55 protein-coding genes (1 of these 55 only partly in view) are annotated in these 55536 nt (G+C 64.9%); 31 read left to right on the top strand and 24 right to left on the bottom strand.

All coding sequences use genetic code 11. The features are described from left to right. On the top strand, positions 1 to 617 hold the 3' portion of the coding sequence (locus tag CH286_RS01610; RefSeq protein WP_094608147.1) for a HemK2/MTQ2 family protein methyltransferase. It extends 70 nt beyond the left edge of the window; the window shows 617 of its 687 coding nt (coding positions 71-687); its start codon lies off the left edge, out of view; it ends in the stop codon at positions 615 to 617. Further along, a complete protein-coding gene (locus CH286_RS01605) occupies positions 601 to 891 on the top strand; it encodes a CDGSH iron-sulfur domain-containing protein (protein ID WP_037149612.1) in 291 nt (96 codons plus the stop codon). Before CH286_RS01610 ends, CH286_RS01605 begins: the two co-directional genes overlap by 17 nt. Here CH286_RS01605 and CH286_RS01600 read toward each other — a convergent pair. Then, positions 846 to 1853, bottom strand: a complete 1008-nt coding sequence (locus CH286_RS01600; protein ID WP_176458099.1) for an iron-containing redox enzyme family protein — start codon at positions 1851 to 1853, stop codon at positions 846 to 848. The genes CH286_RS01605 and CH286_RS01600 overlap by 46 nt on opposite strands. A 125-nt stretch (positions 1854 to 1978) precedes the next feature. Between CH286_RS01600 and CH286_RS01595 the strand changes: the two genes are divergently transcribed. Next, on the top strand, positions 1979 to 3160 hold the full coding sequence (locus tag CH286_RS01595; RefSeq protein WP_037149609.1) for a zinc-dependent alcohol dehydrogenase: 1182 nt from the start codon (positions 1979 to 1981) through the stop codon (positions 3158 to 3160). A 61-nt stretch (positions 3161 to 3221) separates the two neighbouring features. Here the strand turns inward: CH286_RS01595 and CH286_RS01590 are convergent, their stop codons facing one another. Next, entirely contained in the window at positions 3222 to 4175 is a 954-nt protein-coding gene (locus CH286_RS01590) for a hypothetical protein (RefSeq protein WP_032405049.1), read from the bottom strand. Positions 4176 to 4386: 211 nt separating this feature from the next. On the opposite strand from CH286_RS01590, the gene CH286_RS01585 reads away from it, so the two are divergent. Both CH286_RS01585 and CH286_RS01580 read left to right on the top strand, forming a co-directional pair. Then, positions 4387 to 4779: an OsmC family protein gene (locus tag CH286_RS01585; RefSeq protein WP_032404748.1), complete on the top strand. Its 393-nt coding sequence runs from the start codon at positions 4387 to 4389 to the stop codon at positions 4777 to 4779. Between the two features lie 34 nt (positions 4780 to 4813). Next, positions 4814 to 5650 (top strand): YihY/virulence factor BrkB family protein, encoded by an 837-nt coding sequence (locus CH286_RS01580; RefSeq protein ID WP_052077845.1) that lies wholly within the window; start codon positions 4814 to 4816, stop codon positions 5648 to 5650. Here CH286_RS01580 and CH286_RS01575 read toward each other — a convergent pair. The 4 genes from CH286_RS01575 to CH286_RS01560 form a co-directional block, all read right to left on the bottom strand. Next, on the bottom strand, positions 5598 to 6311 hold the full coding sequence (locus CH286_RS01575) for a CDP-alcohol phosphatidyltransferase family protein (protein ID WP_141215768.1): 714 nt from the start codon (positions 6309 to 6311) through the stop codon (positions 5598 to 5600). The genes CH286_RS01580 and CH286_RS01575 overlap by 53 nt on opposite strands. A gap of 101 nt (positions 6312 to 6412) precedes the next feature. Next, positions 6413 to 6643: a hypothetical protein gene (locus tag CH286_RS01570; protein WP_141215767.1), complete on the bottom strand. Its 231-nt coding sequence runs from the start codon at positions 6641 to 6643 to the stop codon at positions 6413 to 6415. A gap of 98 nt (positions 6644 to 6741) precedes the next feature. Beyond that, on the bottom strand, positions 6742 to 9063 hold the full coding sequence (locus CH286_RS28045) for a glycosyltransferase (RefSeq protein ID WP_255182534.1): 2322 nt from the start codon (positions 9061 to 9063) through the stop codon (positions 6742 to 6744). Next, the gene (locus CH286_RS01560; protein ID WP_094608144.1) at positions 9060 to 10046 is read right to left on the bottom strand and encodes a WcbI family polysaccharide biosynthesis putative acetyltransferase; all 987 of its coding nucleotides are present in this window, start codon (positions 10044 to 10046) and stop codon (positions 9060 to 9062) included. The genes CH286_RS28045 and CH286_RS01560 overlap by 4 nt, the downstream gene beginning before the upstream one ends. Before the next feature lie 129 nt (positions 10047 to 10175). On the opposite strand from CH286_RS01560, the gene CH286_RS01555 reads away from it, so the two are divergent. The 5 genes from CH286_RS01555 to CH286_RS01535 are packed head-to-tail and all read left to right on the top strand — an operon-like array spanning position 10176 to position 15245. Next, on the top strand, positions 10176 to 11255 hold the full coding sequence (locus CH286_RS01555; RefSeq protein ID WP_094608143.1) for a glycosyltransferase: 1080 nt from the start codon (positions 10176 to 10178) through the stop codon (positions 11253 to 11255). Beyond that, positions 11252 to 12361 (top strand): glycosyltransferase, encoded by a 1110-nt coding sequence (locus tag CH286_RS01550; protein WP_037149603.1) that lies wholly within the window; start codon positions 11252 to 11254, stop codon positions 12359 to 12361. The genes CH286_RS01555 and CH286_RS01550 overlap by 4 nt, the downstream gene beginning before the upstream one ends. Beyond that, on the top strand, positions 12358 to 13362 hold the full coding sequence (locus tag CH286_RS01545) for a glycosyltransferase (RefSeq protein ID WP_094608142.1): 1005 nt from the start codon (positions 12358 to 12360) through the stop codon (positions 13360 to 13362). The genes CH286_RS01550 and CH286_RS01545 overlap by 4 nt, the downstream gene beginning before the upstream one ends. After that, on the top strand, positions 13359 to 14189 hold the full coding sequence (locus CH286_RS01540) for a glycosyltransferase family 2 protein (RefSeq protein ID WP_094608141.1): 831 nt from the start codon (positions 13359 to 13361) through the stop codon (positions 14187 to 14189). The genes CH286_RS01545 and CH286_RS01540 overlap by 4 nt, the downstream gene beginning before the upstream one ends. A 33-nt stretch (positions 14190 to 14222) precedes the next feature. Beyond that, positions 14223 to 15245 carry an LLM class flavin-dependent oxidoreductase gene (locus tag CH286_RS01535; protein WP_094608140.1) on the top strand — a complete coding sequence of 341 codons (1023 nt, stop codon included), beginning with the start codon at positions 14223 to 14225 and terminating at the stop codon, positions 15243 to 15245. Between the two features lie 54 nt (positions 15246 to 15299). Here the strand turns inward: CH286_RS01535 and CH286_RS01530 are convergent, their stop codons facing one another. Then, entirely contained in the window at positions 15300 to 16484 is a 1185-nt protein-coding gene (locus CH286_RS01530) for an esterase/lipase family protein (protein WP_032404755.1), read from the bottom strand. 355 nt (positions 16485 to 16839) lie between these two features. On the opposite strand from CH286_RS01530, the gene CH286_RS01525 reads away from it, so the two are divergent. Further along, the gene (locus tag CH286_RS01525; RefSeq protein ID WP_141215766.1) at positions 16840 to 18096 is read left to right on the top strand and encodes a PucR family transcriptional regulator; all 1257 of its coding nucleotides are present in this window, start codon (positions 16840 to 16842) and stop codon (positions 18094 to 18096) included. Then, positions 18093 to 18821 (top strand): EAL domain-containing protein, encoded by a 729-nt coding sequence (locus tag CH286_RS01520; RefSeq protein ID WP_230592602.1) that lies wholly within the window; start codon positions 18093 to 18095, stop codon positions 18819 to 18821. The genes CH286_RS01525 and CH286_RS01520 overlap by 4 nt, the downstream gene beginning before the upstream one ends. Positions 18822 to 18901: 80 nt before the next feature. Here CH286_RS01520 and CH286_RS01515 read toward each other — a convergent pair whose 3' ends face one another. Next, a complete protein-coding gene (locus CH286_RS01515; protein ID WP_027496220.1) occupies positions 18902 to 19099 on the bottom strand; it encodes a CsbD family protein in 198 nt (65 codons plus the stop codon). A 117-nt stretch (positions 19100 to 19216) separates the two neighbouring features. On the opposite strand from CH286_RS01515, the gene CH286_RS01510 reads away from it, so the two are divergent. Next, positions 19217 to 19678, top strand: coding sequence for a hypothetical protein (locus CH286_RS01510; protein WP_094608139.1), 462 nt, complete (start codon positions 19217 to 19219; stop codon positions 19676 to 19678). Positions 19679 to 19744: 66 nt separating this feature from the next. On the opposite strand, the gene CH286_RS01505 is transcribed toward CH286_RS01510, so the two are convergent. From CH286_RS01505 to CH286_RS01495, 4 genes are all read right to left on the bottom strand, one after another. Further along, the gene (locus tag CH286_RS01505) at positions 19745 to 20293 is read right to left on the bottom strand and encodes a Dps family protein (RefSeq protein WP_094608138.1); all 549 of its coding nucleotides are present in this window, start codon (positions 20291 to 20293) and stop codon (positions 19745 to 19747) included. Between the two features lie 77 nt (positions 20294 to 20370). Continuing rightward, positions 20371 to 21438, bottom strand: coding sequence for a TerC family protein (locus CH286_RS01500; RefSeq protein WP_094608137.1), 1068 nt, complete (start codon positions 21436 to 21438; stop codon positions 20371 to 20373). Beyond that, positions 21435 to 21590, bottom strand: coding sequence for a hypothetical protein (locus CH286_RS27715; RefSeq protein WP_165430199.1), 156 nt, complete (start codon positions 21588 to 21590; stop codon positions 21435 to 21437). Before CH286_RS27715 ends, CH286_RS01500 begins: the two co-directional genes overlap by 4 nt. A 225-nt stretch (positions 21591 to 21815) precedes the next feature. After that, entirely contained in the window at positions 21816 to 23030 is a 1215-nt protein-coding gene (locus tag CH286_RS01495; RefSeq protein ID WP_032404760.1) for a PucR family transcriptional regulator, read from the bottom strand. A 177-nt stretch (positions 23031 to 23207) separates the two neighbouring features. Here CH286_RS01495 and CH286_RS01490 point away from each other — a divergent pair, with 177 nt between their 5' ends. Next, a complete protein-coding gene (locus tag CH286_RS01490; protein WP_032405056.1) occupies positions 23208 to 24650 on the top strand; it encodes an amino acid permease in 1443 nt (480 codons plus the stop codon). Further along, complete coding sequence (locus CH286_RS01485; protein ID WP_094608136.1) at positions 24647 to 25546, top strand: universal stress protein; 900 nt, start codon at positions 24647 to 24649, stop codon at positions 25544 to 25546. Before CH286_RS01490 ends, CH286_RS01485 begins: the two co-directional genes overlap by 4 nt. Positions 25547 to 25550: 4 nt before the next feature. On the opposite strand, the gene speB is transcribed toward CH286_RS01485, so the two are convergent. Then, positions 25551 to 26510: an agmatinase gene (speB, locus tag CH286_RS01480; RefSeq protein WP_094608135.1), complete on the bottom strand. Its 960-nt coding sequence runs from the start codon at positions 26508 to 26510 to the stop codon at positions 25551 to 25553. A 115-nt stretch (positions 26511 to 26625) separates the two neighbouring features. Between speB and CH286_RS01475 the strand changes: the two genes are divergently transcribed. The 3 genes from CH286_RS01475 to CH286_RS01465 are packed head-to-tail and all read left to right on the top strand — an operon-like array spanning position 26626 to position 29773. Then, positions 26626 to 27258, top strand: a complete 633-nt coding sequence (locus CH286_RS01475) for a helix-turn-helix domain-containing protein (protein WP_032376566.1) — start codon at positions 26626 to 26628, stop codon at positions 27256 to 27258. Next, positions 27255 to 28091: a carbon-nitrogen hydrolase family protein gene (locus CH286_RS01470; RefSeq protein ID WP_094608134.1), complete on the top strand. Its 837-nt coding sequence runs from the start codon at positions 27255 to 27257 to the stop codon at positions 28089 to 28091. The genes CH286_RS01475 and CH286_RS01470 overlap by 4 nt, the downstream gene beginning before the upstream one ends. Beyond that, on the top strand, positions 28088 to 29773 hold the full coding sequence (locus CH286_RS01465) for a flavin monoamine oxidase family protein (RefSeq protein WP_094608133.1): 1686 nt from the start codon (positions 28088 to 28090) through the stop codon (positions 29771 to 29773). Before CH286_RS01470 ends, CH286_RS01465 begins: the two co-directional genes overlap by 4 nt. Here the strand turns inward: CH286_RS01465 and CH286_RS01460 are convergent. Beyond that, positions 29770 to 30480 (bottom strand): YoaK family protein, encoded by a 711-nt coding sequence (locus CH286_RS01460; RefSeq protein WP_094608132.1) that lies wholly within the window; start codon positions 30478 to 30480, stop codon positions 29770 to 29772. The genes CH286_RS01465 and CH286_RS01460 overlap by 4 nt on opposite strands. Positions 30481 to 30532: 52 nt before the next feature. Continuing rightward, complete coding sequence (locus CH286_RS01455) at positions 30533 to 32026, bottom strand: PucR family transcriptional regulator (protein ID WP_094608131.1); 1494 nt, start codon at positions 32024 to 32026, stop codon at positions 30533 to 30535. Positions 32027 to 32155: 129 nt separating this feature from the next. Between CH286_RS01455 and gabT the strand changes: the two genes are divergently transcribed. Both gabT and CH286_RS01445 read left to right on the top strand, forming a co-directional pair. Then, positions 32156 to 33520: a 4-aminobutyrate--2-oxoglutarate transaminase gene (gene gabT, locus CH286_RS01450; protein WP_094608130.1), complete on the top strand. Its 1365-nt coding sequence runs from the start codon at positions 32156 to 32158 to the stop codon at positions 33518 to 33520. Between the two features lies 1 nt (position 33521). Continuing rightward, positions 33522 to 34973: an NAD-dependent succinate-semialdehyde dehydrogenase gene (locus CH286_RS01445; protein ID WP_094608129.1), complete on the top strand. Its 1452-nt coding sequence runs from the start codon at positions 33522 to 33524 to the stop codon at positions 34971 to 34973. Between the two features lie 89 nt (positions 34974 to 35062). Here the strand turns inward: CH286_RS01445 and CH286_RS01440 are convergent, their stop codons facing one another. Together CH286_RS01440 and CH286_RS01435 are read right to left on the bottom strand one after the other, a co-directional pair. Then, the gene (locus tag CH286_RS01440) at positions 35063 to 36091 is read right to left on the bottom strand and encodes a Glu/Leu/Phe/Val family dehydrogenase (RefSeq protein ID WP_230592618.1); all 1029 of its coding nucleotides are present in this window, start codon (positions 36089 to 36091) and stop codon (positions 35063 to 35065) included. Between the two features lie 258 nt (positions 36092 to 36349). Beyond that, on the bottom strand, positions 36350 to 36829 hold the full coding sequence (locus CH286_RS01435) for an Lrp/AsnC family transcriptional regulator (RefSeq protein WP_032376573.1): 480 nt from the start codon (positions 36827 to 36829) through the stop codon (positions 36350 to 36352). A 134-nt stretch (positions 36830 to 36963) separates the two neighbouring features. On the opposite strand from CH286_RS01435, the gene pdhA reads away from it, so the two are divergent. Genes pdhA through CH286_RS01415 form a run of 4 tightly spaced genes read left to right on the top strand, consistent with a single transcriptional unit; the run spans position 36964 to position 42616 of the window. Then, positions 36964 to 38046, top strand: a complete 1083-nt coding sequence (gene pdhA, locus CH286_RS01430) for a pyruvate dehydrogenase (acetyl-transferring) E1 component subunit alpha (RefSeq protein WP_032404769.1) — start codon at positions 36964 to 36966, stop codon at positions 38044 to 38046. A gap of 5 nt (positions 38047 to 38051) precedes the next feature. Continuing rightward, a complete protein-coding gene (locus CH286_RS01425; protein ID WP_371832107.1) occupies positions 38052 to 39062 on the top strand; it encodes an alpha-ketoacid dehydrogenase subunit beta in 1011 nt (336 codons plus the stop codon). 44 nt (positions 39063 to 39106) lie between these two features. Next, complete coding sequence (locus CH286_RS01420) at positions 39107 to 40408, top strand: dihydrolipoamide acetyltransferase family protein (RefSeq protein ID WP_094608128.1); 1302 nt, start codon at positions 39107 to 39109, stop codon at positions 40406 to 40408. Between the two features lie 12 nt (positions 40409 to 40420). After that, the gene (locus tag CH286_RS01415) at positions 40421 to 42616 is read left to right on the top strand and encodes a thiamine pyrophosphate-dependent enzyme (RefSeq protein ID WP_094608127.1); all 2196 of its coding nucleotides are present in this window, start codon (positions 40421 to 40423) and stop codon (positions 42614 to 42616) included. Position 42617: 1 nt separating this feature from the next. Here the strand turns inward: CH286_RS01415 and CH286_RS01410 are convergent, their stop codons facing one another. Next, entirely contained in the window at positions 42618 to 44087 is a 1470-nt protein-coding gene (locus tag CH286_RS01410; protein WP_032404773.1) for an MDR family MFS transporter, read from the bottom strand. 148 nt (positions 44088 to 44235) lie between these two features. Here CH286_RS01410 and CH286_RS01405 point away from each other — a divergent pair, with 148 nt between their 5' ends. Next, a complete protein-coding gene (locus CH286_RS01405) occupies positions 44236 to 44853 on the top strand; it encodes a TetR/AcrR family transcriptional regulator (protein ID WP_094608126.1) in 618 nt (205 codons plus the stop codon). Between the two features lie 68 nt (positions 44854 to 44921). Here CH286_RS01405 and CH286_RS01400 read toward each other — a convergent pair whose 3' ends face one another. Both CH286_RS01400 and CH286_RS01395 read right to left on the bottom strand, forming a co-directional pair. Next, on the bottom strand, positions 44922 to 46067 hold the full coding sequence (locus CH286_RS01400) for an NAD(P)/FAD-dependent oxidoreductase (RefSeq protein ID WP_094608125.1): 1146 nt from the start codon (positions 46065 to 46067) through the stop codon (positions 44922 to 44924). Continuing rightward, the gene (locus tag CH286_RS01395; RefSeq protein ID WP_052058303.1) at positions 46064 to 46570 is read right to left on the bottom strand and encodes an Lrp/AsnC family transcriptional regulator; all 507 of its coding nucleotides are present in this window, start codon (positions 46568 to 46570) and stop codon (positions 46064 to 46066) included. Before CH286_RS01395 ends, CH286_RS01400 begins: the two co-directional genes overlap by 4 nt. A gap of 170 nt (positions 46571 to 46740) precedes the next feature. Between CH286_RS01395 and CH286_RS01390 the strand changes: the two genes are divergently transcribed. Genes CH286_RS01390 through CH286_RS01380 form a run of 3 tightly spaced genes read left to right on the top strand, consistent with a single transcriptional unit; the run spans position 46741 to position 48669 of the window. Further along, positions 46741 to 47313 (top strand): antibiotic biosynthesis monooxygenase, encoded by a 573-nt coding sequence (locus CH286_RS01390; protein ID WP_037149552.1) that lies wholly within the window; start codon positions 46741 to 46743, stop codon positions 47311 to 47313. A gap of 46 nt (positions 47314 to 47359) precedes the next feature. Next, on the top strand, positions 47360 to 48127 hold the full coding sequence (locus CH286_RS01385; protein ID WP_094608124.1) for a tyrosine-protein phosphatase: 768 nt from the start codon (positions 47360 to 47362) through the stop codon (positions 48125 to 48127). A gap of 17 nt (positions 48128 to 48144) precedes the next feature. Continuing rightward, the gene (locus tag CH286_RS01380; RefSeq protein ID WP_032404779.1) at positions 48145 to 48669 is read left to right on the top strand and encodes a peroxiredoxin; all 525 of its coding nucleotides are present in this window, start codon (positions 48145 to 48147) and stop codon (positions 48667 to 48669) included. A gap of 15 nt (positions 48670 to 48684) precedes the next feature. On the opposite strand, the gene CH286_RS28040 is transcribed toward CH286_RS01380, so the two are convergent. Further along, a complete protein-coding gene (locus tag CH286_RS28040; RefSeq protein WP_254925592.1) occupies positions 48685 to 48807 on the bottom strand; it encodes a hypothetical protein in 123 nt (40 codons plus the stop codon). An 81-nt stretch (positions 48808 to 48888) separates the two neighbouring features. Here CH286_RS28040 and CH286_RS01375 point away from each other — a divergent pair, with 81 nt between their 5' ends. Further along, complete coding sequence (locus CH286_RS01375) at positions 48889 to 50016, top strand: class I SAM-dependent methyltransferase (RefSeq protein ID WP_094608123.1); 1128 nt, start codon at positions 48889 to 48891, stop codon at positions 50014 to 50016. 3 nt (positions 50017 to 50019) lie between these two features. On the opposite strand, the gene CH286_RS01370 is transcribed toward CH286_RS01375, so the two are convergent. Further along, the gene (locus CH286_RS01370) at positions 50020 to 50445 is read right to left on the bottom strand and encodes a hypothetical protein (protein WP_032404781.1); all 426 of its coding nucleotides are present in this window, start codon (positions 50443 to 50445) and stop codon (positions 50020 to 50022) included. A 197-nt stretch (positions 50446 to 50642) separates the two neighbouring features. On the opposite strand from CH286_RS01370, the gene CH286_RS01365 reads away from it, so the two are divergent. After that, positions 50643 to 51491, top strand: coding sequence for a Bax inhibitor-1/YccA family protein (locus CH286_RS01365; RefSeq protein WP_032404782.1), 849 nt, complete (start codon positions 50643 to 50645; stop codon positions 51489 to 51491). Between the two features lie 65 nt (positions 51492 to 51556). Here the strand turns inward: CH286_RS01365 and CH286_RS01360 are convergent, their stop codons facing one another. Continuing rightward, entirely contained in the window at positions 51557 to 52777 is a 1221-nt protein-coding gene (locus tag CH286_RS01360; protein ID WP_037149544.1) for an acetyl-CoA C-acetyltransferase, read from the bottom strand. 71 nt (positions 52778 to 52848) lie between these two features. After that, positions 52849 to 53862: an SGNH/GDSL hydrolase family protein gene (locus CH286_RS01355; protein ID WP_094608122.1), complete on the bottom strand. Its 1014-nt coding sequence runs from the start codon at positions 53860 to 53862 to the stop codon at positions 52849 to 52851. Between the two features lie 96 nt (positions 53863 to 53958). On the opposite strand from CH286_RS01355, the gene CH286_RS01350 reads away from it, so the two are divergent. Next, a complete protein-coding gene (locus tag CH286_RS01350) occupies positions 53959 to 55344 on the top strand; it encodes a cystathionine beta-synthase (RefSeq protein WP_037149541.1) in 1386 nt (461 codons plus the stop codon). The last annotated feature ends 192 nt before the right edge of the window (positions 55345 to 55536 follow it).

Genomic DNA, 55536 nt, shown 5'->3' with positions numbered 1-55536 from the left:
CGCAGGACGATTCATGGCTCCTCTGCGAGATGGCGTCGCGGGCCGGGGTGCTGCGGGGTGCCCGTGTGCTCGACATGTGTACCGGTAGCGGTGCCGTCGCGCTCGCTGCGGCGTCGTTGGGCGCACGCGAAGTGCTGGCGTTCGACATCTCGCCGCTCGCGGTGGCGTGCGCTCGCCGCAACGCAGCCGCCCTCGATCTCGACGTCGACGTCCGCCTCGGGTCGTTCGCGGACGCGTCGGTGCTCGAGCCGTTCGACGTGGTTCTGTGCAATCCGCCGTACGTGCCCTCGGAGGCGGTGCCCGAGGGTGTCGGTCCGCACCGAGCGTGGGACGGCGGCCACGACGGCCGAGTGGTGCTGGATCCGCTGTGCGATGCCGCTCACGACCTGCTCGTTCCCGGCGGGACCCTGATGGTGGTGCAGTCGGAGTACTCCGACCCTGCACGAACCGAGGCGATGCTGCGCCGTGCGGACATGACGGTGTCCGTGGCGGCACGTCGATCGATCTCGTTCGGCCCGGTCATGACGGAGAGGGCTGCCTGGCTTCAGGAGGTCGGACTGCTCGAAGCATCCCGCGACATCGAGGATCTGGTGGTCATTCGTGCCGACCGACGATGAGGGCAGTGCCATCGGGGGCAACGATGGTCCCGTGGCGTCCACCACGAAACGCACCACCGTCCGCATCGTCAGGGGTGGGCCGATCGTCATCGACGGCCCTGTCGAGATCGAGTTGGACGACGGCACACGAGTGTGTTCCGACCGATTCGCGGTGGCGGTCTGCACGTGCCGACGGAGCAAGAACTATCCGTTGTGCGACACCAGCCATCGCGCCAAGAAGCGGCAGGCTCAGTCGAGCGAGGACCGACCGGCGGACCAGCGTGACATCACGTGATCGGCGAGCTCGTTCTCCACGAAATCCAGTGCACGCATTCCGAACACCACATCGGCCTCGAGTTCGGGCTCGTCGCGGAGTAAATTGCCGATGACATCGTGCCGAAGCACCTGCTCGTGCACCGCATCCGCCTCGACGTGCTCGGCGTAGAACGCAATGCATGCCTGGGGCGCCTTCAACCTCTTCAGACCGTGTACGTACCGCTGTGAGCCCGGCGACGACGTGATCTCGGTGGCGGCAAGGTGTCCGACCGTGGCACCACGCAGTCCTCGGTGCAGGCCGAAGAGCGACATCAGGTTCACCCACGCCAGAGTCTGAGCGGGAACACGGTCGACGTATCCGAGGTACGACGCGTCGAGCTCGGCGGCCACCATGGAGTCGGCCCACAGTTTCTGGTGGACGCGATCACCCTTCCCGCCGCCGTACTCGTCGAATTCGACTGCCACATAGGAAGCTTTGGCCTGACCGGTCAACCGGGGGATGGCCCAGGCGTGCGGATCGGCTTCCTTGAGATGGTAGATCGACCGATGCACGAAGTACTCGCGCATCTGCTCCCACGAGCCCTCGTCGCGTAGGAACCACGACGGGCCGGTTCCCGAGGTCGCCTCGACGGAGAGGGAGTCCATCTCTGCGGCTGCATCGTGCCCGGGTTCGACGTGAGCCCGGACGTACTCGAGAAAAGCGGATTCGAGTGTTGCTCGCAGGCGAAGGAGCTCGGGGTCCCACTCCCATGAGTCGGCGACACCGTCGAATCCGCGATAGTGCAATTCGTAGCAGATCAGCAGGGCGAGTTGCACGTCTCGCGACGTGGAGTCGACGTCTGTCGGTGTCGGCAAGATTCCGACCGTTCCCGGCTCACCTGTGGTCAAGCACCGTACGACGGCTTCCGAAATCGGCCCGCACGGAACCGGCAGGACGGGGGAGCGTGCGGCGGTCGGGCGGGCGGACAGAAGCTCGGTCATACCTGAGGCTACCCACCGCGGGGCGGTATCAATCGCAGTCCGCGCAGGTGTTTGTGAGCCGTCACAACCGGCAATCCGTCGTGCACGACATCGAACTTCGGTGTCGAATCCACCGGAAGGACCTCATGCGCGCAGTCACCTGGCAGGGCAAGAGAAAAGTCAGCGTGGACACGGTTCCCGATCCGCGGATAGAGCAGCCGACGGACGCGATCGTCAAAATCACGACCACCAACATCTGCGGCTCGGATCTGCATCTGTACGAAACGCTCGGTGCATTCATGGACGAAGGCGACATCCTCGGCCACGAGCCGATGGGCATCGTCGAGGAAGTCGGCTCGCAGACAGGCGATCTGGCAGTCGGTGACCGCGTCGTCATCCCGTTCCAGATCTCCTGCGGACACTGCTACATGTGCAATTCGAGTCTGTACACCCAGTGCGAGACCACCCAGGTTCGCGAGCAGGGAATGGGCGCAGCATTGTTCGGCTTCTCCAAGCTCTACGGGCAGGTGCCCGGCGGACAGGCCGAGTACCTTCGTGTCCCGCAGGCGCAGTTCACACACATCAAAGTTCCCGAGGGACCGCCGGATTCACGATTCGTCTACTTGTCGGACGTGTTGCCCACCGCGTGGCAGTCCGTCGAATACGCTGCGATTCCCGAGGGCGGATCGGTGACGGTGCTCGGTCTCGGGCCCATCGGAGACATGGCCGCTCGCATCGCGCAGCACAAGGGTGCCCGAGTGATCGCGGTCGACCTCGTTCCCGAACGGCTTGCCCGCGCAGCTGCGCGAGGAATCGAAACGGTGAACCTCGCCGAACACAGCGGCGGCGTCGGCGACGTGATCCGGGAGATGACCCACGGCAGGGGAACCGACTCCGTCATCGACGCCGTGGGCATGGAAGCGCACGGATCTCCGGTCGGCAAGATGGCGCAGCAGATCGTCGGGATGCTCCCGGACGCCGTTGCGGCTCCGATGATGCAGAAAGCCGGTGTGGATCGGCTCGGTGCGTTGTACTCGGCCATCGACATCGTTCGCCGCGGCGGAACCATTTCGATCATCGGCGTGTACGGCGGTATGGCCGATCCGCTACCGCTGATGACCATGTTCGACAAGCAGATTCAGCTGCGAATGGGGCAAGCGAACATCAAGAAGTGGGTCGACGACATCATGCCGTTGCTCGGTGACGACGATCCTCTCGGCGTCGATTCGTTCGCAACGCACGAGTTGTCGCTCGACGATGCCCCGCACGCGTACGAGATCTTTCAGAAGAAGCAGGACGGTGCCATCAAGGTTCTGCTGAAGCCGTAGGGCTTCGAATACAGCGATGCGGCCCGGAAAATCACGGGCCGCATCGGTATTCGCAGAAGGATCAGTCGACTGAGATGACGTCCTTGGCGATTGCTGCCACGCGCGTCTGTCCTGCGGACACGACTCCGTGGCGGTTCTTGTGTGCCTCTTCGTACGTCACGACGGTGCGAACGTCGGTCGGGTTGCTGAGGTCTTTGATGGCGGCGACGGCGTCCGAGACGTTGAGATCGTCGTAGTCCGCGATCGGCAGCTCGTCGGCGTCGAGGGTTCCGCTGGCCGAGCGAGCAGTGTGGATCGCGTCGGCGACAGCATCGACGCCTTCGCTGCGGGTCACGTCCTCGGCAGCCTCGAGTGCTGCGTCGCGGCTCGCGGTGAGTGTCTTGACGGCGACGTCACCGGCATGTGCACCGCGGCCCAGCAGTGCGCTGAGGCGGTCCGGGGTGGCGCGAGCTGCATCCAGTGCGCGGTCGAGGCCTCGTGCCGACCAGGTTGCCGGTGCGTTGACGATCTTGACCGCGGTACCTGCGGCGGCCTGGAACGGGGTCCGGCGCAGTGCTGCGGGTCCGCCGAGAGCGTCCTCGGCAAGTACCGTCTCGAGCCACTCGACCGTGGCGGTGTGAGCGGTGGCCAGCCTGGTGGCCAGTGCAACCACGGACGGCTCGTTGGCAGCCGTTGCCAGTGCCTTGATGTACTTCGCTCGGCCCAGCAGCTGCTGTTCGAGTGCGAGATCGCCCAGCAGTGCTTCGTCGAACGGCTGAGCCTGTTCGGCGACTGCCTTGACGGCAGCGAGTGTGCGTCCCAGGAACGGTGACACGAGATCGGGCAAGCCGCCTAGACCACGAAGGGCTTCCTCGATGGCTGCGGCGCGATCCCGGCCGTTCGCGGCATTCTGGGTCAGTTCTCGACGAACCGCCTCGGTGCGCGCCTGAACGACGCGAGTTTCCGCGATCTGGATTTCCGTGTTCGTCAGCTGCAGCGCGACGCGCAACTGGGCGATCAGCGTGGATGTGCTCATGGTGCTCCCCTTTCGGTTGGTGATCGATTTCCTGTGGCCGATGCCTGCGGGTCGCAGCGTGATGCTCGGCCCTGTACCGGTCATTACCCGTGGGTAGGTTCGGTCAAACAGGAGTCGCGGATGTGTGAACAGGGACACGTGCGGACGGATGCGCGGGATGATCGCGACGTACGCCGGTTTCGATCGAGCATCGAGTGGACATCCGTGATCGATGAACACCGAGCTCTACACAGCAACCGTTTCCGCCACCGCGACCGGAGTCACGTCCGACGACGGTGTCCTGTCACTCGGTGTGCGCGAACCCCAACAACTCGGTGGTCCCGGGGAACGCACGAACCCCGAGCAACTGATGGCTGCGGCCCTGTCGAGTTGCCTGGTCGAATCGTTGCGCATCGCCCTCGGAACAGTGGGCGGCAGTGTCGACGACCTGGCTGTCAAAGGCAAGGTCGTTCTGACCGACTCCGACGCATCCGGGTACGACGCAAAGTTCTCTCTGGCGGTGTCGCTGCCGGGCACGGACAATCCCGAGGCGATCCTGGCGCAGGCGACGTCGATCTGCCCGTTTCTCAAGGTGATCGACGGAGTGGACGTAGTCCTCGAATGACGCCGCGTCGGCATTCTGTGGCACATTTCCAGCCGTGACGACAATTCGTACGCGGGCGACTCGAAGCCTCGGCGCCATCAGAGCAGGGTTCGCACGTGAGGACACCACTCTGATTGCAGGTGGACTCACGTTCTACGCCGTCATCGCCGTTGTGCCGCTGCTACTGCTCGCGATTCGCGCCACAGCTCTGCTGGTATCGGCGGAGTGGGTACGGTCCGGGTTCGATGCGGTGTCGGCATTGCTGCCCGACGCGCTCGGTGCCCGGGCTGCGGTCGACGGATTGGCTACCGCCGGCATCGAACTCGGTCCGCTCGGGGTCCTGATCTCGATCTTTCCCGCGACGTTCTACGGGGAAGGCCTACGCCGGGCGATCGTGCGGTTCGCTCCGACTCGAGAATCGTTCACCGGTTGGCGTGGTCGACTGGCGATGGTGCCGTTCTTCGCCGCAGCGCCGGTGCTGCTGGCCGGCGTGCTGAGCGTTGCGCGGCTGCTCGAGGCAACGACCGGTGACGGCGGGATCGGTGCTATGACGCTGCGCGTGTTCCTCGGGTTCAATTGTCTGTGGCTGATTCTGTCGGTTCCCCTTGCGTGGACCTACCGAGTGATTGCTCCGCGGGCGGTGGGTTGGCGGGCGTTGGCCGTGGGATCGTTGGTCACCTCGTCCATCGTCACCGGGTTCGTGCACGGTTTCATTCTGTTTCTGGCGATTCCGGTGGATCTCGGCGCGCCGTTCGGCGGCCTCACCGCGATCGGTGGGGGCGTGGCAATCATGCTGTGGATGTTCGTGTTCCACATATTGGCGCTCGCAGGCTGGCTGGTCACCGCGGAGTTCGATCTGCCCGGTGATGCAGCCCGAACATCAACTGGGTGAAGCCGAGGACGGCCAGTGTGCACGTCACGGAAATACCGATTGTCGCCGATGTACCGGCACTCGCCGGAGCGGCACCGGCAACGGTGGCCGTGACCGCGGCAGCGATCACTCGGGAAGGACGCTCCCATACCGTCAGAAATCCGACGTCGGGTATACCGGCACCGACTGCCCGGGCCCGGGCCATCTCGTGGAGGAGTGTCGTCACCCCGACCGCGACGACGAGAGGCATCGGGGCTCCCAGCGCCAAGCCGCTCGCAAGCAGCAAAAGATCGCTGCAGCGATCTGCGACCGTGTCGAGGAGATAACCCCACTGTGATTGGGATCGACCGATCATCGCGACGCCGCCGTCGATACTGTCGAGCAGGCCCGAGAAAGCAATGAGCACAGCGGCGAGCAGGGGGGCCGAGGTGCCTGGCCGAGACAGAGCGACCGCCGCCCCTGCCACGACGACGGCGGTGCAGGTGACGGCATGGGCGGACACGGAGGCACGAACCAGCGGGGCGCTCAGCGTGTAGACCACTCGGAGCCACCATCTGACCAACACCGACGAAGACGGATCGATGCCGTTGTGCAGCGTCGACCACGTCGACAGGTATTCGTCGCGAGTCGCCGGACGAACCGGGGAATCCCGCTGACTGGACACACTGCGCTGACTGACCATCGACGATCCTTGCTCGGCACCCGATACGAGGGACCCGACGAGCATCCGAACTGGAGGGTGTACGTCGAGACTTCCATCCCGAGTACCCGTCGCCGGCGTTCTCAATCGGTGTCGGAGTTGCTCTCTCGTCTGCGGGCCTTCAACCGAGAAACCTTGACGCCCGCGGCGACGAGCACGATCAGCCATCCCGAGATCAGCACCCCGCCACCGACAAACGCCGCGCGGCGCAACGGGTGGGTGTCGGCATAGACGTACCCGACTGTGCCCCATAGCAATGCAACGAAGGCGATGATCGCCATCATGCAGATCATCGAATACAGCGTTCTGTTCATCTTCATCCGACCTTGCTCTTCACTTCGTCCCGACGAGCCTCGACTCGTACTTTCCATCGACCTTCTCTGAATCGTTCGCTCCGACACGGCATTACCTGTCACCAGGCCAGGTTCGGCTGCCGCTCGCCGATCGACAATCCGAATTCGACACCTGTGCGGTGCGTGCGGCCGAACAACGCGTCGGCCACGTCCTCCGGTGTGCGCCCCAAGGCCGCTGCCCACCGCGCCGCACGTGCATTCGACCGCGAAGTGCTGAATTCGACCACTCCCGTACCCCCGACGTCCACTGTCATCCGATCGGCCCCGGTGGCGAGCAGTCGACGCAGAGCCTGATCGCCGAACAGCACCTGGCCGCGCACCTGCACAACGGCGTGGCTGCGGCCGGTACCGCTCGGTTGCCCCTGCTTCACCCGCGGATCGACGTCCCCCCACGGCCTTCGCAATTCGGCTGCGTCGGTGCCGTGAATCCACACGACGCAATCTCGTTCGCGCAGAACGGATCCGACGGTGTTCAGCAGCGACGCCGAGGTGTGTCCTGCGGAATCCACGACCACGACGATCTCGGGCACGGCGTAGAGCAGACCGTGGGTGCGCGCCGCCGGGTCGGTGATCCGCGAGGCCAACATCATGGCCTCCAGGTTCTTACGTTCGCGGTCTCCGCCCGTCCGCTCGGCCCATTCCGGCCCGTCGTGCCAGGCGACTGCGCGCGGCAGGTGTACGAGGACGGCTCCGGCATCGTAGGCGCGGTGCGCGAAGTCCCAGTCCTCGCCGCCGTATCCGACGATGCTCTCGTCGAATCCGCCGATCTCCGTGAAGAGGTCACGGCTGCACGACATGACGGCGCTGATGATGTACCGGTACGAGCGTCGATCGGCGTCGAGCAAGTCGCGTGAGTGCGCGTATCCGTCTCGGAGCCAGAGCGGTTCCGTCAACTCCGGCGGCCCGGCCGCTCGCCCCCCGAACCACTCCGCTACATCCTGTGCGGCCCAACCTGCCAGATCGGCGTGGCGTCGCCGCCCCACGGCGAGGGCGTCGGGCAGGGCCGCGAGCAGCTGGGTCGATTCCGCGATGTACCCGGGCTCGGGAACGGTGTCCGCGTCGAGAAAACACAGAATCTCACCGTGGGCGACCGACGCGCCGAGATTGCGAGCCGCTGCCGCACGAAACCCGAGATCGGCCTGTCGTACGACGGTGATATCGAGCGCGGAACGAAAGGCATCGACGTCGGGCGCTACGGGGGACCCGTCGTCGGCCACGATCACCTGGATGCGAGAGGCCGGATACGTCTGTGCGGTGAGCGCGGTCAGAACCAACTCCAACCGGCGTTGTTGCTCGAAGTACGGGATCATCACCGACACCGACGGGTTCCGGTCGACGGGTGGCACCAGGTCCCACCGATTGCCCGGTACCACCCAGCGGTCATCGGGCAGCTCCTGCGCATCCAGCGCGCTCTGTTCGCGAAACAGTGCGGAGTACAGCGTCGCTGCCTGGTGGAGTGTCGGATAGGGAACTACGCCGGGTTGCTGCCAGGTCTTTTCGGGATGATCCAGCGCCTCGATCATGGCGGCAGCGAGGCCGTCGACGGAGTTCTCGTGGATCCAGAGTGTCCCCGGAGAATTGGCCTCGATCTCCTCCACGTACCGACCGTGGGGGACCAGCGGCCTGCGGCCTGCCGCGATCCAGGAGTTGATGGAACCGGATGCCGACAGGTGCCGGTGGAACGCGACGGGTATCGCGATCGACCGAAGGAGTTCGTCGAGGTCGGCGTCGGGAACGAACCCGGTGGAGTCGAACGAACGGCCGAGTCGAGCAGCGGCACAGGCGAGTTCGTCGATCATGGTCTCGTGGCCCGGCGACGCAGATCCGATCGACAGCAGGTCGACAGCAGTGTCGAGAGATCTCATGGCCTGCAGTACTTCCTCGTGCCCCTTGCCCGGGTACACGAACCCCAGTACGCCGACGACGTTGCGCATGGCGTCGCGCGGTCCGGGTTCTGCTGTAGCACTGTGGATCGGTAGCGGAATGACGCGAGTGTCGATTCGGTCGTGCGCTACGTCGTCGAGCAGCAGCAGCTCGTGCATGCTGGAGACGACGACTGCAGACACGCAGTCCATCACCCGCCGATAGCATGTCGTTCGCGCTTCGAACGCGGTTCCATCCGAGGTCTGCGGGATGTCGTGCAGTGTGACGGTGATCGGAGCTCGGTGCCGCTCCACCGTGGAGAGGAACACGTCTGCGGCCTCACCCGCGGTTCGGCCGAACAGCCGGTCGGTGAAATGCACGTGTATCGGAATGTCGACGGGCAGATCTTCGAAGCTCGAGATCACCGGACTGGCTGTCGCAGAGGCCAGTTCGCGTGCGCAACGAGTTACTCCGTGCTCAGGAGGGCCGATGACCAGATGGTGCACTGGCTGGGTCACGGCACCAGCTCCAGGATGCGAATCAGTTCCGAGTGCCGCTGCAGCGCCGCACCGACGAATTCTGGATGAGCTGCATACCAACGCAGATGGGCACGGTGCACCGAACTGGGTGAATGCGGTGTGCCGTCTACCGTCCACTCGGGCCGTGGATCGCCGTCGAGACCGAGTGCGTCGAGTACTCGTCGCTCGACCGGTGCCCGGACGCCACCGAGCAATTCGCGGCCCGGATCCGCGGCGGTGCAGCCGGTGCCGAGCTGGTCCAGAATCCGCTGTGCCAGCGCAGTCAACACCAGATTGGTCGCATGATTGATCGTGTGGGTGGCAGCGCGCCCGGCATCGGCGAACAAATCGGCCGCGGCGATGTCGGTATCTCGCCTCTCGCGCCGACGTAACTCGTCGAGGCTCGACTCGGCTGCGTGTCGGAGACCGTCGTCCGAGACGGAGCGGTCCCAGTCGTCGTCTTCGCCGAGTCCGCTCTCAGCGGCAAGTATCGTGCGCAGGTCGTGGTACGGCACCAGGCTCGGAACGGCGGCAGGATCGCTCGGATGTCGAACGATCACCTGAAAGGGATGCAGCCCTGCATATCTGAGCACCGGCCACCGCACGACGGTGGCGTCGGGCGGCAGGCTCTCGGCAAGATCGGGTACTCCGAGCGGTAGCGAACGATAGCCGGCCCGAACCGGCTGTGTGAGAAGGACCGACGCCTGGCGCACGAGCCGGTCGACATAGGGCAAGTCCGAGGACTCGAGCTCGTGAACGGGTGGTACGCGCACCGTCCGCAGCGGCATGGCCGGATCGGAATCGAGGAGAATACGCAGTGCCTCGGCCTGACAATTTCCCCAGACCAGAAGGAGCGGCCGGTCGTCGTGTTCAGGGGCGTCACGGCCCTGTTGTCGTTCGGCTACTTCGTAGAATTCGCCGTAGTGGCGGGTGCGCCCGTCCATGCTTGCCCCGACGTCGTGTGCTCGTTCGTAGTGGACCATTTCCTCGTCAACGTAACCCCGGAAGACCTGCTGCGCCAACCCCGATTGAACCCGGGCGAAAGTGGGTACTGGACACGTGTCGCGTGTCGGGACCAGGCACGATTGCCCTGCCTGTACCCGAAGGATGTCATGATTCGTGTTGCCTCGGTTCCGTCCTCGCACGTCTACGTTCAGCACCTGCAGCCGGTGCTCGGCGACGGTGCGGTATCCACCCTCGAGTCCGTCACGTTGCTACCCGACCCTCCACCCGTCCGCGTGGATGTGCCCGGGCAGTGGTGGCCGCCGCGACTGCTCGATGCACAGTGGCTCGCTGAGCAGACCGACGTCCAGTTCGACGTTCTGCACGTGCATTTCGGGTTCGAGTCCTTCGGTCCCGAGGAGCTCGCTCGCACCGTCGAACATCTACGTGCCCACCGTCAGGCGTTGGTTCTGACCGTCCACGATCTGCACAATCCCCATGTCGCCGACAACACCGATCATCTGCGGCAGCTGGACGTCCTGGTTCGCGGGGCCGATGCGGTGATCACCCTGACCGAGGGCGCGGCCGCCTGGATCCACGACCGGTGGGGGGTGAGTGCGAGCGTGGTGGAGCATCCTCACGTGGTGCCGCTCGAGCGAATGAATCGCGCCCGCCCCCGGTCGGACTCGTTCGTCATCGGTGTCCACGCCAAGAACCTACGATCCAACATGGACCCGCTGGCGGTGATGGACGCGGTGATCGAGGCCGCGAGATCGCTGCCCGACGCGACGGTTCGGTTGGATATCGACCAGGATGTCTTCGAGTCCACGAGCCACTGGTACAGCCCAACGGTCGGCGCAAAGCTGTTGGATTACAACACGTTTCCCGACGTCGATGTTCGGGTGCACCAGCGGTTCGACGACGACGCGCTCTGGGACTATCTCACCGAGATCGACGTGTCGTTGCTGCCGTATCGATTCGGCACCCACTCGGGCTGGCTGGAGGCATGCCGCGATCTCGGGACGACCGTGGTCGCGTCGGACTGTGGCTTCTATGCAGACCAAGCCCCGGTGCACAGCTTCCGGATGGGAATCGACTCATTCGATGCGGCCGGCCTCGTTGCGGCCGTGCAAGCAGCGCACGACGATCGAACGCCCTCACTCGATCGCGACGTCCGAGCGAAGCAGAGACGAACGATCGCAGAAACCCACGCAGCAATCTATTCAGCAGTGACAAAGGAGATGCGTTGAACGAGAACCCACTTCGCATCGCGGTGCTGGCGTCATCGAGTTTTCCGGTGGCCCAGCCTTTCGCGGGCGGTCTGGAGGCACATGTCTACAACCTGGTGCGTGCGCTCACCGAGCGCGGGCACCGGGTGAGTTTGTTCGCAGCGGACGGCTCGAGCGTCGATCTGGACGCGACGCTGCTACCGGTCCGAACACTGGATCTGACGCCGATATCCATTGCCGACGTCGCGATCACTCCGACCGCGATTCGCGAACACCACGCCTATCTTGCGGTCATGATGGAGCTGGCAGGGACGTTGTCCGAGTCATTCGACATCGTGCACAACCACAGCCTGCACTACCTGCCGCTGGCCATGTCCTCGACGTTGTCGGTGCCGATGGTGACGACTCTGCACACACCGCCGTTCGCATGGTTGGAGTCGGCGGTGGCGCTGGCCCCTGCCGGGGCCAACACCTTTGCCGCGGTCAGTGAGTTCGCAGCCTCGCAATGGGCCGATGTCACTACCGGCACTGTCGTCATTCGTAACGGAATTTCGTTGGAGGAGTGGCCCTTCGGCAGTGGTGGCGATTACGTGGTGTGGTCCGGCCGGGTCGTTCCGGAGAAAGGACTGCACCTTGCCATCGCCGCTGCGAAGCAAGCAGGACGCGCGCTGCGCATCGCGGGTCCGCTGAGTAACCTCGACTACTTCCACGACGTCGTCGAACCGTTGCTCGACGAGGACATTCGCTACGTCGGGCACCTCGACCAGCCTGCGTTGGCGGCGTTGGTGGCCGGCGCCGAGGTCGCGTTGGTGTCGCCGGTGTGGTCCGAGCCGTACGGCCTGGTGGTGGCGGAAGCGCTGGCCTGCGGCACTCCCGTCGCAGCGTTTGCACGAGGCGGCATTCCGGAGATCGTCGACGCGTCGTCGGGAGTACTCGTACCGGCCGACGATGTTCAGGGCCTCGCCGCGGCGATCCCTCGGGCAGCTGCTCTGAAGAGAAGCGACGTCAGGGCACGCGCCGAAGCGGTGTGCTCGATGGATCGGATGGTCGACGAGTACGAGGCCCTGTACCGCTCGACGCTCCAGGCGGTCGCAGACCCGGTCGACGATCGGCTCGCGATCGCATGATCGGCTATTACGCGCACCATCACGGGGTCGGTCACGTCACCCGTGCCGACGCCATCGCACGCTCCATGTCGGAACCGATGACCGTTCTGTCCTCGAGGCCTCGACCTTCGGGGCATGCGGCGGCCGAGTGGCTCTCGCTACCCCTCGATGTGGACGAGTCCACAGACGTTGTGGCACAGGATGGTTCGGCGGGCGGAGTGCTGCACTGGGCACCGTACGACGTGGACGGTCTGACCGAGCGGATGGCGATCGTCGCGCAGTGGGTGGCGCGTGAGAAACCGTCGGCGGTAGTGGTGGACGTATCGGTGGAAGTGGCGATGTTCCTGCGTCTCATGGGAGTTCGGGTGATCGTCATGGCAATCCCGGGGGAGCGCACCGATCCGATCCATGGTCTGGCCTACCGGGCAGCGACACACATCCTCGCGCCGTGGTCACGCGAGGTCTACGACCCCGGTTGGCTGCTGCCGTACGCGGACAAGACGACGTTCTCGGGATCGATCAGTAGATTCGCCGGACGCGAGCGAACCTCGCGTTCGGGCGATCCGACGGTTGTGGTGTTGGGTGCGGCAGGCGGTACGTCGCTCACCCGCGATCTGGTGGACTCGTGGTCCGCGGTGGACGACCGGTTCGAGTTTCGCGCCCTCGGCGTCGCAGGCGGCGACTGGATCGACGACGTGTGGCCGGTGCTGTGTTCGGCCGCTCTCGTCGTCACACACGCCGGGCAGAACGCCGTCGCCGACGTCGCCGCGTCGGGTGCGCCCGCCGTCGTCGTGCCGCAGGTCCGGCCCTTCGGCGAGCAGTCGGCCACCGGACGGGCCCTGGCCGACGGATCGATCGCCGAGGTGCTCGACACATGGCCGTCCGTGGCCCGGTGGCATGCCGCAGCGGATCGCGCCCTCGATCTCGGGGGTGCTCGGTGGTCGGCACTGCGCACCGATGGTGCCCCTGAGAGAGCCGCCTGGGCCATCGAGCAGTCCGTTCCTCGACGGAGTCGGCAGTGAAGATCGCGGTCGTCACCGTGGTGGCCGGGCGACACGAGCACCTGGGCGCTCAGGTGCGCGGTCTGCGACTTTCCACCGCGGAACAGGTCGACCACATCGTCGTGTCCATGGGAGACGACGCAATTGCCGACGTACTCACCCGGACCGGTTCGGCCGCCACATGTATCGAGATTCCCGTGGAGGGCGCGCTACCGCTGGCCCGTGCGCGCAACCTCGGCGCTGCTGCTGCAGTCGACCGCGGCGCAGAGTTGTTGGTGTTCCTCGACGTCGACTGCATCCCGGGGCCAGGATTGTTGGAGCAATACCGTTGTGCGGCAGCCGCTCCGGGGAACGAACGATCCCTGCTGTGCGGTCCGGTGACCTACCTGAAACAACGCGACGTCGGTACCGAGGGCCCGGCTCTGGCGGCACTGACCGCGCCGCATCCGGCGCGCCCGAATCCGCCGGCCGGAACCGTCGCCCACGGGGACAACTTCGACCTCTTCTGGTCGCTGTCCTTCGCCGTCACCACGCAGACCTGGACCGAACTGGGTGGTTTCTGCGAGGACTACACCGGCTACGGCGGCGAGGATACCGATTTCGCTGCCACCGCGGTGGCGTCGGGGATGGGGTTGCGGTGGGTGGGCGGGGCGCATGCGTATCACCAGTGGCATCCGGTCTCCGATCCTCCGGTGGAGCATCTCGACGACATCGTTGCCAACGCGCGTAGGTTCTTCGATCGATGGGGTCGGTGGCCGATGGTCGGTTGGCTCGACGCGTTCGCGGCCCGCGGTCTTATCGAGTTCGGCGACTTCGGGATTCGGCGCACATCCGGTCACGTCGCCTAGGCTGGTCGAACATTCGGACCGAGGAGTAAGCCAGTGCCCCAGCCTTCTCAGCCGCTGCGCTCGCTCGGCTTCCTCACGATCGGGTTGTTCGACGAAGACGATCCCGCGCGAGGGCACGAATCGACGTTGAGCGTCATCGAACTCGGCGAGCGCCTGGGCTTCGACAGTGCGTGGCTTCGCCACCGACATCTGCAGTACGGAATTTCTTCACCGATTGCTGTGATGGCCGCGGCCTCGCAGCGCACCCACCGGATAGCGCTCGGTACGGCGGTGACCCCGTTGGGCTGGGAGAACCCGCTGCGCTTGGCCGAGGATCTCGCGACGGTCGACGTGCTCTCGGGAGGACGGATCAATCCCGGTGTCAGCGTCGGTCCACCGATGCAGTTCGAGCGCGTCAAGCACTCGCTCTATCCCGACACCGCGAACGACGAGGATTTCGGGTACGGACGGGTATCGAGGTTGCTCGGTTTCGTGGCCGGTGAGCCCGCGTCGAGCTGGTCGGGAACCGAGGGAATCGAGTCGTACTCCGATCGAGTGCAACCGCATTCGCCCGGTCTGCGTAGTCGGATGTGGTACGGCGGAGCAAGCCTTCGCTCGGCGAAGTGGGCCGGTGAGAACGAGATGAACCTTCTGGTGAGCAGCGTGGTGCGTGCCGAGGAGTCGACCCAGTTCGACGAGATTCAGCTCTCGCACATCCGCACGTTCCGGCAGTTCCACCCGGCAGGGCTCGATGCGAGGGTGTCGCAGGGACTGGTCGTGATTCCGACCGACAACGCCAGTGCCACTCAGGTCGCCAAGTACGAGGAGTATGCGCGGGCCCGATCGGCGCGCACGCACGAGCCGCAGGGCCCGGCGCGGATGATGTTCGCACCCGACCTCGTCGGTACCTCGGATCACATTGCCGAGCAGCTGTATGCCAACAAGTCGTTTCGTGAGGTGGACGAGGTGGCGTTCGCTCTGCCGTTCAGCTTCGACCACGAGGACTACGTACAGATCCTCACCGACATGGCACTCGAGCTGGGTCCGGCCCTGGGGTGGAGGCCGGCACAGCAATGAGGACGATCGACCGTACGGCCGATCGTCCTCATCGGTGAGTGCTGAGCGGGGTGACTATCCGCCGGTGATGGGGGAGTTGTACGCACACGGGATCGACTTCGTGGGGAAGCCCTTCGGATCCAGTGCGTTCTTCACAATTCCGATCGCGCGCTCCGAGACGGAGATCGACAGGTGGTCGGACAGGTCGATTCCGCAGCCGTCCTGCAGGGTGACGTTGTTGACCGTGGCACCGGGGCCTGCGGTGAGGAACGTCGTCTTGTAGGGGGTGACGACCTCGTCGTACTTGGTGCCGATCACGGTGTACTTGATACCAGGGTCGGTGTCACCGCCGACAGCCAGCGCCTTGACCAGCGGAGAGTCGATGACCTGGTCGGAGGCAGCGGGGCCGGCGATCGCACCGACGACGCCGAGCACGTTCAGACCCAGATTGTTGATGGTGCGACCGAGCGTGCCGATTCCGACCAGCGTGGTGCCGTGGTTCGAGCCGGCGACGCTGACGACGGTGTTCACCTTGTTCTTGGTGGGATCGGCCAGGTTGGCACCGCCCTCGAAGCGAAGGTACTGACGGGTGACGAGGCCACCCTGAGAGTGACCGACGATGTCGACCTGAGCGGAGCCGGTAGCGGCCCGAACTGCGTCGATGTAGGTCGCGATTTCCTTGGCGCTCGAAGCGACGGAGTCCGTGCCGCGCAGCGACTTGATGTGACCGATGGCGCTGGAGTCCGTGTCACCGTAGTTCAGGGCGAAGACGCAGTAGCCCTCCTTCTTCAGCGCAGGCGACATCCGAGCGAAGTTGTTGAACGCGTTCTCCCAGGTGCCGTGCAACAGGACAACCGGTCGCGGATGCGCTGCCGAAGGCTTGCAGTTCCAGTCGTTGGCCCCCTGCGGTGCCACGTCGGGATTGACGACGCTGTATAGGAAGCCGGCGAGGAAGTTGGTGAATACCGGTCCGTAGCCCTTCGTCTCGGTCTTCGGATCGTAGGTGCTGGTCGCAGGAAGAGCGGAGTCGAGACTCGGAGGAACGATGCCCTGGTCGGAGGCCTTGGGTGACGCTTCGGTCGGTGCGGGCGGGATGACGTCCTCGCCCTGCACGGTGGCGGGCGGAGCGGGAGCGGCGGGAGCGGCAAGTGCTGCCGAACCGGTACCGAGGGCAAGCGAGCACGCCATTGCCGCGATCATTGCAGCGCGCACAGTGGTGGCTTTCCGTGTTGCGCGGAAAGTGGACCGAGAAGTGGTCATGGAGCCTGACTTTCGACGAGGGTTGTTGGACAAGCCGGAACAGTAGGCGCGGATTTCGGTCGATTACGGCCTCCGGCCTGGCGTTTGGAATCTGCCCGTAACCGCTGCGTCATTTGTGAGATGACGTCACAAGTGACTTGGGCCACCTCGATTCAGGATGCGATGCCGGATATATTGGCCAAAACAATCCGTAGGTTTGATTATTGTTCTACGGTTCGTGTGTTCGCTTCTCCGTTCGGTAGTTCAGCGGGTGCAGTAGAGAGCGACGCACGGGGTCGATGCCGCAGCGGGTGGGTGCCGAGCCGATACGACAGACCAACCTGCTACGGGTTTCGAGTGCGAGGGGTGGAGTCGGGTGACCACGACAGAGAGCGTGCGCGTGCCACAGGAGGATTACGTGGGCGGGCGACGCGCATCCGATCGCTTGCGGACGCCGCGAGAGACGGCAGCCCGGATGTTGGATCAGGACATCGGGGAGCCGGAGGACACTCCACCGCCCCGGGACTGTGCTCGTGGTGAGCTCGACGACATGACGACCACCTGTTGCGAACTGGCAACGGGGGTCCTGGAATCAGGTCGTCTACCGATAGCGGGTGCGATGGACATCTTTCGTGATGCCGCAACCAGGTGGGCCCGCGACGGTGTCCCGCTCGGACGGATCCAGCACGCGATCAACGAGGGCTGCGCACTGGGTTTGCGCACTGCCCCACGCTCGATCGACGACAACGCCGATGCCCCGATGGTCGACGGCACCGTATTGATCATGGAGCTCCTCGACGCAGTCACCGAATCCGTCTCCGATGCCTACCTCGCGGAATTTCGCACACTGACGCAGAACGGTCCCCGCCACGACGCGGAACTGCTCGACGCGCTGCTGACCGGCGACGGGACGGCCCGCAAGATCGCCGATCGAATGGGCGCACTGCTCGCCGAGGACTATCACGTGGTGGCTCTGCACTTCCCGGCCCACGCCGACGATGGTGCCCGCAGGAGTGACGCAGGCATGATGGCAGCCCGCAAACTGCGCAGAATCCATGGTGCTCTGGCAACGCTGGACGCGGACTGTGCGCCGATCGCATCCGTCAGCGCTACCGGTGGAACCGTTCTGCTGCCCGATATTCCCGGTGTCGACGTCGACGAAGTGGTCGGTCGTTTCGCAGACGGCGGGCAGCTAGCCGTTACCGCGACCACTGCATCGGCAGCGATCGACGACATCGCTGCTACTGCACCGCATCTGTACGAGCTGCTGAGTCTCGTTCGTCGCCTGCGATACTCACCGGGAACGTATCGGATTGCGGATCTGGTCTTCGAGTATCAGGTGAGTAGGCCGGGTCTGGGCCGCAAGCACCTCGTGACGTTGATCGATCCGCTCCGCGATTCTGTCGACCTGTTGCCGACGCTGCAGGCCTTCGTCGAGTTGGACTCCAACCGAAAGAAGACGGCCACCTGGCTCACGGTGCACCCCAACACGGTCGACTACCGACTCAAGCGCGTAGAGCAGCTCACCGGACTGGATCCGATGAAGCCGTCGGGGCTGCGCCGACTGCACGCGGCTCTGATCGCCGACCGCCTCGAGGCACGCCGCGCTCCGGTGGACGAGCGAATATCGTGACCGTGTCGGACGGCGCGGTGCTGGCAGCATCGGCGGCGCTCGATTCGGTCGAGTCGGTGGCTGCGATGTTTCAGCCCGTCGTCGAACTGTCGACCGGGGCGGTCGTCGGCTACGAGGCGCTCGCCAGGTGGCCCTCTCCCAGCCTGGCCGTTCCCGAGGCCGTGTTCGCCCTCGCCCGCGAGCGCGGCATGGTGGGCCGTGTGGACGTCGCATGCCGGGCGGCCGCGTTGCGGGCGGCTCGTGAGCGCGCGTACTCACGCAGAGTGCGATTCTTCCTCAACATCGAGCCGGGCTGCTTCGTCGACGAACGGGATGTCGACATCCACCTCGATGCGATCGGCAACGATCTCGACGTAGTCCTCGAAATCACCGAGCGAGATCTCGATCGAAACGTACCGATGCTGATGGCGCTGGTTCGAGGTGCTCGCGCGCGCGGGATGTCGGTGGCGATGGACGACGTCGGTGCGACCCCGGCGACACTCGGTCTGCTGGCGTCGGTCGCGCCGGACATCGTCAAACTCGACGCGTCGATCGTCCGGTCGCCGTACCGATCGCGTACTGCGATGCGGCAGGTGCGAGATTACCTGCGCACGAGCGACGCAACTCTGCTGGCGGAAGGAATCGAGACTCGTCGGCATCTGCGTCGTGCCATGGCATTGGGCGCGACCCTGGGGCAGGGCTGGCTGTTCGGCCGGCCGATGCCGCTCCCGAATCCGCCGATCTGACGCCGTCGATCGCGCACAGACCGAGGACCCCGCATCTCGAACAGCTCGAGATGCGGGGTCCTGGTCGACCGAACCGAAAATCAGTTCGTGAACTTGTCCTTGATGTTGCCTGCAGCGTCGGAGACGTCGTCGCCGACCTGCTTGGTCTTACCCGAAGCCTGATCCTTTGCGCCTTCGGCAGCAAGATCGTCGTTGTCGGTCTTGTGGCCGATCTTTTCCTTGGCTTCGCCCACCAGCTCCTCGGCCTTGTGCTTTGCCTTGTCGATGAAATCAGCCATGTGCACTCCTCGAAATAGATTGTCCTACCCGTTCGCAGAGAGCTATACCCACGATCGGACGCGGTAATCCCCGTTGTGGGTGCGGTTGTACGGATGCGATCCGGGTAACCGTCGACCATGAACTCAGACAGCGACGCCACGCCCGCCCACGAGACACCGTCTCCGGAGCATCGGCGTCCGAGCGGTGTGAACGACGCGACCGTGGCCGCGGTGGGCAAGATGTCCGAGGCGCTCGAGTGCGTCGAGCGGGCCCGCGGGCACCTCTATTCGTTCCATCAACTGATGGGTCACTCCGACCTGCTGCTCGGAGAAGCCGTCGAGGCACTCGCCGAAGCAGATCACGATGCGATCGCCCAGCGAATCGGCGACGACATGGTCGGCAGGAACATCGCACCCGGACGCTGGACGTTTCAGCTCGTCGAGGAATTCGACGACGGCTACTGGAGTCCGCTGCGCGAACACGAGCGGGCGGTGCGAGACGAACTGCTCGACGGTCGCCGCCACGTCTTCGAGGCAGAGATGAAAGAGCAGCGTCGTACCCATGGCCGCCGCGGGCACGAGGCCAGGCCGACCGACTGACGGCACTCGGACTAAAAGCACCGACCCCGCCGGTGACGGCGGGGTCGGTGCTGGTGTCGAGAAGGTCTAGCCTGCTTGAATTGCCGCGTCGACCTCGCTGGTTGCGCTCGCGGTGGACAGCTGCCCGCCGGAGTTCTCCAGGTGCGCGCGAACGAACCAGTGGAACAGTTCGAGCTGGGCGCTCTGGCCGATGAGCATGTCCTCGGTGATGGGGTCGATGCCACCGACCTCTTCGATGTTCTTGCGAGTGGTCTCGATGACGCCGGTGTAGACCAGATCGAGAGCTCCGAGGTGCTCGATGGCCGTTGCGCGTCCGATCGAGTAGTCGTCCCAGCTACGTTCGGAGACGATGGTGCCGGGCGTGCCCTTGGCCGAGGAGCCGAGGGTTGCGATGCGCTCGGCGACGTCGTCCGCGAAACCGCGCACTGCCTCGACCTGCGGGTCGAGCATCTCGTGTACCGAGATGAAGTTGGGTCCGACGACATTCCAGTGAATGTGCTTGAGCGTCAGGTGTAGGTCGTTGTACGCGTTCAGTCGATCTTGCAAGATCTCGGCGACGCGCGCGCCCTTTTCCGAGGTGAGTCCGGGAACGGTGTACGAGTTCTTTTCAGCCATGATCAGTGTTTGCCCCAACGTCCCGGAACACAAACATGCCCCGCCGAACTGATCGGCGGGGCATGTGTCGTGCGGTGCTAGGACTTGTCGAGTCTCGGTGAATCCGTACCCGACGTTCCCGTCGACGAGGAGCCGGCGGTGGATGTTCCGTCCGTCGGGTCGACGATCGGGCTGTCGGCCGCGGCCCTGTCGATCGCGTCGGCGCTGTCTTCCTCCGAGGGATTCTTCAGGCTCAGGATGATCGAGCCTGCCAGGACCACGATGATGACCACCAGGCTGACCAGAGACGGGATCTCGGGGATCGACGTGCTGATCACCTTGTGTCCGGCCTGGAGAATCAGCTTGACGCCGATGAAGGCGAGGATGATTGCCAGACCCTTGGACAGGTAGTGGAACTTCTCGAGCAACCCTGCGAGCAAGAAGTACAGGGCACGCAGTCCGAGGATGGCGAACGCGTTCGAGGAGTACACGATGAACGGGTCGTCGGTCACGGCCAGAACAGCGGGAACGCTGTCGACTGCGAACACCAGGTCGGCGGCCTCGATCGCTACTACGACGGCGAGCAGCGGCGTGGCCACCCGCTTGCCTGCTTCCTTGACGAAGAACTTGGTACCGGAGTACTCGTCCTGAACGGGGACGATCTTCTTGAGCAAGCGCACTGCGATGGAGGTGCCGGGGTCGTACGAGTCGTCCTCGTCCTTCATCAGCTTGTAAGCGCTGTAGAGCAGGATGGCTGCGAAGACGAACAGAACAGCGGCGAACTTGCTGACGATGGCCACACCGGCGGCCAGGAAGATGGCACGGAAGACCAGGGCACCGATGACACCGAAGAACAGCACGCGGTGCTGGTACTCACGGGGAACCTTGAAGTAGCCGAAGATCAGTGCGAAGACGAACAGGTTGTCGACGGACAGACTCTTCTCCAGCAACCACGCCGTGGTGTATTCCACGCCGGCAGTCGTGCCGAGCGTGAAGAACACGACGATGCCGAAGATGATGGCCACGCCGACCCACAGAGCGCTCCACCACGCGGCCTCCTTGAAGCCGATGATGTGAGCACCGCGGTGCGCAAGCAGGTCTATTGCCAGCAGGATGAGGACGACGGCACCGAAAGCCGCCCACGCCCACCACGGAACGACGTTCATGAACGACCACCCTTACCGCTGAATTTGCTACCGAGTTGCTTCAACTTCGCCTGATTCTCCGGCTTGGTTGCGTATCTACGTGCCTGGTCGACCATCTTCTTGCCCTGTGGGCTGCGAGCGAATGTGGTCAACTTCTGTACCAATGACGACATCTGTCACATGCTCCTTGCGTTCTCGTTCGTATGATCCCGGTGGCGTTCTGGCCGAGCGTTATGCTCGACGGGAATCGTGGGTCTTTCCGCGGGGCCCCACGCCTGGTGGGTCCGACCGCGACTACTCCAGTGTGACTGTTCAGGTTCATGCAGGCAGGGTCGTTTTGCGGACATGTTTCGTAGGAATTCTTTGCCGGAACCCGGCAAGTTGGTCGACTGTACCTGTCATGACGGCAAGCGACCGCCCGGCCAGTCGAGCAACATGGCGCCGAGTACGGCTGTATGCAGCGCAAATGCCTCGACGGGGTTGCCCACATCTTGACCGGTCAAATCATGTATTCGCGACAATCTGTACGTGACCGCCCTCACCGACAAGTGCATGCGCCGCGCGGTGGACGCAGAGTTCGCGCCGGTGTCGAAGTACACCTGCAACGTTTCCAACAACGGACCTGCACCACCGCGGGCGACCAATAGCGGCGTCAGCAACGTGTCGACCAGATCTGCGATGGCGGCCCGGTCACTGATGAGAACTCGGTAGACGAGCAGATCTCGGGCATCGACCACCGGGGTATCGAGTCCGAGCGCGGAGGCCAGTTCGAGAGCATCGAGCGCCTCCCGGTAGGACGCGGCGACGCCCCCTGCTCCTCCGCGTGGGCGACCGACCCCGGTCTGCGTCCTGCCGTACTCGCCGTCGCGACGGAGGTCGACGGAGTCGGTCGGGGTGTGCGCGGACGTACCGAGGACACGTCCCGCCCTGTCGAGAACATGCTCGACGGCCTCGCGGTCGGGTGCGGGAAAGACCAGAATCAACCGGCCCTGCTTGGTTGCGACGAGCAACTCGGCGTCACCTTTGCTGCCCTGCACGCTGCGCTCGACGAGTCCGATCGCCGAGCTCGCGTCGGTGAACGGCTTGCTCGACGTGACCACCGCAACCGCGTGCGGACTCGACAGGTCGAGTCCGAATGTCTGGGCGCGTCCGAGTACCCCGGCGACGTCGGACGTTCCGGAGAGCAGATCGTCGACGAACTCGCGGCGGGCGAGTACCTCGGCACGAACGAGCGTGCGACGGGCGAGTTGAAACCCTTCGGCGAGTTCGGCCACTGCGTCGTCGACGGCCCGCAGCATCACCTCGCCTGCCGTCACTACGCCGGCCGGATTGTCGGCGGCTGCCGTCACTGCGGGCAGTTCTCGCCACAGTCGCCATGCCGAGGACAGATACATGTCGAGCAGAGCGCGCAATGCGACTCCGGCGCGCGCGGCAGCATCACCCTGCGCCCGGAACGGTCTGAGCTGTTGTCGTCTGAGCGGGACGCCGGCGTTCACCGCGTCGGTGAGGACATCGAGAAAGTTTCCGAGGAACACGACGTCGAGGCCGCCTGCGTCCGACGCAGCCAGCGCTGCGACCGTGTCGAGCCGTGCCCCGCCCTCCTGTGTGGCCATGTGTTCGCTCGTCTCCCATTCGATCGAAGGTCAATGGTAGGCATCACAGTGGCCGTCCCCGAAACGAGTCGCTGCGTGAATCGAGAGATTTCGCGGCGTGTTCGATGTGCGGCAGGCACTATCTGGGAGCACAATCAGCCGATCCGCACGTTCGCCTCCACGTTGGGAGAGCCGACCATGACTTCGTCGAACAGACCTGCATCGGGTCTTCGATCACAGCTGCTACGCAAGAAGCCGATCGTGGACCCCGAACAGCACAGCAGCGGGGGGCTCGAACGCACTATCGGCACGTTCCAGCTGACGATGTTCGGCGTCGGTGCCACCATCGGCACCGGTATCTTCTTCGTGCTGTCGCTCGCCGTGCCCGAGGCCGGTCCCGCGGTGATCCTCTCGTTCCTGGCGGCAGGTATCGCGGCCGGTCTCGCCGCTATCTGTTACGCCGAAATGGCATCGGCAGTGCCGGTTTCCGGCTCGACCTACTCGTACGCCTACGTGACGATGGGTGAGGTGGTCGCGATGGGGGTCGCGGCCTGTCTGCTGCTCGAGTACGGGGTGTCGAGTGCCGCCGTCGCCGTGGGGTGGAGCGGGTATCTCAACGAGCTGCTCAACAACCTCTTCGGTTTCACCATCCCGCATGCGTTGTCCGCTGCACCGGGTGACGCCGACCCCGGGGTCATGAACCTGCCCGCGGTGGTGCTGATCGTGTTGTGCGCCGTGCTGCTCATTCGCGGTGCCAGTGAATCCGCTGCAGTCAATGCGGTCATGGTCGTCATCAAACTCGGTGTGCTCGCACTGTTCGCGGTCGTCGGATTCTCCGCCTTCGATTCAGGGAATTTCTCCGATTTCATGCCGCTGGGTACCGCCGGTGTCACCGCTGCCGCGGGCACCATCTTCTTCTCGTTCATCGGACTCGACGCGGTGTCCACCGCGGGCGACGAGGTGAAGAATCCGCAGAAGACCATGCCGCGGGCCATCATTGCTGCGCTCATCGTCGTCATCGTCTTCTACCTCGTGGTCGCGGTGGCAGCGCTGGGGACTCAGCCGTGGACCGCCTTCGCCGGTCAGGAGGAAGCCGGCTTGGCCGAGATTCTTCGTAACGTCACCGGGCAGGCCTGGCCGGCAACGATTCTGGCTGCCGGCGCGGTCATCTCGATCTTCTCGGTGACCCTGGTGACGATGTACGGGCAGACTCGCATTCTGTTCGCCATGGGCCGAGACGGCATGTTGCCGAAGGCGTTTGCCAAAGTCAGTCCGCGCACGCACACCCCGGTCAACAACACGATCGTGGTCGCGGTGATCATCTCGATACTCGCTGCATTCATTCCGCTCGACAAGCTGGCCGATCTGGTGTCGATCGGAACGCTCGTCGCGTTCATCGTCGTGGCGATCGGGGTGGTCGTGCTTCGTCGGACGATGCCGGACCTGGAGCGTCCGTTCAAGGTGCCGGGATACCCGGTGACGCCGGTGTTGTCGGTCGCCGCATGCGTGTACATCCTGTCGGGTCTGCGGTGGACCACGTGGTTCTGGTTCGGTCTCTGGCTCGCCGTGGTTCTCGCGTTCTACTTCCTGTGGGGTCGGCATCATTCGGCGCTCCGATCGGTTGGAAAGGACGCGGAATGAGCGTTCTGATCGCCTTCGCGCCGGGAAAAGGCAGTGTCGGTGCCCTCGATCTCGGTGCCCAACTCGCGCGGTCGTCGGGTACCGACATCGACGTTGCGACGGTGGTGCCCAAGCCGTGGTCCACGCCGTCGATGGCACGCGTCGATGCCGAGTTCGCGGATTGGGCGGCGGTGACGGCAGCCGAGTCGGAATCGAAGGCGCGCCACTACCTGGAGGACCGGGCCCCCGACATCGCAGCATCGTTCCATCGTCTGGCACACCGCTCGGTATCGACGGCGTTGACCGAAGCGGCACAGAACCTTTCGGCTTCGGTTCTGGTACTCGGTTCCTCGGGGGACGGGGCGCTCGGGCAAGTTGTCGTCGGGTCGACCGCGGACAAGCTCCTGCACTCCTCACCGGTGACGGTAGCGCTCGCTCCGCGCGGCTATCGCATGCGTGAACGTGCGACGCTGACGCGGATCACCTGCGCTTTCTCCGGTGACAGCGAGGCCTCGCGTGTGGTGGGACCCACCGCAGAGCTGGCCAGGAATGCCGGCATTCCACTGCGATTGGCGTCGTTCGTCGTCCGCGGGGCAACGATGTACCCACCCGAGGTCGGACTGCGAGCCGAGGACGATGTTGCCGCCGAGCTCGCCCGAGGGCTGAGCGAGGCACTCACTGCGGCGGTGGACGACGCTGTTGCGGTGGGACTTCCGGCCGAACAGGTGACCACCGAGTTGGCCACGGCCGGGAGTTGGCGCGAAGCCCTCGACGAACTGCACTGGCAGGACGGCGAAGTACTGACCATCGGATCGTCCGGACCGTTGGGGCCCATCGCTCGGGTGTTCCTCGGTTCGCGGGCAACGAAGATCATTCGTCACTCACCGGTACCGATCCTGGTGCTGCCGCGTCGGTGACGTTCTATCGGTTGAGGGCCAGCACCGAGAGCAGTTCGTAGGCCACGTGAGCCGCGGCGATTCCGGTGATCTCGGCGTGGTCGTACGCAGGCGCGACCTCGACGATGTCTGCACCGACCACGCTCAGTCCGACAAGTCCACGCAGCGTGTTCAACAGTTCGCGAGAGGTCATTCCCCCGGCTTCGGGAGTGCCGGTGCCCGGAGCGTGTGCTGGGTCGAGTACATCGATGTCGACCGAGACGTAGACCGGGCCACCGTCGAGGCGACGACGCATCCGCTCGACGATGCTGGCCACGCCGTCGACCTCGTAGTCGTCGGAGCGGATCACCTGGAAGCCGAGCACCCGGTCGTCCTCGAGGTCCTGCTCACTGTAGAGCGGGCCGCGGATGCCGATGTGCTGTGAGCGTTCGAGGTCGATGAGCCCTTCCTCGCTGGCTCGTCGGAACGGCGTCCCGTGTGTGTAGGGCGCACCGAAATACGTGTCCCACGTGTCGAGGTGAGCATCGAAGTGCAGCACTGCTATCGGCCCGTGGTCGCGCGCGAGCGAACGCAGGATCGGCAGTGCGATGGTGTGGTCACCGCCGAGGGTGAGAACCGACGAGCCGTCGGCGCGCAGGTCCGTCACCGCGTCGTGCACCGTGGTCAGTGCCTCGGTGATGTCGAACGGATTTACCCCGATGTCGCCGAAGTCCGCCACTTGTTGACGGGCGAAGGGCGACACCTTCAGCGCAGGGTTGTACGGCCGCAACAGTTTCGAGGCTGCGCGGATGTGACCCGGGCCGAAACGTGCCCCTGGGCGGTAACTCACGCCGGAATCGAACGGCACACCGAGGATGGTGACGTCGGCGCGAGACACCTCGTCGAGACGGGGCAGCCGCGCGAAGGTGGTCGGCTCGGCGAAGCGGGGGACCTTGGTGGCGTCGACCGGACCGATCGGGGGGTGCTCGGGATTGCTCGGGTTCATCGACAAATCCTTCCGAATTTCAGGAGTCCGGTCACGTCGGGTCGACCAGTTCGCCCGGCAAGCGTTACTCTGATGCTCGATCTTGTCAACACGAGTTTCCTGAAAGGCGAGAGCGGTGTCCCTTGCTACGTCGGTCGTCAGTGATGCACCGCGTATCGGTGCGCGGCTCAGGGAGGCTCGGCAGAAGAAGCGGTTGACTCTGGACGCGCTCGCCGAGACGTGCGGGGTGACGAAGGGGTACCTGTCCAAGCTCGAGCGCGATCAGGTGAACGCCTCGGTTGCGTCGTTGGTGCGGGTCTGTGCTGCGCTCGACGTACCGGTCGGCTCCCTGTTCGACGATGCCCCAGCGGGTGACGTCGTACGGGCACAGTCGTTGCCGCGCATCGTCTTCGGCGGCGAGGCGATGACAGAGTATTTGTTGACTCCGGTGGGGGAACGGCGCGTCCAGGTGTTGCTGGGGGACATCGAGGAGGGCGGCGGCAGCGGAGCGGAGGCGTACACCCTGCCGTTGGACGTCACGTTCGTGCACGTGTTGTCCGGCGAGGTGCGGGTGACCTTCGAGGCCGACCCCGACGGCAGCTTCGGCGGCGACGACGTCCTGCTCGGGGCGGGCGATGCGTTCACCTTCTCGCCCAGGCGACCGCACAGTTTTCGCAGCGAGGGTAGCGGCGGTGCGCAGGTTCTGTGGGTACTGGCCCCGGCGTTGCCGGAGGAGTTGCCTGCAACGAAACAGGAGTTTTCCTCATGACTGTCACCGTGTCGCTGTTCCAAGGGCCGGAGTTCTCCGGTGATGTCGAGGCGAACCTCGCGGCGATCGACGCCGCCGCGGCGAGCGCGTCCGCGGCAGGGGCGTCCATCCTCGTCACCCCGGAGATGTCGGTCAGTGGCTACGACATCGGAGATCTCGTGCGGGAGCGCGCCGAACCGTTCGACGGTCCGATCTTCGAGCGCATCGCCGCGATCGCGCGATCTCGAGCTGTCGCAATCGTGTACGGGTATCCCGAGAGCAGCGGTGAATCCGTGTTCAATTCGGTCCAGGTGGTCGACGCATCCGGGCTGTCGATCGCGCGCTACCGCAAGACCCACCTGTTCGGTGAACTCGATCGCACGCACTTCGCTCCTGGGCCGGAACTGTTGGTGCAGTTCGACTTCGGAGGTCTGCGCTGCGGCCTGCTCACCTGTTACGACGTCGAATTCCCGGAAACGGTGCGTGCGCAGGCCGATGCCGGAGCGCAATGGTTGGTCGTCCCCACCGGTTTGATGACGCCGTTCGAGATCATCGCAACTCACGTGGTCCCGACGAGGGCGTACGAGAGTCAACTGTTCATCACCTACGTGAATCGCTGCGGTGCCGAGGCCAGCCTGACGTACTGCGGACTCACCTGCGCCGTCGCGCCGGACGGTACCGACATCGCCCGGGCAGATGCACACGAGGAGTTGCTGACGGTGGACTTGGATCCGGCCGAACTCGCTCGATCCCGCTCCGTCAACACCCATCTGGCCGATCGCCGCCATGATCTGTACCGGACAGTTCTCGACCCGACAGGGTCCTCGCGGCCCGAGCAGGAGACCGACCGATGACCACACCCGTCACCCCGGACAGCTCGATCGAATCCGAGGACGAACAGCCGCTCACCATGTTCGGCCCGGACTTCCCGTTCGCGTACGACGACTACCTCGCGCATCCGGCCGGTCTCGGCAGCATTCCCGACGCGGCCCTCGGTACCCAGGTCGCCGTGATCGGCGGCGGACTCGCGGGCATGGTCGTCGCCCACGAGCTGCTCAAGCTCGGGCTGGAACCGGTTGTGTACGAGTCGGATCGGATCGGCGGACGAATGCGCTCGGTGCCGTTCGACGGACACCCCGGGGTGGTGGCCGAGATGGGTGCAATGCGGTTTCCGCCGTCGTCGACCACGCTGTTCCACTACCTCGACGCCGTCGGGCTCGAGACGACGCCGTTTCCGAATCCGTTGGCAGAGGTGACACCGAGTACGGTGATCGACCTCAAGGGCGAGAGCCATTACGCGCGCAAGCTCGACGATCTTCCGCCGATCTTCGCCGAGGTTGCCGACGCGTGGAACCGCACGCTCGAGGAACACGCCGAGCTGGTTCCGCTGCAGCGCGCCATTCGCAGGCGAGACGTGGCCGAGATCAAGAGGATCTGGAACGAGCTGATCGTGAAGTTCGACGACCAGACCTTCTACGGTTTCCTCGCTGCGTCCGAGCACTTCTCGTCGTTTCGGATGCGAGAGTTGTTCGGCCAGGTGGGTTTCGGAACGGGTGGCTGGGACACCGACTATCCCAACTCGATTCTCGAGATCCTCCGCGTCGTCAGCACGGCAGCGGACGACCACCATCGAGGAATCGTCGGAGGCTCACAGCAACTGCCGATGCGGCTGTGGACCGACTCGCCCGCGAACATGGTGCACTGGCCGGCCGGCACGTCGGTGGCCTCACTGAACGGCGGCACCACGATGTCGCGTGTCACCGAGATCAGGCGCACCGACGGCGGCACCACGATCCACGACGACCGCGGCAACATCCGCACCTATGCGGCCGCCGTCGTGACGGCTCAGAGCTGGATGTTGCTCAGCAACATCAGATGTGACGACGGCCTGTTTCCCATCGATCACTGGACCGCCATCGAACGCACCCACTACATGGGGTCGACCAAGGTGTTCGCACTCGTCGATCGGCCGTTCTGGAAGGACAAGGATCCGGTCACCGGGCGAGACCTGGTCAGCATGACGCTGACCGATCGAATGAGCCGCGGCACTTACCTACTCGATCAAGGCGAGGGCAAGCCGGGGCTGATCTGCCTGTCCTACACCTGGTCCGACGATTCGCTCAAGCTGCTGGCCCTCGACCCGACCGAGCGGATGAACATCATGTTGCGCTCACTCGAAGAGATCTACCCCGGCGTCGACTTCCGTAGCCACATCATCTCGACCCCGGTGACACTGTCCTGGGAGACCGAACGCGATTTCATGGGTGCATTCAAAGCGAACCTGCCGGGTCACTACAGGTATCAGGAACGACTGTTCACCCACTTCGTGCAGGACGAGCTGGACCCCAGGCACCGAGGGATATTCCTCGCCGGCGACGACATCTCGTGGACTGCGGGCTGGGCGGAAGGTGCGATTCATACGGCACTGAACGCAGTGTGGGGCGTCGTGCATCATCTGGGCGGTTCGTCCGCCGAGGGCAATCCGGGACCGGGCGACGTCTTCGAGGCCATCGCGCCACTTCGATTGGGGGATTAGCCCTTCGGCGGCAGCGAACGCGGTGCGCGCTCGTCGAACACGAACAGCGCCAACGCGATCGTCAACATCAGGGCCACGACCCAGATCGCTCGCAGTCCGAACAGCTCGACCGCAGCTGCGCCCAGCAGCGCGCCGCCGAGGAACCCGGAAATCACCGCACCGAACCGGCGTGCCCGCGTCCCTGCTTCGCGATCGTGGTCGACGACACGGTGAAATGCTGCCATCGCCATGCTGCGCAGATTTCCGGTAGTCATCGTGGTGTTGAAAGGCGAATCCACCAGTACGCGAAAGGTGGTCACCTGCACGCCGGCCACATGCGCGAGGATGACCGAGACGACGCCGTCGGGCACGGTTGCCGGGAGAAATCCGACGACCAGAACCACGAGGATCTCGAAGACGAGCACCGCACGGACCGGCCGCCGTACGACCTTTGCCACCGCGGGCAACGCGATGAACTCCGCTGTCGCGACTCCCAGCACGAACGCCGCCAACGGCGGTAGAAACGCCAGTGCGTCGATCCAGCGCCCGCCGGCGATATCGACGCCGAGCAGCACCACGTTGCCGGTCTGGGCACCTGCGAACACCCCGCCGCGAGTGACGTAGGTATAGGCGTCGAGAAAGCCCCCGACTGCGGCCAGGAGTACCCCGAGTCGAACCGACTTCGCGGTAGCGACAGCGATGTGGGGCTCAGGACGTGACGTGGTCATCGAGAAATCCTGACACAGGGCCCTTCCATCACAGCTCGACAGCTCGTTCCATTCACGTCGATGCCAGGAGTGAGAGCAACAATTCAGCGCGCACTCGTGCGGACGTCAGATCCACCGCGAGTAGTTCCTCGCATCGGGTGATCCGGTTTCGCAGCGTGTGCCGATGAACGGACAGTTGTGCGGCAGCGGTTTCCCAATGCCCGTTGGCCTCGAGGAAAGCCCGAAGTGACGCCACCAGATCGGCGGTATGGATGCGGTCGTACTCGCCCAGCACGGCGATGGTCACCGCGGCCATGGCGCGCAACGACTCCTGCACCGGCTCGGAGGCCAGCAACATCGACCCGGTGAATTCGACGATGCGATCGTGGGATCCGGCAGCCGCGCAGGCGAGCGAGGCTTGTCGAAGCGCCGCGGGGGACTCGGTGATGTGAAGGCGGGCACTGAGGCCCACGCACGTCGATCTGGGTAGCGAATCCATCATGCGTGCAACGAAGGTGGCGTCGTCGGAGCCGCGGAGCAGGAGCGCGCAGCCGGTGTCGGTCGTCCGGGCGAAGGTCGGTCGCCCCCGGAGCCGAGACTCTGCATCGATCGCGTCGACGATGCGCTCGGATGGTCCGCGCACCACTGCAACCCTGATGTGAGAGTCGTCGTCGGCAGCATCGGCGAGATAGCTGGGCACGTGCACGTCGTCGTCCGTGGTCAGATGCCCGTCGAGGAGCAACCCGAGCGCCAAGGTGTTGAGCCTGGACTGTTCGGCGCGCAGGCGCGCCGGTTTCTCGAGTTCGAGGGTCACCAGTGAAACGGCATGCCCGAGCAGGATCTGCTCGACCCCGGTCATCGGCCCAGCGGTGCGGATGGCCAGGAAAGTCGGTGCGCTGCCGGTGATCGGGACTGAATGCAGACTCACGGTGCGACCCGGTTCGCTCACCGAGACCGTGGCAGGTGACGCCGACGGGCGGATGCTGCGAGCGATGTCGCGGGCCTGCTCGACGAGATTCGATGCGTCCGTCGGATGGAACGACTCGGCGCGCCTACCGATCAGTGCCACCGATGTCGACGTGGCAACTGCGAGTTCCCGGACGATCGCGTCGACGCCGCCGTGCAGCGCTGCCCGCGTGATGCGGTTCTGCACCGACGCAGCACGAACGACCTGCTCGTACTCCTGCTCCGAGATTCGCTTCATGACCGCCCGGATGACAGCAGCGAACGGAGTGTCGTAGGGAACTTCGACGACCGGCAGGCCCACCTCGTCTGCGGCGTCGAGCAGATGCTGGGGAATCGTGCTGTGGGACAATCCGATTCCGAATCCGAGGCACGCAACACCCGCGGCCGCCAGAGTTCGAACGTAGGTCCCGAGCGCGGGACCGTCGGAGTCGAAGCCCAGTCCGGTCGTCAGAATCAACTCGCCGCCCGACAGCCAGGGGCTGGGGTCGATGAGCTCGGTTGCCTGCGCGAAGGTGATGGACGCAGAACTGCGCTCGGGTCCGCCGCGATGACTCAGTCGAAGGTGTCGCTGCCTCAGCAGCCAGGACATCTGCACGCTCACATGTCGCACTGTAATCCTGGGGTCGACGAAAAGGAGTGTGATCGGCTCGTGGGATGGACGAAATGGCAACTGACCCGGCGATCGAGCAGTCGCATACTTGCTGAAACAGCCCAGACGAAAGGTGCGACCATGGCCTCGATCGAGTACCGACTTCCGCAGGAGCGCAAGATCGTCACCGCGTTCCCCGGACCGAAGTCGTCGGCATTGGCGGAGCGCCGCAAGGCTGTCGTCGGTGCAGGCGTGGCGTCCACCCTGCCGGTCTACGTGGCCGACGCTGACGGCGGCGTCGTCGTCGATGTGGACGGCAACTCGCTGATCGATCTCGGTGCCGGAATTGCCGTGACGACCGTCGGTGCTTCGAATCCGGCCGTTGTTGCCGCCGTGCAGGATCAGGTCGCCCACTTCACCCACACCTGCTTCATGATCGCGCCCTACGAGGGTTACATCGCGGTCGCCGAGAAGTTGGCCGAACTCACCCCAGGAGATCACGACAAGCGCACCGTCCTGTTCAACAGCGGTGCCGAGGCAGTCGAGAACGCAGTGAAGATCGCTCGGCACGCCACCGGACGCTCGGCCGTCGTAGTGTTCGATCACGCCTACCACGGCCGCACCAACCTGACGATGGCACTGACCTCGAAGTCGATGCCGTACAAGAGTGGCTTCGGGCCGTTCGCTCCCGAGGTCTATCGGGCCCCGATGTCCTACCCGTTCCGGGAGGGCCTGAACTCCGACGGTTCCTCGGTTACCGGCGCGCAGGCCGCGGCACGGGCGATCTCCGTCATCGAAAAGCAGGTCGGTGCAACCAATCTCGCGGCCATCCTTATCGAGCCGATTCAGGGTGAGGGCGGTTTCGTCGTGCCGGCCGACGGCTTCCTGCCGGCACTGGCGAACTGGGCGCGCGAGAACGACGTCGTCTTCATCGCCGACGAGGTGCAATCCGGATTCACCCGGACCGGTGCCTGGTTCGCCAGTGAGCACGAGGGAGTCGTGCCGGACCTGATCACCATGGCGAAGGGCATCGCGGGCGGGATGCCGCTGGCCGCGGTCACCGGCCGCGCCGACCTGATCGACGCCGTGCATCCGGGTGGACTCGGTGGGACGTACGGCGGCAACCCCGTCGCCTGCGCCGCTGCCTTGGCGTCGATCGAGCAGATGGAGACGCTCGACCTCAATGCCCGCGCCCGCAATATCGAACGCATCGTGCTCGACCGGCTGCACGCGTTGACTCCGGACGTCTCCATCATCGGTGACATTCGCGGACGCGGAGCCATGCTGGCCGTCGAACTGGTCGTACCCGGTGGACACGAGCCCAATCCCGAGGCCACCAAAGCCGTTGCGGCTGCGGCACTCGAGGCCGGGGTGATCGTGCTGACGTGCGGTACCTACGGCAACGTCATCCGCCTGCTGCCGCCCCTCGTGATCTCCGACGAGCTGTTGGACGACGCGCTCACCGTCCTCGAAGGTGCGCTTCGCTCTGTGGCACAGGGGAACTGACATGTCGGCCCACGATCTGATCTCCTCGTTGCCCACCGATCTCTGGCTCGGCGGTGCGCAGACACCGTCGGCGTCGGGCGCTCGATTCGCCGTGCTGAACCCGGCGACCGGCGAGGAACTGACTACCGTCGCCGACGCCACCGCGGCCGACGGGATCACCGCGCTCGATCTCGCTGTTGCGGCGCAGGGGGCGTGGGCGGCGACGCCTGCTCGCGAGCGGGCAGAGATTCTGCGGCGCGCCTTCGACCTGCTGCAGCAGCGAGCCGACGACTTCGCTCTGTTGATGACCCTCGAAATGGGGAAGTCATTGGCGGAGAGCCGCGGTGAAGTGAACTACGGCGGAGAATTCCTGCGCTGGTTCAGCGAGGAAGCCGTTCGGATCGGCGGCCGGTTCACTCCCGCGCCGGCAGGCAACGGCCGAATTCTGGTGACCAAGATGCCCGTCGGTCCGGTGCTGGCCATCACCCCGTGGAACTTTCCGCTGGCCATGGGAACGCGCAAGATCGGGCCCGCTCTGGCTGCCGGATGCACCGTCATCGTCAAGCCGGCCGAGGACACTCCGCTCACGATGCTCCTTCTGGGGCAGGTGTTCGCCGACGCGGGGTTGCCCGATGGGGTGCTCTCGATCCTTCCGACGTCCGACGCCGCGGCGGTCACCGGACCGCTGATGGACGACCCCAGACTGAGGAAAGTCACGTTCACCGGATCGACCGGAGTGGGAAAGCTGTTGGTACGCAACGCAGCCGACCGCCTGCTACGGACGTCGATGGAGCTCGGTGGCAATGCCCCCTTCATCGTGTTCGACGACGCGGATATCGACGCGGCCGTGGACGGGGCGATGCTCGCCAAGATGCGCAACGGCGGCGAGGCCTGCACGGCGGCCAACCGCTTGTATGTCGCGAACTCGGTGCGTGAGGAATTCACCGTGAGGTTGACGGCGCGAATCGAGGCCTTGACGGTCGGTGCGGGTGACCGAGAGGGCACCGACATCGGGCCGCTCATCAACGACAAACAGCGTGGAACGGTCACCGCACTGGTCGACGATGCCGTCGCGAAGGGTGCTCGGGTGCGCACCGGCGGCACGGCGCCGGATGGACCTGGATTCTTCTATACGCCGACGGTTCTCGACAGTATCCCCGCGGACGCGAATCTGTTGCGGGACGAGATCTTCGGACCTGTCGCGGCGATCATCGGATTCGACACCGAGGCCGAGGCCGTCAATGCAGCGAACAACACCCGATACGGGTTGGTAGCGTACTTCTTCACCGAGAATCTCGACCGAGCCCTACGGGTGTCGGCGGCTCTGGACACCGGCATGGTCGGGGTCAATCGAGGTGCCATCTCGGACGCGGCCGCTCCGTTCGGTGGCGTCAAGGAATCGGGCTTCGGCCGCGAGGGCGGTTCGGAAGGCATCGAGGAATACCTCGAGACCAAGTACATCGCGCTGCAGTAGCCGGTGCACGTAGCGCTCCACTCTGCGACCGTCGGCGCGGGAATGCCCGATCGACGGCCGAGAGTGGAGCGATTCGTGCCGGTCCGTTCTCAGCCCTGGGCAGCCGCGATCCGGTCCTCGGCCAGACGATCGGCTGCGGCTCCCAGCAGAATGCCCTCGGTACGCGCGATGGCGAAGATGCCGGAGACGGTGTCGCGGATCTTCCCGATCGTGGCCATCACCTGGGCCGAATCCTTACCGCGCAGTTCGCCTTCCACCTGGATCAATCCGCCGGCGTTGGCGACGTAATCGGGTACCCAGACGATTCCGCGCGCCGCCAACATCTCTTCGACGTCGGGTGTGAGCAGCTGGTTGTTGGCCGCGCCGCAGACGATGGACGCCGTCAATCGGGCTACCGAGGAGGCGTCGAGGGTGGCACCCATGGCGCACGGTGCGTAGACGTCGACGTCGGCACCGATGATGTCGGATTCGATGGTGACCCCGGGGAAGTCCAGGGCGATGCGCTCGAGTGCGGGTGCATAGGAGTCGCTGACGATCACGTCGGCACCGGCATCCCGAAGAAGGGCGACGAGGTTGTATCCGACCTTTCCTGCACCTTCGACGGCGACACGCTTACCGGTCAGATCATCTGAGCCCCAGACTGATTCGGCTGCCGCACGGAGCGAAAGAAAGACCCCGAGTGCGGTCTGCGGACCGCTGTCGCCGGTGCCGCCTGCAGTGGTGTTCTTGCCGACGACGTGCGCGGTCTCTTCGGCGATGATGTCGAGATCGTTGCTGTTGGTGCCCACATCGCCTGCGGTGACGTAGGTTCCACCGAGCGACTCGACGAACCGGCCGTATGCGTTCAGCAGCGTCGGGGTCTTGATGGCGTTGGGATCGCCGATGATCACGGCCTTTCCGCCGCCGAGGTCGACGCCCGCGACGGCGGCCTTGTAGGTCATCCCGCGGGAGAGTCGCAATACATCGGTCAACGCATCCTGCTCGGATGCGTAGGGGTAGAAGCGAGTTCCGCCGAGGGCCGGCCCGAGAACGGTGGAGTGGACGGCGATGATCGCGCGCAGCCCGGTATCGCGGTCCTGGCAGAACACGACGCGTTCGTGCGCGGAGTCGCGCGGCATGTCGGGACGGTCGAAGACGCCTGCCGTCGAGGAGAGGGAGCGGGGCGGGGTGCTGGCTACGGCGGCGGGGTGGTCGGCAACGACGGACACAGGCGGTCTCTTTCGGTGATGAGGCGGCGGTACCCGGAAATGGGTGGTATCCGGGAACATGTCCGTCGAAGAGTGCCGTGAACGTGCACGCTGGTCAACCGCCGTCGCCGAGATCATGCATCTTGCACGGTGGAGGCTGAATCGGTCTGGCAGAGCTGGTCTGCCTGCTCAGCGTCGGCCGTCTTCGGCGAGCTGTTCGAGCAACGGCTTGGTGCGGTACTGGATCAGTTCCGACATGGCGATGGACATGTTGGTGCGCTCGACTCCCGGTATCTCGAGAATCAGACCGGCGATGCGGTACAGGTCGTCGGCGTCTACGGCGGCGATGCGGATGTGCATGTCTGCAGCTCCGGACAGCCCGAACACCTCGAGTACCTCAGGGATGGTGCGGAGATTCTCGGTGACCGCCGCCAGCATGTGCTGATTGACCCGTGCGGTGACGAACGCCTGCAGCGGTCGCCCCAGCGACTTCGGCGGGATGCGGTGATCGATCGGAGTGAGTGAGCCTTTGTCGTCCCATCGGCCGAGACGCGCCTGGACGGTGTTTCGCGACAAGCCCAGTGTCGTGGCGAGTTCGACCCCGGTGGCGCGAGGCTTCGAGCAGAGGGCGAGGAGAAGCTTGGCGTCGGTCTTGTCCAAATCGGTCATTGCGCACTTCCTGTAGCTCGGTCGTTATTCAATATTGTGCACGTTGCGCAGTTTCGAAGTCATCACTTGTGCAGTCTGGATGTCGGTGGTGTCCTTGTGAAGGACATCACATCAGGACGGAGAGTGCCAGGACCATGAACACCAACTCGCTGGTTCAGCTGATCAAAGAATCGGGAACCGTGGTGCGCAACGAGACCTACTCGCCTCTCGTCGCCGATATCGACACGGCCGCGATGATGGAGATGTATCGCGATCTCGTCGTCGTCCGGCGCATCGATTCCGAGGCCACCGCGTTGCAGCGGCAGGGCGAACTGGGCCTGTGGGCACCGCTGCTCGGTCAGGAAGCGGCGCAGGTCGGATCCGCTCGTGCGCTCGACACCGAGGACTTCGTGTTCGCCAGCTACCGCGAGCACGGCGTCGCTTATTGTCGCGGGGTAGACCCCACTCAGATGCTGCGGTTCTGGCGCGGATCGACGCTGTCCGGCTGGGACCCGTACGAGTACCGGATGACCACACCGGCGATCATCGTCGGATCGCAGGGTCTGCACGCGACCGGGTACGCCATCGGCATGCAGCTCGAGGGCGCCGAAGGTGCGGCCATCACCTACTTCGGTGACGGCGCGACCAGTCAGGGCGACATCTCCGAAGCGCTCGGTTTCGCCGCCAGTTTCCATGCGCCGGTGGTGTTCTTCTGCCAGAACAATCAGTGGGCGATCTCCGAACCGGTGACGGTACAGACCAAGACGACGATCGCGGCCCGCGGCGAGGGCTTCGGTATTCCGTCGGTGCGCGTCGACGGCAACGACGTTCTGGCCGTCCTGGCGGTGACCAGAGCAGCGCTGGCGCGCGCCCGAGAGGGTAGTGGTCCGACGCTCATCGAGGCCGTCACCTACCGGATGGGCCCGCACACCACGTCCGACGATCCGACGCGATACCGCTCGGGTGCCACCGACGACGAATGGCGTGCGAAGGATCCGATCGATCGAATCGAGAAGCTGCTCCGTCGAATCGGCGTGTACGACGACGCGTTCGCCGCTTCGGTGAAGCGCACCGCCGACGACGTCGCGGCGGAACTCCGCCGTGGGTGCCTCGAGACCGTCGAGCCGGAAGCGATGTCGGTGTTCGACAACGTCTACGCCGATCCACACCCCCTCCTGGACGACGAGCGAGCCCAATTTGCCTCGTACCAGGCCGGATTCGAAGGAGCCACGTCATGACCACCATGGAAAGTATTGCGCCGCAGCGGCCCACGAGTCTTCCGTTGGGCAAGGCCATCAATGCAGGTCTGCGACGAGCGATGGAGAACGATCCCAAGGTTCTCCTCATGGGCGAGGACATCGGCAAGCTCGGTGGCGTCTTCCGCATCACCGACGGCCTGCAGAAGGACTTCGGACCCGGTCGTGTTCTCGATATGCCGCTGGCCGAGTCCGGCATCATCGGCACCGCAGTCGGACTCGCGATGCGGGGATTCCGGCCGGTGTGCGAAATTCAGTTCGACGGCTTCATCTATCCGGCCTTCGATCAGATCGTCTCGCAGGTCGCCAAGCTGCACTACCGCACGAGTGGCAACGTGAAGATTCCGATGACGATTCGCGTGCCCTACGGCGGCGGAATCGGTGCCGTCGAGCATCACTCGGAGTCGCCCGAGGGCTACTTCGCGCAGACCGCGGGCCTACGCGTCGTCACCTGTAGCAATTCTGCAGACGGCTACTCGATGATCCAACAGGCTATTGCCAGCGACGACCCCGTGTTGTTCTTCGAGCCGAAGCGTCGGTACTGGGAGAAGAGCCCGATCGACCTGGACTCCACCGATCCGGGCGCGTCGTACCCGCTGCACCGGGCGCGGGTGGTCACCGAGGGCACCGATGTCACACTCATCGCCTACGGCCCGCTCGTCGCCACCGCCCGCAAGGCCGCCGAAGTTGCTGCCCACGAGGGAATCTCGATCGAGGTCATCGATCTGCGCTCGCTGTCCCCGATCGACTTCGAGACCATCGAGGCCTCTGTGCGCAAGACCGGACGTCTGGTCGTCACACACGAGGCACCGGTGTTCATGGGTATCGGCTCCGAGATCGCCGCACGGATATCCGAACGGTGTTTCTACAACCTGGAGGCACCGGTGCTGCGCGTCGGCGGCTTCGGGACCCCGTACCCCGCGTCGAAGCTCGAGAAGTTCTACCTCCCCGACGTCGACCGGATCCTCGACGCCGTCGACCGCTGCCGCTCCCACTGACTTTTCGCTCACTGCCGCCGACAGACACCGAACAGGATTCGACGATGCCCACCATCCAGAGTTTTCCGTTGCCCGACCTCGGGGAGGGTCTCACCGAGGCCGACCTGCTGACCTGGCTCGTCGCCGTCGGTGACACGATCGAGTTGAATCAGAACATCGCCGAGGTCGAAACGGCCAAGGCTGCCGTCGAACTTCCCTCACCGTTCGCGGGGGTGGTTGTTGCGCTGCATGTCTCGGAGGGCGACACCGTCGAGGTCGGGGTGCCGATCATCGACATCCGAGTCGGCGGCGACACCCAGGAGGAGGTGACTGCCCCGCCGAGTGTCGAGACAGCCACCGACACGGACGAGGCAGCCCCCGCAGAAGACAACGACGAACGGATTCCGGTTCTCGTCGGCTACGGCGTGGCGAAGGAAGGATCCAGTCGACGCGGCGGCCGGGGACCAGCTCCGGTCACCGCGACATCGAGTGGTCGGAACGGCAAGCCGTTGGCCACACCGCCGGTGCGAAAGATCGCCAAGGACAACGCCGTCGACCTGGCCGAGGTGCCCGCAACCGGAAGCCACAGTGACGTCACGCGTGAGGACGTCGAGACTTACCTGAAGGGTGAGGAGCCGGCGGAGGCGCCGGCCCCGCACCGGACCGGCCGCGAAGAGCGCACGCCGATCAAGGGAGTGCGCAAACATACGGCGGATGCGATGGTGCGCAGTGCATTCACCGCTCCGCACGTCACCGAATTCGTGACCGTGGACGTCACCGAGACTCTGGCTCTGCTGGAATCCCTCCGGTCCTCGACTCATTTCGCGGACGTGCGGCTGACTCCGCTGGCGTTGGTGTCCAAGGCAGTTCTGGTAGCACTGAGATCGAATCCGTCCCTCAACTCGTCCTGGGACGAGGCGGCTCAGGAGATCGTCACCAAGCACTACGTCAACCTCGGCATCGCCGCAGCGACTCCGCGCGGCCTGATGGTGCCGAACATCAAGGACGCGCACGAACTTTCGTTGGTGGACATCGCGCGTGCACTGGCAGATCTGACGCGTACCGCGAAAGAAGGCAAGAGCAGTCCGGCCGACCTCGCCGACGGCACGATCACGATCACCAACGTAGGAGTGTTCGGAGTCGACGCCGGGACGCCCATTCTCAATCCCGGTGAAGCGGCCATCTTGTGCTTCGGTTCGATCCGCCGTATGCCCTGGGAACACGAGGGTGCCATCGCACTGCGTTCGGTGACGACGCTGTCACTGTCGTTCGATCACCGTCTGGTCGACGGCCAGCAGGGATCACAATTCCTCGCCCTCGTCGGTCGGCTGCTCAGCACTCCGATGGATATGATCGCCCTGAGCTGATTCCGCGGCTCGATGGAGACAGGTCGATGGAGACAAGTCGATAGAGACAAGGGTGCGCGCGTGGCCGAGGCAATCGACGAGTACTTCCTGAAGCAGGTTCGCTTCGCCCGGCCCGCTGGGTCGGTCGTCGCGGATCCGGATCGACTGCTTCGGTACTTCGACGCGCAGCTCGCCAGCAGGCATCTCGACTTCGCGGCCCGTTGGTTGCAGTCCGAGGGCTTCGGTTACTACACCATCGGATCGTCGGGGCACGAAGCCAACGCAGCCGTCGGGGCAGCGACCGAGGTCACCGACCCGGCGCTGCTGCACTACCGCTCCGGTGGTTTCTATGCCGCACGCGCACAACAGCATTCGGACTCGAACCCGATCCGGGACGTACTGGCGAGTCTGGTCGCCTCGACTCGAGATCCCATGTCCGGCGGCCGCCACAAGGTGTTCGGGCATCCGGCTCTGGGCATCGTCCCGCAGACGTCGACCATCGGGTCCCAGGTTCCGCGCGCGGTCGGTCTGGCGTTCGCGCTCGGTCGGGCGAAGGCGCTGCGTCATCGAACCCCGTGGCCCGAGAACGCCGTTGTGGTGTGCAGCTTCGGCGACGCCTCGGCCAATCATTCGACGACGGTGGGTGCGCTCAACTCGGCTGCCTACTGTGCGCATCAGTCCGTTCCGATGCCGATCCTGTTCGTCTGCGAGGACAACGGAATCGGCATCAGTACCCGATCGCCGCGGGGGTGGATTGCGCAGTCGCTCAGCCGATTACCGTCGATCGAGTACGTGCGGGCCGACGGCAACGATCCGATCGCACTGATGCGCACCGTCGACGCCGCCGTCGCTACAGTGCGCAATCGGCGGCGTCCGGTAGTGCTCCACCTCGAGACGGTGCGGCTGATGGGTCACGCCGGATCGGATGCCGAACTCGCCTACCGCTCCAGCGCAGACATCGTCGGTGACTACGAGCGAGATCCGTTGGTGGCCAGCGCTCGTGCGTTGGTCGGCGCCGGGATCTTGACTGCCGCCGACGTCGAAGGCCGATACCAGGCGATGCGCGAGACCGTCATGGGCGAGGCCGAGGCGACGGTCGACTCGCTGCGCTCCGGGGAATCGTCGCGCCTCGCTACCGCAGAGGCGGTGATGGCTCCGCTCACCGATAGGCGACCGACCGCCGTGGCTGCTACCGAGAGCAGTCTGCGAGGTGCTCACAACGAAGGTCGGCTCACGCTGGCCGCGATGATCAACCGAACTCTCACCGACATCATGACGACGCGACCGGATGTGCTCGTGTTCGGCGAGGACGTGGCCGTCAAAGGCGGCGTCTACGGCGTCACGAAGGGCTTGCGTAAAAAGTTCGGCGCAGCGCGAGTTTTCGACACTCTGCTCGACGAGCAAACTGTGCTCGGCACCGCCCTCGGTGCTGCGCTCGCTGGATTCGTCCCGATACCCGAGATTCAGTATCTGGCGTACCTGCACAATGCCGAGGATCAGCTGCGTGGTGAGGCCGCGTCGCTGAAGTTTTTCTCCGACGCCCAGTACACCAACGGGATGGTGGTACGCATCGCTGGTTTGGCGTATCAACGCGGTTTCGGCGGACACTTTCACAACGACAATGCGGTCGCTGTTCTGCGCGATATTCCGGGCATCGTGGTTGCGGTTCCGAGTTCGGCGGCCGAGGCCGCCGGTCTCTTGAGAACCTGCGTGGCACTGGCCGCGGAGGAGGGGCGAGTGTGCGTGTTTCTGGAGCCCATTGCGCTCTATCACCGCACCGATCTGCTCGACGGCGACGGTGCACTGCGCTGTGCCGATAATTCAACGGGCGATTTCGGCACCGTCGCAAGCCATCTCGACGGAGATGATCTGGTGATCGTCACGTTCGGTAACGGAGTGGTGATGAGTCGACGCGCCGCGTCGCGGTTGAGCGAACGCGGGATCGCGGTGACGGTCGTGGACCTACGTTGGATAGTTCCCCTGCCGGCCGGGGATCTGTTGCACCGGCTGGCACGCTTCGATCGAGTGCTGATCGCCGACGAGACCCGGCACGACGGGGGAGTGGGTGAGGGCGTCGTGACCGCTCTCGTCGAGGGCGGCTACGACGGTGCCATCGCGCGAGTCTCCAGCGCGAATTCGTTCGTCCCCCTCGGCGGCGCGGCCGATCTCGTCCTCCTGTCGGAAGACGAGATCGTCGACGCGGCCGTGCGGATGATGGACGCCGGGTGACCTAGTGAACCGGTTGTGCGGGGGCGAGCGCCTCGCTGTCGGTTCGTGCCGGTGCCCGGATGAAGAACGACGCCGCCACTGCGACCAACGACACGGCCCCGCCGTAGAGGAAGGCTGTGTGTATTCCGGCCTCCGAGCCGCCCACAGCAGTTGCGCCGTCGGCGATTCTGGCTGCTGCGGTGTTGGACATCACGGTGACGAACAGTGCGGTACCGGCAGCACCGGCCAACTGCTGGACCGTGCTGAAGATGGCACTACCGTGCGAGTACAGCTGGGTGGGAAGCGATCCCAGCGACGAGGTCATGAGCGGCGTCATGATGAGAGCCAGGCCCGCCGAGAGCAACATGTGGATACCGATCACGAGCGGCAGTGCAGTCTGCGCGTCCAGCACGGTCATCGACCACAGCGCGCCGCTCACCACCACGGCACCGGGAATGACCAACGGACGCGGCCCGATTCGGTCGAAGATGCGTCCGACGAACGGGGCGAGCAGACCCATCAAGAGTCCGCCGGGAAGCAACATCAGTCCGGTGTCGAGAGTGTCGAGTCCGCGGACGTTCTGTAGATACATCGGTAGCAGGATCAGTGCGCCGAACAGGGCCATCATCGAGATCGCGATCATGCCGAGTCCGATACTGAAGGTGGGAGTGCGGAACGGACGCATGTCCAGCAGAGCGCCGCCGCGATCCTGACGTGAGATCTGCCGGATAACGAACACCACGAGGGCGACGGTACCGACGACCAGCGGCAGCCATACCGGCACCACGGACTCCTCGGCCGAATGTCCCAGGCTGCTCAGGCCGTAGACGATGCCGCCGAAAGCCAACGCGGACAACACGACCGACACAGGATCGAACGACGGCCGACTGGTCTCGGTCACGTTCTTCACCAGAGTTGTGCCGATGGCGAACGCGATGAGTGCGATCGGAAGGACGAGCCAGAACATCCAACGCCAGTTGAGCGAATCGAGGATGATCCCCGAGATCGTCGGACCGATCGCGGGTGCCACAGCGATGACGATGGAGATCACGCCCATCATCGCGCCGCGTTTGTGCGCTGGAACCACGGTCAGCACCGTGGTCATCAACAGCGGCAACATGATCGCCGTGCCGCTGGCCTGGGTGACGCGCCCGAGCAGGAGCATCTCGAAGCCCGGAGCGGAGGCAGCGAGCAGCGTGCCGACGGTGAACAGGGTCATGGCTGCCACGAACACCTGACGCAGAGTGAAGCGCTGGAACAGGAATCCGGTGATGGGGATTACCACCGCCATCGTGAGCAGAAATCCGGTGGTGAGCCACTGTGCGGTGGTCGCCGTGATGCTCAGGTCGACCATCAGGGTAGGCAGCGCCACGCTCATGATCGTCTCGTTGAGGATCATGACGAAAGCCGCGATGACGAGGATGCCGATCAGTAACTTGCTGCCCGGCGCGAGCTGCGCGTCGGGTGCGTGGTCGGTCTCAGGTGTGGTCATGTGTCGAGAACTTTCGGGTATCGGTGCAACGTGTGGAGCAATTCTTGTGTGTAGACAGCTTGAATCATCATGACAGTGACTGTCAACTTGAATCTTGCTGGTATGTTGACAGCCAGACGCTAGAGGAGTGACCGATGGATGGAGGACGATGAGCGATCGAGTACCGGATCTGCGAGAGCGACGTCGTCGGGAAACCCTCCTCGACATCACCCGTGCTGCGCTCGATCTGTTCGAGACGCAGGGCTGCGCCGCAACGACGGTCGACCAGATCGCACGTCGGGCCGGTGTATCGCCCAGCACGTTCTTTCGTAGCTTCGCATCCAAGGAAGAATCGGTTCTCGGGCTCGCCCCGGAGTTCGAGCTCGATATCGACGCCTGGCTGGCATCGACGGCCCCCGCGGACATCACCCTCGCTGCTATCGAAGCACTGTACGAGCGATCCGTCGAACGATTATCCGCTGCACCGCACGAGGCGCGAGATCGACTCCTGCGTACCCGACGGCTGATCGGGCGCGACGACCACCTGCGGGCCGCCGCCTTCGCGACCGACGCCATGACGCTCTGTCGCGTCACCGACTCGGTGGCCGCCAAGCTCGGTGGTCACGAATCACGTTCGTACGCACGGTTGCTGGTCGAGGGTGCCGGCATGGCCATGCGGATCGCCTTCGACGACTGGGCCGAGCGCATCGACGCCGGGCAGGACGCCGACCTGGTGGACATCTACCGAACTACGCAGCGCGATCTACGACGCGTGGTCGCCGGGTGACTGCACACGTCGTGCGCGGAACTTCGTAGCAGGGGTCGAGTTTTCGTGCACGTGGCGCGAAGCGCCTCTCACCTGAAGCGGCTGGGCGACAGGTCCGCTTCGTCGAGCCCGCGCTCGGTCACATCGACCGGAAGTTGTTGCCGCCGTGCCAGAGACGCGCCGACCCGGGCCAGCGCTGCGCACGTCTGGATTCCGTACCCACCCTGACCGGCGCACCAGAAGAAACCCTCGATATTCGGATCGAATCCGACGACCGGAGTTCGGTCGGGCACGAAGCTGCGCAAACCGGCCCAGGACGACCGGACGTGCCGCGCCGTCAACGTGGTCGCCTCGGCAATGTCGTCGAACGCTCGGGCGATCTCCAACTCGTCCGGGCGGGCATCACTCGGCTCGGTGGGCGTCTCGTCCGCAGGCGAGCACAGTAGTTGTGTGCCTTCGGGTTTGATGTAGAACTTCTCGTCGATGTCGCTCAATGTCACCAGGTGCGCGGTATCGAGGTCGTCGGGTGCGGCCACCATGAACACCGAGCGACGCATGGGCACGAGTCCGATGGGCTCGGCTCCCGCCATTGCCCCGAGAACATCCGCCCATGCGCCCGCGGCGTCGACGACGAGTGGAGCAGTGTGTGCCGACCCATCGGTGGTGTGCGCGTGCCACAGTCCGTCGATGCGCCTCAGTGACCTCACCCCGGTCCCGGTGTGGACACGCCCGCCCCGCGCACGGAGCCCTCGCACGTAGCCCTGATGCAGGGCGTGCACGTCGACTTCCATCGAATGCGGCTCGTACAGAGCGCAATCGATCAATTCGGGGCGCAGCGGCGGAAAGAATGTGCGCGCGTCGGCAGGCGAAACCAGTTGTGCGTCGGGCGTCAAGCGGCTGACGTCGGCGTACATCGCTTCGAGCGCGTCGCCTCGTCCGGTGGACGCGAACTGGAGCAGGGGGCGCGGGGCGAGCAGTTCGGATCGAAAGTGCTCCGGCGGGTTCTCGAGGAAGTCACGGCTGGCCGTCGTCAGAGCACGAATCGTGTTGTTGCCGTATGTTTCCAGAAACAGCGCGGCCGAGCGTCCGGTGGTGTGGAAGGCCAGGGTCTTCTCGCGCTCGAGCAGGGTGACTCGGTGATCGCTCGCGAGTTCGTATCCGAGCGAGACACCGCCGATTCCGCCGCCGACAACTATTACATCGGTGGTAGGCGTGTCGTGAACGGATGTGCTCATGGAGTTCTCCCGTTCCTCGGCTGGGTGATTTTCGGCTGAGCGGTCCATTGAGCGCCGGGGCCGACCGCCTCGTCGAAAATCAGCCAGGTTCGGGTCGACAGTATCCCGTCCAGCCCCTGCAACTTGTCCAGCACCAGATGCCGCAGCGCTGATGTGTCAGGAGCACGGACCAGAACGAGCGCATCGAAATCACCGCCCATCAAGCTGACGTGCTCGACGAACGGATAGGTACTCAGGTCGTCGGCGACGGCACGCCACGAATCCTGCCGAATGGACAGAGCCACATAGGCGGATGCGCCGACTCCGGCCTTCTCGTAGGCGATGCGTGCGGTGAACCCCTCGATGACGCCCTCGTCGAGGAGGCGGTCGACGCGTACGTAGGCGTGTGCCCGGGAGATGTGGGTTGCCTCGGCCAATGCGCGCATGGACATTCGGCCGTCACGGCTCAGCTCGGTGACGATGCGTCGATCCACGTCGTCGAGCTCGTACTCGGTCTGTGCCATCCGTCCACTCCAGGTCGTTCACGAGAGGTCTGTATGGACAGACTGTCACATCAGTCGCACTTGGGGGCCATACATCTACATCTGGGCCCCTGATTTGAAAGCTGGTCCACTGGCCCGCACTCTGTGTAGAACAGGAAGGCCGAGACGAACACGTGCAGAAGGGGTACCGCATGACCACGACGGACACGCTCGACCACGTCACGACCTCGGTCGCACGGCGCGTTCGCGAGGGGTACGAAGCAGATTTCGTCGAATGGACCGATCAGGGTATCGATCTCGTCCGAACTTTCCCCGGCTTTCTCGGTGGCGGCTGGCTGCGCAGTTCCGGCGGATCCAACGACTACCACGTGGTGTACCGGTTCGAGACCCACGACAACCTCGACGCGTGGCTGCACTCGGATTCTCGACGCCGCTGGCTCAGCAGCGGCAGGCCCATCGCCGACGACGTTGCAACACATCGTCTTTCCGGCGTGGAGGGATGGTTCGAGCCGCAGTCCAACCTGACCGACGCTGTTCGAGTGATCGGCGGCCCGCCACCCCGGTGGAAGCAGGCGATCTCGATCGGTGTGGCGTTCTATGCCGTCAGCTTGCTGGTCAACATCGTTCTCACACCACATTTGACGGGGTTGAACGTCGCCCTGCGAACGGCGGTCGTGGTGATGATGTGCACGCCGTTGATGGTTTACGTGGTGATGCCGTTCGTCACCTCCCGGCTGCGGAAGTGGCTCGTACCCCGCGTCTGAGCCCGGCCTCGCTTCTGTACAACCTCGCTTCTATACAGTCGGGATCATGCCCGACGCCCGTGTGCACAACCAGTTCGCTCTCGACGGGGCCTGGAACTTTCGAGACCTCGGCGGTGTTCGCACTGTCGACGGCTCGAGGATTCGGCCCGGAAAGTTCTATCGCGCATCGGAATTGAGTGCTCTCACCGAGCGTGGTCAACGCGCCGTGGTCGATCTCGGGATACGCACGGTGTTCGATTTTCGCAGTGACTCCGAGATTGCACGAAGTGGTGTCGACAGAGTTCCGGACGGCGTGCAGTCGATCTCGGTGCCGTTCCACAACGACATCGGTGAGCGCGCTCCGCACGAGGTACCGACCCACGCAGAACAGAGTCAGGTCGACTACCTGCTACGCGCGTACGCGTCGTTTCCGGTGCTGGATGGGGCGGCGCACGCGATCAAGCAGGTGGCGGAGGCTGTTGCCGCCGGACGAGGCGGAGTTCTGGTGCACTGCGCCGCGGGTAAGGATCGGGCGGGGTGGACCGTCGCGACTGTGCTGCGTGCCGCCGGAGTGAGCGAGGACGAGATCCTCGCCGACTACCTCGCCAGCAATGCTGCAGTGGAGCCGCTGCTCGCCCATGTGCGCCGGATATGGGCAGGTACCGATGACGTCGAAGAGCCCGGGGAGGCGTTGTTGGGAGTCCGCGCGTCCTATCTGGAGCGCGGAATGCAGGCTGTGACGTCGAATCACGGGTCGTTCGAGGCGTACCTGAGTCACTTGGGTATCGATGAACATCTGCGCGGACGGCTCGTGGCCGAATTGGTTCAGGACTGAGCGGTAGCCTCTGCGTCATGCGAATCGGACAGACGGCCCCGGATTTCGAGCTCCCCGATCATTCGGGTGAATCCCGTGCGCTCTCCGAGCTGACGGCATCGGGCCCGGTGGTGCTGTTCTTCTATCCTGCGGCCAACAGCCCCATTTGCACCGCCGAGGCCTGCCATTTCCGGGACCTCGGAACAGAATTCAGCAGATTCGGCGCGCAGCGAGTAGGGATCAGCACCGACACACGCGACAAGAATCAGCATTTCGCTCTGCAGAGGTCCTTCGACTTTCCACTGCTGTCCGATTCCGACGGCGCGGTGGCCGAACAATTCGGAGTGCGGCGAGGTGGGTGGTTCACCCGGCGGCGTCGGCTTCGTGAGCTCGAACGCGGGCGGGCGCATGCGGCCAACCGTGGGTACCTGCGGCAGCTACTGTCCGTGAAGCGGACGACATTCGTGATAGATCGGCACCGAGTGGTGCGGATGGTGGTGCAGAGCGAACGCGGTCACGTGCACGCGACCAAGGCCTTGGAATACCTGCGTTATCTGTCTTGACGCCGAAGTGCGCCGCTATTCGTTCGCGCCGCTGAACAGGGCGGTGTAAACGGCAGGCTTGGAAGCCTCGGCATGCGCATCGGTCGACGCGTCGTCGGGATGGCTGAAGAGTGCCTCGTTCTTGTCCTTGTGTTCCATCCCCCGAGCATGCCCCTAGTCGACCGCAATAGCCACTCGCCGCGCGGAACGCATGCGTGTGACGGGTGGGATACTGCTCGGGTGCCTGATGAAACTCTTTTCGACACCTTGCGTCGCGAGCCCGACGCCGAGGCACCCAACCTCCATGCCGTCGACGCCGCGGACCGTCTGGTACTCGACACCGTCGACGAGCGTCCGGGAGTCGAGAGAACTGCACCGATCGCGGTGATCGGCGATCGGTACGGTGCCCTCACCCTCGGTGCCGCGGCGCTGGGCTTCACGAATGTGCGGGTTCATCAGGACGCCGTCACCGGCGTGCGGGCGCTCGAACTGAACGCTGCGCGGGTTGGCATGAGCGATTCGTACACCCAGCACAGGCTCGGTGCCGAGCTGTTCGACGGCGTCGGCACGGTACTGATGCAGTTGCCGCGAGGTCTGGCCGAGCTCACCGAGATCGCCGAGCACATCGCAGCGCACGCAACCGCGGACGTCGTGGTGTTGGCAGGTGGGCGAGACAAGCACATGACCCCTGCCATGAACGATGTGCTGCGACGGTCCTTCACGACGGTCACGGCCGGCCGAGGACGACAGAAGGCCCGAGTGCTCACCGCGGCCGGGGCGGTGGCGTCGGGCATGACGTATCCGGTGAGCAAACGTCTCGCGGATATCGACATGACGGTCGTGGCCCATGGCGCTGTGTTCGCCGGCGCAGGCCTGGACATCGGGACACGGTTCCTGCTCGAGTTCGTTCCGAAGATGTTGCCGCGTGCTCGCACGGCCGTCGATTTGGGTTGTGGCACAGGAATTCTCGCAGCAGAGCTGGCGCGAACCAGGCCGGATCTGGAGGTGATCGCCACCGATCGTTCGGCTGCAGCGATCGCGTCGGCAGCGGCGACGGCGGAGGCGAACGGGACTCGGATCGCGGTGATCGCCGACGATGCGATGTCGACCTTCGAATCGGAGTCGGTCGATCTGGTGGTCTGCAATCCGCCGTTTCACGAGGGTGCTGCCGTGCATACGGGCGGAGCGAGCAAACTGTTCGCTGCCGCCGGTCGGGTGCTGCGGCCCGGCGGTCAACTGTGGACTGTGTTCAACACTCACCTGAACTATCGACGCGAACTGGCCGACGCCGTGGGTCCCACCGACCTCATGGGGCGCAACGGCAAGTTCACCGTTGCTCGCTCGGTGCGGCCGAGCGAGCAACGGTGAGTGTCAGGTGACCGGGCCGCCGTCTTCGGGGGTTCCGTCGATCTGGCCGCGGTTGCGTCCGCGGTCCTCGACGAGGGTTCCTTCGACGATCTCCGCCTGGCGCTGGCCTTCCGCGTAGTCGATATCGGGATCCTCGTCGGATTCCTCGACGACGTGGTCGACCAGTTCCTCGGTCAACTCGTCGTCGGGGGTCTCGGTGATCGGGCGGTCGAGCTCCTCCTCGACCGCGATGTCGGGTTCTTCCTCGCTGAGCTTGAGGTCCAGGCTCTCGCCCTCGGCGGCCTCACGGGCTGTGGTGCCGAAGCTGTTGGCCTCGCTCCAGTGGTCCGGGGGATCCACCACGGTGTCGCCGTCGTCGTTGCGCACCTCGTCGGAGTCGACGCTCTCGCTGGGGTCCAAAGTCTGGTCGGGTCCGTCTTCGATTGCCATTTCCTCATAGTGCCCGTTTCGATTCGGTGTCACACACGCGGTCGTCTCCGCGTATCGAGGGCCTACCCGGTAGAGTCCGTTTTGTCCGTCGTAGAAGTTCTCGGTTCGGGAACTTTTGTCCGGATATCAGACGTTCTACTGATGACCGGCGGGGAGATCCCCGGTGGGGATCAGAACTTACGAAGGGAAGAGACACGGTGCGCACCTCCAGCAACCCGGTGTTCCGCAACCTGCCCAAGCAGCAGGGCGGCGGCTACGCCACATTCGGATCTGCGACGGCTGGAGCCTCGCAGGCCGCAACCTTCGGCCAGCATCCCGGAACGCAGGCCGATCCGTACACCACGCAGCCCGCTCAGCGGGCCATGACGATCGATGACGTCGTCACCAAGACGGGCATCACCCTCGGTGTGCTGAGCGTGACGGCGATCATCTCGTACCTGCTCGTCTCCAACAACACCGACTTGGCCATCCCGTTCGTGATCGGCGGTGGCTTGATCGGCTTCGGTTTGGTCATGTTCGCGACCTTCGGTCGCAAGATGGACAACAAGGCCATCGTCCTCGCCTACGCCGCCGCAGAAGGCGTGTTCCTCGGCGCACTGTCGCTGATGTTCACCGGTGTCGAGTTCGGTGGGGTCGGCGGATCCGCCCTCATCGGTCAGGCAGTGCTCGGCACGTTCGGCGTGTTCTTCGGCATGCTGATCGTCTACAAGACCGGCGCCATCCGCGTCACCCCGCGCCTGACCCGCATGGTCGTCGGTGCCCTGATCGGTGTCGTCGTGCTGATGCTCGGCAACCTGGTTGCCAGCTTCTTCATGGAAGACGGCTTCGGACTCCGCTCGGGCGGACCGCTGGCCATCATCTTCAGCCTCGTCTGCATCGGTATCGCCGCGTTCAGCTTCCTGCTCGACTTCGACCAGGCCGATCAGCTGATCCGTGCACAGGCACCGGAGAAGGCAGCCTGGGGAGTCGCCCTCGGACTGACGATCACGTTGGTCTGGCTGTACGTCGAGATCCTGCGTCTGCTGAGCTACTTCCAGAACGACTAGTACTCACGCGAAAAGCCCCGCCACTCCTTTCGGAGGGCGGGGCTTTTTCGTTGTGATGTCTCGGATCAGCTGAGACGTTCCAGCACCATGGCCATACCCATGCCGCCGCCGACGCACATGGTCTCGACGCCGAACGTCTTGTCGTGGGTGGTCAGGTTGTTCAGCAAGGTGGTGGTGATGCGGGCACCGGTCATACCGAACGGGTGGCCGATCGCGATGGCACCACCGGAGACGTTGAGCTTGTCCTCTTCGATGCCGAGGTCGCGAGCAGAGCCGAGGACCTGGACCGCGAAGGCCTCGTTGATCTCGAACAGGTCGATGTCGGAGATGGACATCCCCGCGATCTTCAGCGCCTTACGGGTGGCCTCGATGGGGCCGAGGCCCATGATCTCGGGGGACGTGCCGGTGACTCCGGTGGAGACGATGCGAGCCAATGGCGTCAGGCCGAGTTCCTTGGCCTTGGTGTCGCTCATGATGACGAGTGCTGCTGCGCCGTCGTTGAGCGGGCACGCGTTGCCCGCGGTGATGGTGCCGTTCGGACGGAAGACCGGCTTGAGCTGGCTGATCTTCTCGTAGGTGGTGCCGGCGCGAGGGCCGTCGTCGGTGTTGACGACGGTGCCGTCGGGCAGGGTCACCGGGGTGATCTCCCGCTCGAAGAAGCCGGCGTTGATGGCCTCTTCTGCGCGGTTCTGGCTGCGGACGCCCCAGTGGTCCTGATCCTCGCGGGTGATGCCGGTGAGCAGCGCGACGTTCTCGGCCGTCTGGCCCATCGCGATGTACGCGTCGGGGAGCTCGCCGTTCTCACGGGGATCGGTCCAGCTGTCCGCGCCCTCTTCCTGTGCCTTCTTGGTACGGGCTTCGGCGTCGGCGAAGATCGGGTTGTGGCTCGCGGGCAGCGAGTCGGAGCTGCCGTGAACGAAGCTGGACACGCTCTCGACACCGGCGGAGATGAACACGTCGCCCTCGCCTGCCTTGATCGCGTGCAGCGCCATCCGGGTGGTCTGCAGCGAGGACGAACAGTAGCGCGTGATCGTCGTTCCGGGGAGCGAGTCGTAACCGAGCTGAACCGCGACGATGCGGGCGAGGTTGTTGCCCTGCATGCCGCCGGGCAGACCGCAGCCCAGGAGGAGATCGTCGATGTCCTTGGGGTCGAGCGAGGGCACCTTGGCCAGCGCAGCGGCGACCATCTGAGCGGTGAGGTCGTCGGGACGAATGTCCTTTAGCGACCCCTTCATCGCCCTGCCGATCGGTGAGCGCGCGGTGGCGACGATGACTGCCTCTGGCATGAGATCTCCTTCGAATCGATACTGCTTACCTGCTCTGTTACCGCCGAGTAGGCGATGTCTCCTGACCGAACTTACAACCCCGCCCGACCTCCGCCGCCACGACGTACGAGATCCTCCGACGCAGTGCTGATCTCGGCGTCGAGCTCAGCGGTTCTCCTGCGCAGGAAGCGGTCGAGTGCGGCCGTGGCGCGGGGGATGGGCTTGCGTGATTCGACGGCTGCGGACACGGTCGGCAGTTCGGGCAGTGGGCCGCCGTGCCACACGCCCAGCGCGGACGCGAGTACCGGCAGAATTTGCTGGGCGGCGAGTTCGTAGCCCGCGGCCGACGGGTGAAAGCGATCCGCCGAGAACATGGTGTCGGGGGCGGCGAGAAACTCGGGGGACAGCAGATCCGCCAGAGCCACCGGATGTCCGCCCGCGCTGAGCGTTCGGGCCGTCTGGGCATGGGCCAGCCGCCGACCCCAATTGCGTACGACGGTGCGCAGCGGCTGCGGAATGGCAGTCACGACACCGAGATCGGGGCACGTCCCCACGGCGACCACACAGCCCTTGGCCGTCAGTCGCTCGACCGCGTCGCCCAGTCTGGCCGCCGATGCGGGAATGGAGAACTTCTTGGTGACGTCGTTCGCGCCGACGAAGATGACCGCCGCATCGGGCGGCGGACCGGCGACGAACATCGCATCGACCTGGCCTTCGAGTCCCTTCGAGGTGGCACCGGCAATTGCTTTGGTGCTCAAGCGAATTCGCTGACCTGTCTCCTCGGCCAGGCCGCGGGCGAGCAGAACGCCCGGGACTTCGTCGGCAACGACGCAGCCCACGCCCGCGGCCGTGGAGTCGCCGAAGATCATCAGATGAATATCTGCTGAACTTCCCAATCGCCACCGTTCGGGGGCCGCGCAGCCCGCTGTGTAGACGCCGTCGGCCTCCGGTGGCTTGGCGGTGGTACGCCCGATGACGCCGCGGGCCGCAGCGGCCTGTCCCATGAGATGTCGGTAGGCGGCCCAGGACGCAGTCCCTGCTCCAGAGCCCGCAAGTACCGTCGCGGCGCTCGCTTTCGCAGCGGTGCGCCATCCGCTCGCCGTCACAGATCGATCCCTCTCGTCGCGCCGTCGACACCATCGTAGGCGGGCGTCGACGGCAGTGGCCGAGAGTCGAATACCTGCATCTGGGAAGATGGTGCAATGCGCATCGCTCAGCACATCACCGAACTCATCGGCAACACCCCGTTGGTGAAGTTGTCCACCGTCATCGGCGACGGTGCAGGCACGGTCGCGGCCAAGATCGAGTACCTCAACCCGGGTGGTTCGTCCAAGGACCGCATCGCCGTGAAAATGATCGACGCGGCCGAGGCGTCCGGCGAACTGAAGCCCGGCGGCACCATCGTCGAACCCACGTCCGGCAACACCGGCGTCGGTCTCGCGCTCGTCGCACAGCAGCGCGGTTACAAGTGTGTGTTCGTGTGCCCAGACAAGGTCGGCGAGGACAAGCGCAACGTGCTGCGCGCCTACGGAGCAGAGGTCGTCGTCTGCCCGACGGCTGTCGCACCCGAGGACCCCAACAGCTACTACAGCGTCTCCGATCGACTCGTTCGCGAGATCGAGGGAGCCTGGAAGCCCAACCAGTACTCCAACCCGGCCGGACCGGCCAGCCACTACGAGACCACCGGCCCCGAGATCTGGGCCGACACCGACGGAAAGATCACTCACTTCGTCGCAGGCGTCGGCACCGGCGGCACCATCTCCGGCACCGGCAAGTACCTCAAGGAGGTCTCCGGCGGCAAGGTCAAGGTCATCGGCGTCGACCCGGAGGGCTCGGTCTACTCCGGCGGCACGGGACGCCCGTACCTCGTCGAAGGTGTCGGCGAGGACTTCTGGCCGACGGCCTACGACCCGTCCATCCCGGACGAGATCATCGCCGTCTCCGACAACGACTCGTTCGACATGACGCGTCGCCTCGCCCGTGAGGAAGGCCTGTTGGTCGGCGGCTCGTGCGGCATGGCTGCCGTTGCCGCGATCCAGGTTGCCGAGCGCGAAGGTCCCGACGCGTTGGTCGTCGTGCTGCTGCCCGACGGCGGACGCGGCTACCTGGCAAAGATCTTCAACGACTCGTGGATGTCGTCGTACGGATTCCTGCGTTCGCGTCTGGACGGCACAACCGAGGAGACCTCCGTCGGCGCAGTGCTGCGCGGCAAGTCCGGTGCGCTGCCGGATCTGGTGCACACTCACCCGTCCGAGACCGTGCGTGACGCCATCGAGATCCTGCGCGAGTACGGCGTTTCCCAGATGCCGGTGGTCGGAGCCGAGCCACCCGTCATGGCAGGCGAGGTTGCCGGCAGCGTCACCGAGCGGGATCTGCTCAGTGCCGTGTTCGAGGGTCGCGCAGCGTTGGCCGACCCCGTCGCCAAGCACATGAGCGAGCCGTTCCCGCTGATCGGTGCCGGCGAAACCGTCTCCGACGCCACCAAGGCCCTCGGCGAATCCGATGCGCTGATGGTCGTCGAAGAAGGCAAGCCAGTCGGCGTCATCACTCGCCACGACCTGCTCGGATTCCTCAGCAAGGGAGCCTAGGCATGTGAGTGGAAACTCGTAGCCTGCTACGAGACAGGAGTGGAGCCTGCGGAACGACCCGCAGGCTCCACACTCACATGCGGCGCAGCCGCTCTCATATGGAGGTCGGCCTGTCAACGACGGCATGGTGAAGCGGTGGCACGCACCGTCGTGTGTGCCACCGCTTCCTGTCGCCGGGATGGTGATCGATGC

The organism is Rhodococcus sp. WWJCD1 (assembly GCF_002258735.1).
GTDB lineage: Bacteria > Actinomycetota > Actinomycetes > Mycobacteriales > Mycobacteriaceae > Rhodococcoides.
This window is presented reverse-complemented; position numbering and strand designations above follow the sequence as displayed.

Excerpts from the sequence above, each read along its gene's own strand:
- CH286_RS01600 (WP_176458099.1), bottom strand. The coding sequence starts at position 1,853 with ATGACCGAGCTTCTGTCCGCCCGCCCGACCGCCGCACGCTCCCCCGTC.
- CH286_RS01595 (WP_037149609.1), top strand. The coding sequence starts at position 1,979 with ATGCGCGCAGTCACCTGGCAGGGCAAGAGAAAAGTCAGCGTGGACACG.
- CH286_RS01590 (WP_032405049.1), bottom strand. The coding sequence starts at position 4,175 with ATGAGCACATCCACGCTGATCGCCCAGTTGCGCGTCGCGCTGCAGCTG.
- CH286_RS01585 (WP_032404748.1), top strand. The coding sequence starts at position 4,387 with ATGAACACCGAGCTCTACACAGCAACCGTTTCCGCCACCGCGACCGGA.
- CH286_RS01575 (WP_141215768.1), bottom strand. The coding sequence starts at position 6,311 with ATGGTCAGTCAGCGCAGTGTGTCCAGTCAGCGGGATTCCCCGGTTCGT.
- CH286_RS01570 (WP_141215767.1), bottom strand. The coding sequence starts at position 6,643 with ATGAACAGAACGCTGTATTCGATGATCTGCATGATGGCGATCATCGCC.
- CH286_RS01560 (WP_094608144.1), bottom strand. The coding sequence starts at position 10,046 with ATGGTCCACTACGAACGAGCACACGACGTCGGGGCAAGCATGGACGGG.
- CH286_RS01555 (WP_094608143.1), top strand. The coding sequence starts at position 10,176 with ATGATTCGTGTTGCCTCGGTTCCGTCCTCGCACGTCTACGTTCAGCAC.
- CH286_RS01545 (WP_094608142.1), top strand. The coding sequence starts at position 12,358 with ATGATCGGCTATTACGCGCACCATCACGGGGTCGGTCACGTCACCCGT.
- CH286_RS01530 (WP_032404755.1), bottom strand. The coding sequence starts at position 16,484 with ATGACCACTTCTCGGTCCACTTTCCGCGCAACACGGAAAGCCACCACT.
- CH286_RS01515 (WP_027496220.1), bottom strand. The coding sequence starts at position 19,099 with ATGGCTGATTTCATCGACAAGGCAAAGCACAAGGCCGAGGAGCTGGTG.
- CH286_RS01510 (WP_094608139.1), top strand. The coding sequence starts at position 19,217 with ATGAACTCAGACAGCGACGCCACGCCCGCCCACGAGACACCGTCTCCG.
- CH286_RS01505 (WP_094608138.1), bottom strand. The coding sequence starts at position 20,293 with ATGGCTGAAAAGAACTCGTACACCGTTCCCGGACTCACCTCGGAAAAG.
- CH286_RS01500 (WP_094608137.1), bottom strand. The coding sequence starts at position 21,438 with ATGAACGTCGTTCCGTGGTGGGCGTGGGCGGCTTTCGGTGCCGTCGTC.
- CH286_RS27715 (WP_165430199.1), bottom strand. The coding sequence starts at position 21,590 with ATGTCGTCATTGGTACAGAAGTTGACCACATTCGCTCGCAGCCCACAG.
- CH286_RS01495 (WP_032404760.1), bottom strand. The coding sequence starts at position 23,030 with ATGGCCACACAGGAGGGCGGGGCACGGCTCGACACGGTCGCAGCGCTG.
- CH286_RS01490 (WP_032405056.1), top strand. The coding sequence starts at position 23,208 with ATGACTTCGTCGAACAGACCTGCATCGGGTCTTCGATCACAGCTGCTA.
- CH286_RS01485 (WP_094608136.1), top strand. The coding sequence starts at position 24,647 with ATGAGCGTTCTGATCGCCTTCGCGCCGGGAAAAGGCAGTGTCGGTGCC.
- speB (WP_094608135.1), bottom strand. The coding sequence starts at position 26,510 with ATGAACCCGAGCAATCCCGAGCACCCCCCGATCGGTCCGGTCGACGCC.
- CH286_RS01470 (WP_094608134.1), top strand. The coding sequence starts at position 27,255 with ATGACTGTCACCGTGTCGCTGTTCCAAGGGCCGGAGTTCTCCGGTGAT.
- CH286_RS01465 (WP_094608133.1), top strand. The coding sequence starts at position 28,088 with ATGACCACACCCGTCACCCCGGACAGCTCGATCGAATCCGAGGACGAA.
- CH286_RS01460 (WP_094608132.1), bottom strand. The coding sequence starts at position 30,480 with ATGACCACGTCACGTCCTGAGCCCCACATCGCTGTCGCTACCGCGAAG.
- gabT (WP_094608130.1), top strand. The coding sequence starts at position 32,156 with ATGGCCTCGATCGAGTACCGACTTCCGCAGGAGCGCAAGATCGTCACC.
- CH286_RS01445 (WP_094608129.1), top strand. The coding sequence starts at position 33,522 with ATGTCGGCCCACGATCTGATCTCCTCGTTGCCCACCGATCTCTGGCTC.
- CH286_RS01440 (WP_230592618.1), bottom strand. The coding sequence starts at position 36,091 with ATGCCGCGCGACTCCGCGCACGAACGCGTCGTGTTCTGCCAGGACCGC.
- CH286_RS01435 (WP_032376573.1), bottom strand. The coding sequence starts at position 36,829 with ATGACCGATTTGGACAAGACCGACGCCAAGCTTCTCCTCGCCCTCTGC.
- pdhA (WP_032404769.1), top strand. The coding sequence starts at position 36,964 with ATGAACACCAACTCGCTGGTTCAGCTGATCAAAGAATCGGGAACCGTG.
- CH286_RS01425 (WP_371832107.1), top strand. The coding sequence starts at position 38,052 with ATGGAAAGTATTGCGCCGCAGCGGCCCACGAGTCTTCCGTTGGGCAAG.
- CH286_RS01420 (WP_094608128.1), top strand. The coding sequence starts at position 39,107 with ATGCCCACCATCCAGAGTTTTCCGTTGCCCGACCTCGGGGAGGGTCTC.
- CH286_RS01415 (WP_094608127.1), top strand. The coding sequence starts at position 40,421 with ATGGAGACAGGTCGATGGAGACAAGTCGATAGAGACAAGGGTGCGCGC.
- CH286_RS01410 (WP_032404773.1), bottom strand. The coding sequence starts at position 44,087 with ATGACCACACCTGAGACCGACCACGCACCCGACGCGCAGCTCGCGCCG.
- CH286_RS01405 (WP_094608126.1), top strand. The coding sequence starts at position 44,236 with ATGAGCGATCGAGTACCGGATCTGCGAGAGCGACGTCGTCGGGAAACC.
- CH286_RS01400 (WP_094608125.1), bottom strand. The coding sequence starts at position 46,067 with ATGAGCACATCCGTTCACGACACGCCTACCACCGATGTAATAGTTGTC.
- CH286_RS01395 (WP_052058303.1), bottom strand. The coding sequence starts at position 46,570 with ATGGCACAGACCGAGTACGAGCTCGACGACGTGGATCGACGCATCGTC.
- CH286_RS01390 (WP_037149552.1), top strand. The coding sequence starts at position 46,741 with ATGACCACGACGGACACGCTCGACCACGTCACGACCTCGGTCGCACGG.
- CH286_RS01385 (WP_094608124.1), top strand. The coding sequence starts at position 47,360 with ATGCCCGACGCCCGTGTGCACAACCAGTTCGCTCTCGACGGGGCCTGG.
- CH286_RS01380 (WP_032404779.1), top strand. The coding sequence starts at position 48,145 with ATGCGAATCGGACAGACGGCCCCGGATTTCGAGCTCCCCGATCATTCG.
- CH286_RS28040 (WP_254925592.1), bottom strand. The coding sequence starts at position 48,807 with ATGGAACACAAGGACAAGAACGAGGCACTCTTCAGCCATCCCGACGAC.
- CH286_RS01370 (WP_032404781.1), bottom strand. The coding sequence starts at position 50,445 with ATGGCAATCGAAGACGGACCCGACCAGACTTTGGACCCCAGCGAGAGC.
- CH286_RS01360 (WP_037149544.1), bottom strand. The coding sequence starts at position 52,777 with ATGCCAGAGGCAGTCATCGTCGCCACCGCGCGCTCACCGATCGGCAGG.
- CH286_RS01350 (WP_037149541.1), top strand. The coding sequence starts at position 53,959 with ATGCGCATCGCTCAGCACATCACCGAACTCATCGGCAACACCCCGTTG.